This is a genomic window from Streptomyces sp. NPDC004629, assembly GCF_042873595.1.
GTDB lineage: Bacteria > Actinomycetota > Actinomycetes > Streptomycetales > Streptomycetaceae > Streptomyces.
The window spans coordinates 1-50,414 of record NZ_JBIALO010000017.1 but is presented as its reverse complement, the minus strand read 5'-3'; the positions used below and the strand labels follow the sequence as shown (position 1 = coordinate 50,414).

The following is a 50,414-nucleotide window of genomic DNA, read 5'->3' as shown; positions in this document are numbered from 1 at the left end:
CGGCGAGGGCGGTGGCATGGCGTCTGCGGTGCGGGGGCGGGTGGTTCACGTGGCGTACCTACCGGAACGGGCGGACGGACGGATTCCCCTCTCAGTCGCCGCCGCCCGCAAGGGAGTTGCCGCGCCTCCCGGCCAACCGGCCGGCACCGGGAACGCCCGTCGACACGCCCGACGGGGCCGCGCCCGTGCTCACCCCGTCCGTGGCCGGGTGAAGGCGCGGACCGTGAAGCGGGGGTCGGGGCGGGGACGGTCCTGGTCCGGCAGGCGGGCGAGGCCGGCGGCGAATCGTTCGGTGCGCGGGTCGCCGGGCGTGAGCAGGGTGAACCAGCCGCGTCGCAGGTCGGCGATGGTGCCGCGGGGGCTGCGGCCCTGGCCGAGGCCGGGGAAGGCGGCCTGTCCCGCGGGCCGCAGGCCGTGCTCGGCGGCATGTGCGGCCACCGTCTCGGCGGCGTCCCGGGCCGGACGGCGCGGGCGCGCGGCGAGCACGGCGTCGATGTCGCTGCCGACGTCGTGCGCGGCGGCCTTGTCGACGGTGGTGACATAGACCCCGCCGGGCCGCAGCACGCGGGCGCACTCGGCGACGACGCGGCGGGCGTCGGTGGCGTCCGGCATCAGGTGCAGCAGCCAGACGCTGATGACGGCGTCGAAGGTGCCGTCGGGAAACGGCAGCCGGCGCGCGTCGGCCAGCACGATCCGGCCGGGCAGCCGGGCGGCGGCCCTCCGGGCCATGCCGTGGGCCAGGTCGGCGCCGATGACCTGGAGGTCCGGCCGGGCCGCCACGATCCGCCGGGTGACCGTTGCGGTCCCGCAGCCCACGTCGAGCAGTCTTGCCGCGTCGGCCGGCACCATGCCGAGCACCGTGTCGGCCGCCGCCCGCGCTCTCGGCTCGCCGCCGCGCGACGCGTCGTAGCCGGCGGCTTCCTTCTCGTAGTCGAGCACGTGGTTCAGTGTGCCCCGTGAGCCGGGGCGAGTTCCTCCACCCGGCGGGCGAGTGCGAAGTCCTTCGCGGTGACGGCGCCGCCCGCGCTGTGCGTGTGCACGCTCAGGGACACCGAGTGGTAGCCGAGGGTCAGGTCGGAGTGGTGGTCCAGTTCCTCCTGGACCTGGGCGATGTGCACGACCATCGCGGCGGCGGCGACATGCGAGCCGAGCCGGTAGGAGCGGGTGATCCGGTCCCCCTCCAGCGACCAGCCCGGCAGCTCGGCCAGCCGGCCCTCGATCTCCTGCTGCGACAGCGCTTCGACGGCCATGTCCCGACTCCCTTCATGACGGTCCTGCCGTTGCGGTCCCCCCGTTCAGCCTCCCACGCCCCCAGCCCCCACACGAGCGCCACCGGCAACACACCAGCCGCCGGCCCTCGCACCACAAGCCTCCCGGCCACGCGGCCACCCACACACCCACACCCGCCCCCACCGCGCACACACCCCAACCACCATCCCCCACGCCACACCCACCGCATGCATACCGCCGCCCGCGCATGCCATCGGCCGGCACGCACACCCATGTCACCGGCGCACACGCACGCCCGCACGCCGCCGCACACCGCCCCGTCCCGCACGGTGGCACGCCCCGCGCACGCCGGCCGCGGGTCGCCGCACGCCTGCCGCGCGGGCGCCGTACGCTCACGCGGTCCTCTCGGTTACGGTCGTGTTCATGGCCGTCACCGTCTCGGGTACCGCAGCGTCCGTCGTCCCCGTCGACCGGGGAGGCATCGGTCCCCTGTTGCGTGCCTGGCGGGAGCGGCGGCGGCTCAGCCAGCTGGAGCTGGCCCTGCGCGCCGGCTCCTCCGCACGACACCTCAGCTTCATCGAGACGGGCCGGTCCCGGCCGAGCGAGGAGATGGTGCTGCGGCTGGCCGAGCACCTGGACGTACCGGTGCGCGAGCGCAACGCGCTGCTGCTGAGGGCCGGTTACGCGCCGCGCTATCCGGAGACCCCGCTGACCGACCCGGCGCTCGACGCGCTGCGCGAGAGCATGGAGCGGCTGATCGGCGGCTACGAGCCGTACCCCGCACTGGTCGTCGACGCCACCTACACCGTGGTCGCCGCCAACCGGGGCGTCGGAATGCTGCTGGCGGGCGTCCCGGAGTCCCTGCTGGCGCCCGCGCCGAACGCGATGCGGCTGACCCTGCACCCGCAGGGCCTGGCACCCCGGATCCGCAATCTGCGCGAGTGGCGGGGGCATCTGCTGGCGCAGATGGAGCGGCAGATCGCCCTGCACCGCTCGGATGCGCTGCGTGAGCTGTACGAGGAGGTCGCGGCCTACCCGGTGCCGGCGCGGGCCACCGAGGAGGAGGCGGCCGGGCCCGTCGCCTACTTCGCGCTGCCGATGCGGATCGAGCACGAGGGCCGGGTGCTGTCCTTCGTGTCGTCGATCGCCACGTTCAACACGCCGATGGATGTGACCGTCGCCGAACTGGCCGTGGAGACGTTCCTGCCCGCCGATCCGGCGACCGCCAAGTACCTGCTGTCCCAGGCGGGTTGACCGGAATGTGACACTTCCGTCGCGGCGGACCGGTGTGCTCGGCGGCAGCGCGTGGCACACTGCTCGCACAGATCGGCGCACAGGGGAGGACGTGGGGTGAGCGAGCGGCGGCCCGCGCCCACCGTGGGCCAGGTGGTGCTCGGCAAGCGGCTCCAGGAACTGCGGGAGGCGGCCGGCCTTGGCCGGGATCAGGCCGCCCGGGTGCTGCGGGTGGCGCCGGCGACCGTGCGGCGGATGGAGATGGCCGAGGTCGCCCTGAAAATCCCCTATGTGCAGGTGCTCCTCACCACGTACGGCGTGTCCGAGCAGGAGGCCGCCGCGTTCGTCCGGCTGGCCGAGGAGGCCAACCAGCCGGGCTGGTGGCAGCGGTTCCACGATGTGCTGCCGGACTGGTTCAGCATGTACGTCAGCCTGGAGGGCGCCGCCGGCATCATCCGCTCCTACGAGCCCCACTTCGTGCCCGGCCTGCTGCAGACCGAGGGGTACGCGCGCGCCGTGATGGAGGCCGGGACGGTCGGCAGGACCGGGCCGGACACCATCGACCGCCATGTCTCCCTGCGGATGACCCGGCAGCGGCTGCTGGAGCGGGACGATCCGCCCCATCTGTGGGTGATCATGGACGAGACGGCGCTGCTGCGCCCGGTGGGGCCCGCCGAGGTGATGCGCGAGCAACTGGACAAGCTGCTGGAGTACGGCGCCCGGGACCGGGTCACGCTCCAGCTCGCCGAGTTCGCGTCCGGCCCGCACCCGGGGACGTACGCGCCCTTCACCCTGTTCCGGTTCGCCGAGCCCGAGCTGCCCGACATGGTGTTCACCGAGTATCTGACCGGAGCCCTCTACCTGGACTCCCGCAAGGAGGTCTCCCTGCACCTGGAGGTCCTCGACCACATGACGGCGCACGCCGCGACCGCCCAGCGCACCGAGAAGATCCTGCGGGAGTACCGCGAGAACCTCTGAGCCGGTCCGCTGGGCCCGCGCCGCCGGCCGGCCCGCGGGGGCCCGGCCCGCGGGAGGCCCGCCGCGCGGTTCTGGCCCGTACGGGTGCCGTGAACGGGTGCGTTTCCCCGTCCCGCCCTAGGTTCGAAGCCACGGGTGACCGAGGGAGCGCATGTGACCGACACGCGGACACCGCCCGGGGAACCGGGCGCGGCGCTGCTGAGCGCCGGGAGGTTCTTCCGGCGCGGCACCGCCGCCGCCGACCTGCACAGTGTGCGGTTGACCGGCGGCCGGGAGGGCGACGCCTTCTACCGGGACCGCTGGAGCCACGACAAGGTGGTGCACTCCACACACGGCGTGAACTGCACCGGCTCGTGCCGCTGGAAGGTGTACGTCAAGGACGGGATCATCACCTGGGAGACCCAGGAGACGGACTACCCGTCGGTGGGCCCGGACCGCCCCGAGTACGAGCCCCGCGGCTGCCCGCGCGGCGCCGCGTTCTCCTGGTACACCTATTCCCCCGTGGGGCCCGGCATGGGCGGGGAGGGGCCGTTCGGCGGGGACTCCGGGCGCCGGCGGCTGCCGCTGGTGTCGGTGGAGACCTTCCACGCCCTCACCCGGCGGCAGACCACCGACCGCATCGACGACACCAGGGAGGTCTGATGCCCTCGGACGCGGTGCTGTACCAGGCGGCGGCGCTGTGCCTCACGTACCCGGACGACGACCTCGTGGCCCGGCTGCCGCTGGTGCGCGAAGCCGCCCCGCAGCTGCGGGAGTTCACCGACCATGCGACGGCCACCCCGCTGGGCGAACTGGCCGCGCACTATGTGCGGGTCTTCGACTTCAGGAACCGGCACAGCCTCTATCTGAGCTGGTGGCGGGACGGCGACACCCGGCGCCGTGGCATGTCCCTGGTCCGCTTCAAGGAGGTGTACCGGCAACACGGCCTGGAGTTCAGCGACGAGGAGCTGCCGGACTTCCTGCCGGCGGTCCTGGAGTTCACGGCCCGTACCGGCAGCACGGACCTGCTCACCGAGCACAGCGACGTCCTCGCCGGACTCCGCACGAGGCTGACCGACTTCGGCACGCCGTACGCGTCCGTCCTGGACGCGGTCTGCGCCACGCTGCCGCCGGCCCGACCCCGGATGCGCCCATGACCACCCTGCTGTGGGGCGCCCTGCCCTACGTAGCCTTCGCCCTGCTCGTGGCCGGCCTGGTCTGGCGGCATCGCTACGACCGGTTCGGCTGGACCTCGCGTTCGTCCCAGGTGTACGAGTCACGGCTGCTGAACATCGCCTCGCCCGCCTTCCACTACGGCATCCTGTTCGTGCCGGCCGGGCATCTGGTGGGCCTGTTCGTCCCCGCGTCGTGGACCGGGGCGCTCGGGGTCGGCGAGCACGCGTACCATCTCTTCTCGCTGTACGGCGGCACCGCGGCCGGGGCGCTGACGGTCGCCGGGATCCTGCTGCTGATCTACCGCCGGCGCACCCGTTCCCCGGTGCTGCGGGCGACGACGGCCAACGACAAGCTGATGTACGTCGTGCTGCTCGCCGCCCTCGTGCTCGGCATGGTCGCCAAGCTCACCCACGCCTCCGGCGACGGCTACGACTACCGCGCCACGATCGGCCCCTGGGCGCGCAGCCTGTTCACGCTGCGCCCGCGCACCGAGCTGATGACGGGCGTACCGGTGCTGTACCAGGTGCACGCGGTGGTCGGCATGCTGCTGATCGCGTTCGTCCCGTACAGCCGCCTGGTGCACATGTTCAGCGCACCCGTGCAGTACCTGTTCCGGCCGTACGTCGTCTATCGCAGCCGGGACCCCCGGCAGCTGGGCGCGCGGCCGGAGCGCCGGCGCTGGGAACGCCCGGGAAGCTGACGGGCAGGTCAGGCCGCGCCGCCCTTGGCGTCGCGTTCGTCGTCGACGATCTCCGCGTCGACCACGTCCTCCTCGTCCGCCGAGCCGGAGCGCCCCGTGCTCTGCGTGCCCTCCGTGTGGGTCTGCTGCCCGGCCTGCGCGTACATCGCCTGGCCCATCCGCTGGCTGACCGAGGCCAGTTTGTCCACCGCGGCGCGCAGGGCGGCCGTGTCAGCGTCCTGTTCCAGCAGGGTCTTCAGCTCCGCCGTGGCCGTCTCCACCTCGGCCCTGGTGTCGACGGGCACCCGGTCCTCGTTGTCCCGGAGGAACTTCTCCGTCTGGTAGACGAGTTGTTCGGCCTGGTTGCGGGTCTCGGCGGCCTCGCGGCGCCTGCGATCCTCCTCCGCGTACTGCTCGGCCTCCCGCATCATGCGGTCGATGTCGTCCTTGGGGAGGGCGGAGCCGCCGGTCACGGTCATCTTCTGCTCGCGTCCGGTGGCCAGGTCCTTCGCCGACACATGCATGATGCCGTTGGCGTCGATGTCGAAGGCCACCTCGATCTGCGGCACTCCGCGCGGGGCGGGCGGCAGTCCGGTCAGATCGAAGACGCCCAGCTTCTTGTTGTACGCGGCGATCTCCCGCTCGCCCTGGTAAACCTGGATGCCCACCGAGGGCTGGTTGTCGGCGGCCGTGGTGAAGATCTCCGAACGGCGCGTCGGGATGGTCGTGTTGCGTTCGATGAGCTTCGTCATGATGCCGCCCTTGGTCTCGATGCCGAGGGACAGCGGAGTCACATCGAGGAGCAGCACGTCCTTGACGTCGCCGCGGATCACCCCGGCCTGGAGGGCGGCGCCGACCGCCACCACCTCGTCGGGGTTGACACCCTTGTGCGGGTCCTTGCCGGTGAGTTCCCTGACCAGGTCCGTGACGGCGGGCATCCGGGTGGAGCCGCCGACCAGGATGACGTGGTGGATGGCGGAGAGCTTCACCCCGGCGTCCTTGACCGCCTGGTGGAAGGGGGTCTTGCAGCGGTCGAGCAGATCGGCGGTGAGTTCCTGGAACTGGGCGCGGGTCAGCTTCTCCTCCAGGTGCAGCGGGCCCGCGGCGGACGCCGTGATGTACGGCAGATTGATGCCGGTCTCGGAGGAGGACGACAGTTCGATCTTGGCCTTCTCGGCGCCCTCGCGCAGCCGTTGCAGCGCCATCTTGTCGGCCGCGAGGTCGATGCCGTTCTGCGCCTTGAACTTCCTTACCAGGTGCTCGACGATCCGCTGGTCCCAGTCGTCGCCGCCGAGGTGGGTGTCCCCGTTGGTGGCCTTCACCTCGATGACGCCGTCGCCGATCTCCAGGAGGGACACGTCGAAGGTGCCGCCGCCGAGGTCGAACACGAGGACGGTCTGCTCCTCGCCGCGGTCAAGGCCGTAGGCGAGGGCGGCGGCCGTCGGCTCGTTGATGATCCGCAGCACCTTCAGGCCGGCGATCTCCCCGGCCTCCTTGGTCGCCTGCCGCTGCGCGTCGTCGAAGTACGCCGGCACGGTGATCACCGCGTCCGTGACGTCCTCGCCGAGATAGGACTCGGCGTCCCGCTTCAGCTTCTGCAGCACCCGCGCCGACAGCTCCTGGGCCCGGTAGCGGGTGCCGTCGACGGAGCCGCTGTCCGGGAAGCGCCAGCCCGCGTCGCCCATGTGCCGCTTCACGGAGCGCGCGGTGCGCTCCACGTTCGTCACGGCCTGCCGTTTGGCGACCTCACCGACCAGCACCTCGCCGTTCTTGGCGAACGCCACGACCGACGGTGTGGTCCTCGCCCCCTCGGCGTTGGCCACGACAGTGGGCTCACCGCCTTCCAGGACGGCCACCACCGAGTTCGTCGTACCGAGATCGATTCCGACCGCGCGTGCCATCTCCGTCCCCTTCCGCCCTGGGCGTGCCCCGAATCCAGCACAAAACTTGAGTGGGCTGTTGTCAATGCCGGGTACCCCGGAAACGGGCGGTGCCGCGCCCCCGGGTGGGGACGCGGCACCGTGGCACGCCGGGGGTCAGGCGAGCTTCGCCGACAGCGTGATGGTCGTGCCGGTCAGCGCCTGGCTGACGGGGCAGTTCTTCTTGGCGTCCTCGGCGGCGGCGGCGAAGGCGTCGTCGTCGAGACCGGGGACCGTGCCCTCTACGGTCAGATGGATGCCGGTGATGCCCTCACCCGGCTGGAAGGTCACGTCGGCCGAGGTGACGAGCTTGGTGGGCGGGGTGCCGGCGCCGGCCAGGCCGTGCGACAGCGCCATGGAGAAGCAGCTGGAGTGGGCGGCGGCGATCAGCTCCTCCGGGCTGGTCTTGCCGTTCGCCTGCTCGGCGCGCGACGGCCACGACACCGGCTGCTCGCCGATGCCGGAGGAGTCGAAGGTGACGACGCCGTTGCCCTCAAGCAGGTTGCCTTCCCAGACGGTGTGTGCGGTGCGCGTGGTAGCCACGGTTGTTCCTTTCGCGTGTGGTCCTGGTGAGGGGCGCCCCCTTCCCGGCGCGGGCCGGGGGGAGAGTTCCGGCCCCATCCGATCACATTCACGCCCGACACACCCCGAAGACCGTCCCACCCAAGATGAACGCCGAGCGACGCCCCCACGCTCCACGGCCACCGACCGGTTCGGAGGGGGACGGTGCTCGGGCGGGTCGGCTCGCGCCGGGCGTGAACTGCCGCGCCGCCTGGACCGTCACATCACGCGGCTGCCGGACCGCGCGGAGCGTCGCGCCGCGGCAGCCCCCGGCGATCAGGCGGCCTTTCGGTTGGGTTCTGGGGTGGGGAGGGGGACCTGGGGGCCGTTGGACTCGTCCAGCCAGCGGCGCAGCACCTGGTGGAGGCGTTCCGCGCCGACCAGGGGACGGCCGTCGTCGGCCGGCGCGGACAGCACGAGGGGCGACAGCAGGAAGGGCCGGGCCTGGGCGCCGCCGAGCCCGCCGTGCGAGCCGATCTGCTCCTCGAAGGCGAGGACTTCGCCGTCGGCCGGATCGTACGCGGAGTTGACCATGATGTCGGCGGTGTGCGGAAAGCCGTGGGTGCGCCGCACGGCGTCGGCGGCGCCGGGCCCGAACCGGGCGAGCGGGCCGGGCTCCTCGTCGAGCCGGTCGAGCGGGATCTGCGCACCGTACGCGCCGAGGACCACCCCGCCGTGCTCCGCGCTGCGCACCAGCAGGAAGCCGATGCCCGGGTGGTTGGCGAGCGTGCCGAGCAGGGCGGGGTGGCGGGCGTCGATCTCCTCCTTGGTCATGCGGTGCGGCACGTCGGGGAAGGAGACCAGGCCGAGGTTGCCGGAGGCGAGCACGATCGGCTCGGAGCGGCGGCGCGCGGGCCGGTGCCGCTCGCCGCCCTCCTCGACCGGCCGGCGCAGGGCCGCGCGCACGGCCGCACGCGCCTCCGCGCCGCTGTGGGTGCGTTCCGCGCGGCGCGGCACGTGCAGCCCGCACCCGGCCCGGACCAGATCGCCGAGGGTGAGGCCGTAGCGGGCACGGAAGGTCTCACCGGGGCTCTGGCCGTGGTCGGACAAGACGACGATCCGGTAGGGGCGTGGCGCGTGCTCGGCGACCTTCTCGATCAGCGCGAGCGAGCGGTCCAGGCGGTGCAGCACCTTCGCGGCGTCCTGGCTGTGCGGCCCGGAGTGGTGGGCCACCTCGTCGTAGGCGACCAGGTCGGCGTAGACGGCGGTGCGGCCGACGAGCATGTCGCCCACCACCGCGGCGACCACGACGTCCCGCTCGACCACGGTGGCGAAGGCGCGCACGAACGGGTAGAGCCCGCCGCGCCCCACGCGTGGCCGCTGCTTGCGGATCCGGGCCCGGGTGGACTGGCCGATCTCGCGGCCGGCCTCCGCGCAGAAGGACAGCGCGGTGCGCACGGCGTTGGCCGGGTCGGAGAAGTAGGCGAAGTAGCCGGCCCGGGAGCGGTTCTCCCGGCCGCGGCGGCGAGCGGCGATGGACAGCACCAGGGCCTGTTCGTCGGCGCCGCCGCTGAACAGGTTGCCGCGGCTCGCGCCGTCCGCGCCGAGCAGTCCGCGGTCGCCGGTGCGTTCGACGGCGCGGCGCTGGAGTTCGGCGGCGCTGGTCGGCCGGTTGCAGACCACCACCTCGCGGTGGTCCTTCTCGTACCAGCGGAAGGCGGGGACGTCGAAGGTGCTGCCGTGCAGGATGCCGAGCTGGCTGGCGCCGGTCTGGCTGGACCAGTCGGTGTGCCAGAGGGAGAGCCGGTGGGTGGGAGCCTGCCCGTCGCCCGCGCCCAGCCAGCGGCCGACGGTCGGCATCAGCCCGTTGCCCACGGCCTCGGTCAGCACGTCGTGGCCGACGCCGTCGAGCTGCACGAAGACGGTGCCGGGACTCGCCGCGCACGGCGGCCGGGAACGGCGGCGGCGGTCGGCGAGCCGGTAGAGGCGGCGCCGGTAGGCGTCGTCGTCCCGGACGGCCAGCGCGGCTCCGGTGGCGGAGGCGACGGCGGACATCACCGCGGCCACGATGACGGCGGTCTCGGGGGCCACCGCGCCCCGGCCGGTGGGGTTGATGCGCAGCGCGACCAGGAGCAGCGAACCGTTGAGGAAGAAGACCAGCAGCCCGAGCACGAGCGCGGGCACGAGCAGCAGCAGCCGGACGAGGACGGGCCAGACGACCGCGGACAGCACGCCGAAGGCGCCCGCGCCGAGCGCGGCGGTGATGGCGATGCGGGTGGCGCTGTCGCCGTCGGCCGACTGGAGCTGGAAGTCGGGCAGGATCCCGGCGAGCACCAGCATGGTGAGCGTGGAGACCGCCCACACCGTGGCGCTCCGCCCGACCTGACTGGCTATCCGCCGCCACTGCCCGCCACGCACTCCCCGTACCCCTCGCGTCCCGGCCCGTCGCCGGCGCGGGCCTTTCCGCCCCACCTTGTCATACGGCAGGTCCGTGCGGCGTGCGGCCGGGTCCGGCGCGACGCGGCGGCTACCCCCCGTCATACCCGGCGGTGGGCATGGACAGCCGCCGGTGCACCCGGGCCTTCATCTGCGCGTCGTATCGCGGTTCGGCCCGGCCCACGGTCTCGACGCGCACCCCGCGCCGCGCGCACTCCGCGGTGAACTGCTCGACCGAGGACAGGGCGCTCTCCAGCACCCGGCGGCTCGGCGCCACGAACACGTCCACCCCGGGCCGCACCCCGTCCCACAGCACCTCGTGGTCGGGCCTGAGCCCGCGCACCAGCAGTTCCCGGGCGACGACGTACCCGTGCTCGGCGGCCCAGCGCGCGCACATCGCGTGCTGGCCGCGGGAGTCCACGAGGAAGGGATCCTCCTCCAGTTCCTCCAGCGGCGTCAGACTCGCGATCGCCGTGACCCGAACCGGTCCCATGGAGCCCCCCTCACCTCCGGGTTTCCCCGCCGACCCTACTCCTGCCCGTAGGCTTCGGGGAGTCGCACGAAGGAGGCGAAGAAGGTGCCGGTGGAGGTCACCTGGTGGGGTCACGCCACCTGCACGATCGAGGATTCGAACACGCGTGTGCTCACCGATCCTCTGTTCGCGCGACGGCTCGCGCATCTGCGGCGCCGCCGGGGCGCGTTGCCGCCGCCGGGCGCCCACCGCGCGGACGTGGTACTCGTCTCGCATCTGCACGCCGACCATCTGCACCTCGCCTCGCTGGCCCGGCTCGCCCCGGGCACGCTCCTGCTCGTGCCCCGCGGCGCGCCCCGCGCGGTCCCCGGACTGCGCCGGCTCGGCGGGCTGCGGGTGACCGAGGTGGCGCCCGGTGACGAGATCGCGGCCGGCGGCATCGTCGTACGGGCGGTGCCCGCGCGGCACGACGGCCGGCGGCTGCCGGTCGGCCCGCACCGCTCCCCCGCGCTCGGCTACGTCGTCGAGGGCGAGGCCCGCACCTACTTCGCCGGGGACACCGGGCTGTTCGACTCGATGGCCAAGGAGGTCGGTCCTGTGGACATGGCCCTGCTGCCGGTGGGCGGCTGGGGGCCGTACCTCGGCGAGGGGCATCTGGACGCCGGGCGGGCCGCGCGGGCGCTGGCCGGTCTCGCCCCGCGCAGCGCCGTGCCGGTGCACTACGGGACGTACTGGCCGATCGGCATGGACGCGGTGCGCCCCCATGAGTTCCATGCGCCGGGCGACGAGTTCGTGCGCCTCGCGGCCGAGGCCGCGCCCGAGGTGACGGTGCACAAGCTGGGGCACGGGGAGAGCGTACGGCTGGAGGTCGCGAGGTGAGCTGGCTTGCCGCCGCGACGACGAACGCGCCGCCGGAGTCCACCCAGCAGGCGGTCGGCTATCCGACGCTGTTCCTGCTGGTGCTGATCGGTGCCCTGGTGCCGGTGGTGCCGACCGGGGCGCTGGTGAGTTCGGCGGCCGTGGTGGCCTTCCACCAGACGGCGCCGTTCGCGCTGGCGCTGGTGTTCGCGACGGCGTCGCTGGCCGCGTATCTGGGGGACGTGGCGCTGTACTGGCTGGGGCGGCGCGGGATGGGTTCGAAGAACGGTTCGCGCTGGCTGGAGGCGATCCGGGCGCGGGCCCCCGAGGACCGGCTGGCCCAGGCGCAGGAGAAGCTGGCCGACCACGGGGTGACGGTGCTCGTGCTGTCCCGGCTGGTGCCGGCGGGCCGCATACCGGTGATGCTGGCCTGTCTGATGGCGCAGTGGCCGCTGCGCCGCTTCGCCCGCGGCAATGCGCCGGCCTGTCTCGCCTGGGCGGTGACGTACCAGCTGATCGGCATCCTGGGCGGCTCGCTGTTCAGCGAGCCCTGGGAAGGCGTGGTCGCGGCGGTCGCGCTGACCGTGGCGATCAGCGCGGCGCCGGGCGTATGGCGCCGGGTACGCGGAACGCCCCGGCCCGGAGCGGACACCCACGGCTCCGTGTGAGCCGGCCAGATCCCGGACGACGTGCCCCCGCTCACCGTCCCCGCGACACGCGCCGGTCCCAGGTCGCGCGTTCTCGGGGTGTGCGTTCAGGTGAGTACCCGGGAGCCGCCCACCGGCAGGTCCCACAGGTGGTCGCGGTCCAGGCCCGTCTGCTGCCACTTCGCGCGTACCCGGGTGAGCGGTTCTAGGACGGGCTCGGCGGAGAGCACGAACGTGCCCCAGTGCATGGGGGCCATGCGGCGGGCGCCCAGGTCCTGGACCGCGCGCACCGCCTCCTCCGGGTCACAGTGCACGTCGCTGAGCCACCAGCGCGGGTCGTAGGCGCCGATGGGGAGCAGGGCGAGGTCGATGCCCGGGTAGCGGCGGCCGATCCGGGAGAACCAGTGGCCGTAGCCGGTGTCGCCCGCGAAGTAGACCCGCCGCCCGTCGGGGTCGGTGAGCACCCAGCCGCCCCACAGGCTGCGGCAGGTGTCGGTGAGGCGGCGCTTGGACCAGTGGTGGGCGGGCACGAAGTCGAAGCGCACACCGGACAGTTCCGCCGCCTCCCACCAGTCCAGCTCGGTCACGGTGGTGAACCGGCGGCGTCGGAACCAGCGGCCGAGCCCCGCGGGCACGAACACGGGGGTCGCGCGCGGGAGTCGGCGCAGCGTCGGGGCGTCCAGGTGGTCGTAGTGGTTATGGCTGATCACCACGGCGTCGATCCGCGGCAGTGCGTGCCAGTCGACGCCCACCGGGGTGATGCGGGGCGGGGTGCCGAGGATGCGGCGGGACCACACGGGGTCGGTGAGGACGGTCAGGCCGCCGATCCGGACCACCCAACTGGCGTGCCCCGCCCAGCTGACGGCGACCGTACGGGCGTCGACGCGGGGCAGCGGGCCCGGTGCGTAGGGCAGCCGCGGGACGTCCTTCAGGCCGTCGGACGCGGGCCGTACGGAGCCCTCGCGGGCGAAGCGGGCGAGGGCCTTGAGGCCGGGCAGGGGCGCGGTGAGCCGGTCGTGGAAGCTGCGTGGCCAGATCCGGTGTTCGCCCAGCGGGCGGGGTTCGGCGAGTGGCGGGAACGGGGGCGTAAAGGCGGCCGGCGCGATGGCGCCGGCCTTTCTGATCGTCGTGGCCGTGATGGCTGACCCGGACTGCGGCGTCTGCTGCGTCATCGAGGAGGCTCCCATCGCTGAGCGTCGTCGCGGAGATCGTCGAAGACCGACTTCAAGGAGATCAACGCGCGTTGCACGTGTGGCAGTTCCAACGGCGTGGGTGACGTGAGGCATTCCGTGCGTTCCCCGTCCGTGCCGGCCAGCAGCGGTCCGGTGGACAGCCGCACCCGCAGCGCCCCGAGGTCGTCGCCGAACCGGTGGCCGCCGGGCGCGGGCATGCCGAGCCGGGCGGTGAGGAAGTCCTCCAGTTCCTGTGCGTCGCCGACACCGTGCGCGCCCAGCGCGCGGCGCAGCGGATCGAGGTCGACGTACAGGTGGCGTCCGGCTTGCGGAGGGCGGGCCACGGCGCCCGCCGCGACCATGGCGGCGTGCGCGGCGGCGGCCACGCGCGCGTGCAGGCGTACGGCGGCGGCGCGGCGTACGGCGACCGGCTCCGGCTCGTCGAGCGCGTACGCGGCGGCGGCCGCGACCGGGCCGGCGACGGTGGCGCCGAGCGCGGTGAGCACGTCGAGCACGCGCGCGTGCAGTGCCTGCCCCGCCGGTCCGTCCGGGAAGCGGGCGACGGCGGCGGGCCAGCCCGGCGGCAGCAGGGCGCCCGCCAGGTCGGTGACGACGGTGACCCGGTCCGGCAGCATCTCGGCCGGGCTGAGCAGCACGGTCTCGTGCGGGCCGTGCAGCGTGTCGCGCCAGGTCTCGTCGCTGATCAGGTGCAGCCCCTCGCCCTGTGCCGCCTCGACCGCCTCGTGCACCAGTTCGGGCGGGGCGACGGTGGCGGTCGGGTCGTCGGCGACGGAGAGCACGAGCAGCCGGGGGTCGCCGCCCTCCGCACGCACCCGGCGGACCGTCTCCAGCAGGGCGGCCGAGTCCGGGACGCCGCCGCACTCGGCCGGCGTCGCCACATGGAACGCGGGCCGGCCCAGCAGGCGCGCGTAGGGCGCCCACCAGGCGGCGCAGGGCCGCGGCACCAGCACGTCGCCGCCGAGCGCGGCGGTCAGCGCGAGCAGCAGGGACGGCGCCCCGGGGGCGGCGGCGACGCGGTCACGGCCGGCCGGCAGGCCGCGCCGCGCCCAGTAGCCGTCGGCCGCGTCGAGGAGCGCGGGCGCACCGCCGACCGGCTCTCCCCCGGCGTGGTGGGCGTGTGCGGCGAGCACATCGGCGAGCGCGGGCAGGACGGGCAGCCCGTCGCCCGGCAGGGCCGGCCCGTACCGGACGGGGCCGTGGCCCTCGGGGTCCGTCCGCCGCATCTCCGCCTCCCCGCAGTCCGTGGTGCCGTGTGGTGTCCGCAATCGGTCCGGTCCGTGCTCCTCTCCGACGTGCCCCGACGCTCGCCTCCGCCTGCCCCGCCTTCCCCGTCATGTTCGCGTCGAGTCCGCGTTCGCGCAGGGCGTCAGCCCTCCGTGTCGGCTCTGCGGCGCCACAGCCGGTGCACGGCGGCGCCGAACGCGCCCGCGATCAGTACGGCACCGGCGACCAGGGCCGGGACGGAATCGGTGAAGGCACCCCCTTCCCCCGCGTCCACGCCGTACTGGGCGTCGGCCGGTTCACAGGGGGAGCCTCCCCGCGGTTCGGTGCAGGTACGCCCGTCACCGCACGGCTCGGCGGCACCGCACGCGTGCGTGCCGCCGTCGTGGGTGGTGCCGTCGTGGGTGGTGCCGTCGTGCGCGCCGGCGTCGGGAGGGTCGGCGGCGTGCGTGCCACCCCCGTGGGTGTCCGTGCCGAGACCGTCCGTGCCGAGACCGTCCGTGCCGAGACCGTCCGTGCCGGGCGGGTCGGAACGCAGCGGGTCCGTGTGCGGCGCGTCCGTGCCGCGGGCGTCGGGCCGGTCCGTGCCGGGAATCCCAGCGTCGGGGATCCCAGCGTCAGAGAGTCCGGCATCGGGGACCCCAGCGTCAGGGAGTCCGGCATCGGGGACGCCTGCCTCGTCCCTGCCGGTGACACCGCTGCCGGTCCCGTCCGCACCGGTCCCGTCCCTGCCGGTGGCCTCACCGGTCCGCTGAGGGCGGGCCTCGCCCTCCCGGGGCAGGCCGGGCGCCGTACCGGGCGCCCGCTCCCGCGTGCCGCTCCCGTCCGGACAGTCCGCGCCGGGCGCACCCGGCTCGTCCGGGCCGGTCACGGCGCGCATCCCCGTCGTGATGGGCGCGCCGTCGCGGGTGCCGGGCGTGTCGAGGATGTCCGGGGCGGCCCCTCCGGTGGACACGGGGCACGGCACCGACACGGTGACCGTGCCGCCGGGCCGGACGGGCACCGGAGCGGCCACGGCGGCGGAAGCCGCGGACACGGCCGCGGGGGTGCCCCCGACGAAGCCGGTCAGGGCGGCCACGGCGAGGGCGCGGGCGGTGCGGCGCATGAGCGGGCTCCTTGGAAGCGACGGCTGCGGGAGCACGGCGGCCGGCTCCCGGCGGGCGGAGCACGGCGGTCGTGCCCCACAGCCATCACAGCCCGCCGGGCGGCGGCCCGCGCGCGGCCGGACCCCATTAGCGGGATGCGAACCGCCGGGCGGGTGACCCCGCCGATCGGCGCCGGTTCGCCCCCGAAACCGTGTGTCGGCCGTCCGTCCCCCGGGTACGCGGTGCGCACCCCTTGAAAGATCTGGAGGGAGACATGCAGCGAGGCAGTGACCGTCTCAACGTCCACCGGGACGACGAGATGAAGCACGAGCTGAAGGGCCTGCTCAGGTCCGGGCATCCCACCCGCAGCGAGGAGTGGTACGACCCGGAGCCCACCGCCGAGGACGACCCGCAGATCTGGCGTGGCCCCGTGGTGCCGGGAAGCGGCCGCGGGACGTCGCTGGAGTCGGTGCGGCTGGAACTGGCCCGGCTCCTCGGGCGCGGCCTGTTCCCGGCCGGCCCGCGCGAGCTGTCGAACGCCCTGCGCCACGGGCGTGCGCCCGACGACCTGATCGAGGCGGTACGGCGGCTGCCGCGATCGGCACGTTACGCCAACGTCCAGGAGCTGGCCGAGGCACTGACCGGCGAACGGCGCTGACGCGTCGTCACCCGCCGCGAGCGGTGCGCGCCGGTTGCGCCGCGCCGCTCAGGTGGCGGGGGTGCCGGGGGTCACCGTGCCCCCGCAGCCCCGCTCGCGCGCGCCCTCACGGGTGCGGCCCGCGGCGATGAGCCGGCGCGGGTTGCGGCGCAGATACTCGCCCTCAAGTTGCGCCATGCGCTCGTTGTGGGCGCGCAACGCGTCGTTCGATCCGTACAGCAGTGTGTCGTGGCGCGTGCGGTGGATCGTCTCCAGCTCCTTCATGAGCTGCTGGTCGTCCAGACGGTCCGCGTCGACTCCGGTCATGGTGTGCCCCGCTCGTCGTGTCTCACGTTCCTGAATCCACTGTACGAACATCCGGCGGGGCCGCTAGGGCAGACCGACCGAGGCCCACGGCGACCGGGCAGCGTCCCCGAAGGGGGCGCGGGGAGCTGCGCGACCAGCCACGGTGGCGCGGCAGGCAGAAGACGGCAGAGGACGAACGGCGCCCCACGGCCCATCCGGCGGAGCCTCAGCGCGCCCGCTGCACCCGCCGCTCGTCCCAGACCGGCTCCGGGGTCTCGCGTACCCGGCCGTCGCTGCCGAAGACCAGGTAGCGGTCGAAGGAGCGGGCGAACCAGCGGTCGTGGGTGACCGCCAGGACGGTGCCCTCGAAGGCCTCCAGGCCCTCCTGAAGCGCCTCGGCCGACTCCAGGTCGAGGTTGTCGGTGGGCTCGTCCAGCAGCAGCGCGGTGGCACCGGCCAGTTCCAGCAGCAGGATCTGGAACCGGGCCTGCTGACCGCCGGAGAGCCGGTCGAAGGACTGCTCGGCCTGGTGTGTCAGCTCGTAGCGGCGCAGCCGGGACATGGCGGCGCCCCGGTCCTGGGAGTGTTCCTTCCACAGGATGTCCAGCAGGGTGCGGCCGGTCAGCTCGGGGTGTGCGTGGGTCTGGGCGAAGTGTCCGGGCACCACCCGTGCGCCCAGCTTCCACTCCCCGGTGTGCGCCACCTCGTCGCCGGCGAGCAGGCGCAGGAAGTGCGACTTGCCGGAACCGTTGGAGCCGAGCACGGCGACCCGTTCGCCGTAGAAGACCTCCAGGTCGAAGGGGTGCATCAGGCCGGTCAGCTCAAGCCCCGCGCAGGTCACGGCCCGCACGCCGGTACGGCCGCCCTTCAGCCGCATCCGGATGTCCTGCTCGCGCGGCGGCTCGGGCGGCGGCCCGGCCTCCTCGAACTTGCGCAGCCGGGTCTGGGCGGCCTGGTAGCGGGAGGCCAGCTCGTGGCTGATGCTGGCCGCCTGACGCAGGTTCAGCACGAGTTTCTTCAGCTGTGCGTGTTTCTCGTCCCAGCGCCTGCGCAACTCCTCGAAGCGGGCGAAGCGTTCGCGCCGGGCTTCGTGGTAGGTGGCGAAGCCGCCGCCGTGCACCCAGGCGTCGGCGCCCGCGGGGCCGGGTTCGACGGAGACGATCTTCTCGGCGGCGCGGGCGAGGAGTTCGCGGTCGTGGGAGACGAACAGGACCGTCTTGCGGGTCTCCCGCAGCCTCTCCTCCAGCCAGCGTTTGCCGGGCACGTCGAGGTAGTTGTCGGGCTCGTCGAGCAGCAGCACCTCATCGGTGCCGCGCAGCAGCGCCTCCAGCACGAGCCGTTTCTGCTCGCCTCCGGACAGGGTGCGCACCTGCCGCCACTGGGCGCGTTCGTAGGGCACGCCGAGGGCGGCCGTGGTGCACATGTCCCACAGCGTCTCGGCCTCGTAGCCACGTGCCTCGGCCCAGTCGGCGAGTGCCTGCGCGTACTGGAGCTGGGCGGCCTCGTCGTCGACGGTCATGAGCGCGTGCTCGGCCTCGTCGACGGCCCGCGCCGCCTCGCGGATGCGCGGCGGGGCGACGGACACCAGCAGGTCGCGTACGGTCGTCTCGTCCCGTACGGACCCCACGAACTGGCGCATCACGCCGAGGCCGCCGGTCACCGTGACGGTGCCCGCGTGCGGTTTCAGCTCGCCGGAGATCAGCCGGAGCAGGGTGGTCTTGCCCGCGCCGTTGGGGCCGACCAGGGCGACGGCGGCGCCCTCGCCGACCCGGAAGGACACGTCGCCGAGCAGCGCCCTCCCGTCGGGGAGGTGGTATTCGAGGTGCGCGGCTTCCAGGTGTCCCATGGGGAGGAATTCTGCGGGGCGCCCCGGACCTGCGGCAAACCGTTATCGGGCGGCGTCCCTGTCGGCCGGGCGGGCCGGCTCGGCGGTCCGGGGCGGCACCGGCCGGCCGGTCGGCCCGCTCGCCCCGGCGGGCAGCACCAGCGCGCCCTCCCAGGACAGCGCCTTCCAGCCGTCGGCCGGGGAGCCCTCAAGGACCACCACACCGGTGTTCTCCAGCGGGTGGGCGGCGACGAAGGGCACGTCCACGTTGTGCGCGCGGGCCGCGGTCCACATGCGGATCGCGGCGCCGTGACTGACCATGGCGACCGTCGCGGCGCCGTCGGCGGTGGCCTCCGCGACCACCGCGTCGAACCGGGCCAGCGCCTCGGCGCCGGTCTCCGCGCCGGGCATGCGCAGCTCGGTGTCGCCGCCGGCCCAGGCGAACACCGTGGTCATGTACACGAGACCCGGGTCGCTGTCGCCGGGGAGCATCTCCAGGTCACCGGCGGACAGCTCGCGGATGCCGTCCCGGACCCGGACGTCGAGGCCGCGGGCGGCGGCCAGCGGGGCGGCCGTCAGCTGGGTGCGGACAAGGGTGGAGGCGTAGACGGCCTCGATGTCCTCGTCGCCGAGCGCCTCGGGCAGGGCGGCGGCCTGTCGCTGCCCGAGGGGGGTGAGCCCCGGACCCGGCACGGCGGTGTCGAGCAGTCCCCCGACGTTGGAGGGGGTCTGGCCGTGACGGACCAGGAGCAGACGCATGCGGTGTTCCTCTCGGTTTCTCCCGCCCGACCGCCCGATCCCCCGATCGCCCCGCTGACGGGCGGAAAACGACCGCTTCAGGGTACCCGCACCCACATGAGCCCAGATGTCGACCTCACCGTTGCGAGGCCGGGCAGGACCGCCCTGCGGGCGCGGTTGCTCGACCTCGACCGCCGGCTGTTCGAGTCCGCCGCCGAGCTGCACTGGCCGGCCGCCCAGCGGATACTGCCGCGGCTGAGCCGGAGCGCGAACCACGGGGTGCTGTGGTGCGCGACGGCGGCGGCCGTGGCGGCGAGCCGCACCCCGCGCGCCCGGCGGGCCGCCGTCCGTGGCATCGCCTCGCTGGGGCTGGCCTCGCTGGCCATCAACACGATCGGCAAGCGCTCGGTGCGCCGCCCCCGTCCGCTCCTTGACCCGGTTCCACTGGTGCGGCGGCTGAACCGGCAGCCGATCACCACGTCGTTCCCGTCCGGCCACGCGGCGTCGGCCGCCGCCTTCGCGGCCGGCGTCGCCCTGGAGTCTCCGGCCTGGGGCGCCGCCGTCGCCCCGCTGGCGTTCTCGGTCGCCGTGTCCCGGGTCTACACCGGCGTCCACTTCCCGAGCGATGTCCTCGCGGGTGCCGCGCTCGGTGCCGGGGCCGCGTTCGCCGTACGGGGCCTGGTGCCGACCCGGGCCCAGCTCACCCCGCCCGCCCGGCCGCGTGCCGAGGTCCCGGCGCTGCCCGAGGGGGGCGGCCTGGTGCTGGTCGCCAACGCCGGGGCGGGCACCGCGGACCGGGTGCGCGCGCTACGCGACGCGCTGCCGCAGGCGGACCTCGTGCTGTGCGAACCGGCGGACGTCGAGGAGGAGTTGGCGAAGGCGGCGGCGCGGGCGCGGGTGCTCGGGGTGTGCGGCGGTGACGGCACCGTGAACGCGGCAGCCACCGCGGCCCTGCGGCACGGTCTGCCGCTTGCGGTGCTGCCGGGCGGGCGGCTCAACCACTTCGCCTACGACCTGGGCGTGGAGGACGTGCGGGACCTCGCCGGGGCGGTCCGGCGGGGCGAGGCGGTGCGGGTGGACGTGGGCCGCTTCACCGCGGGCGAGCGGGCCGGCATCTTCCTCAACACGCTGAGCCTCGGTGTCTATCCGGAGCTGGTGCGGGAGCGGGACCGCTGGTCGCACCGGATCGGCGGCTGGCCGGCCGGGCTGCTCGCCGCCGTGCGGGTGCTGCGCGCGGACCGGCATCCGGTGACGGCCGAGGTCGGCGGGCGCAAGCGCCCGTTGTGGCTGCTGTTCGCGGGGAACTGCCTGTACCACCGCAGAGGCCTGGCGTCCGGCCGCCGGCTGGACCTGGCGGACGGGCTGCTCGACGTCCGGGTGGTGCCGGGCGGCCGGCTGCCCGCCCTGCGGCTGCTCACCGCCGCCCTCGCCGGTCCACTGACCCGTTCCTCGGCCCATGCGGCGGTGAAGGTGCACCGGCTGCGGGTGGGCGGGGTCATGCCGGGCACGCTGCTCGCCTACGACGGTGAGGTGACCGAGGCGGGGGGCGGACTGACGGTGGAGAAGCTGCCGCGGGCGCTGGCCGTCTACCGCCCGGCGCGCCGGCGCCGCTCGTCCCGCCCACCCACGTCGTCCGTATGGTGATACGCGGGTCTCATCATTCGGTTGGCGCGCGTACGGTGACGCGTACCGCGGACCGGGCTCCGGTGCGCCGGTACGGAGCGACGACGCGAAGGGGTAGAACCATGCCGAAACCGCAGGAGACCGCCGTCTACACCCATGGGCACCATGAGTCGGTGCTGCGTTCGCACACCTGGCGGACCGCGGCCAACTCCGCGGCCTATCTGCTCGGTTCGATCAAGCCCCATATGAAGATCCTGGACATCGGCTGCGGCCCGGGGACGATCACCGCCGACCTGGCGGCGCTGGTCCCCGACGGGCATGTCACCGGCGTCGACCGGGCGCCGGAGGTGCTGGACCTGGCCCGGGCCACGGCCGCCGAACGCGGCCTGACCAACATCGACTTCGCGGTGGCCGACGTCCATGCGCTGGACTACCCGGACGACACGTTCTGCGTGGTCCACGCCCACCAGGTGCTGCAGCACGTCGGCGACCCGGTGCGGGCGCTGCGCGAGATGCACCGGGTCACCGCGCCCGGCGGGTTCATCGCCGTCCGCGACTCGGACTTCGCGGCGATGACCTGGTATCCCGCGCTGCCGGGGCTGGACGACTGGCTGGACCTGTACCGCCGGGTGGCCCGCGCCAACGGCGGCGAGCCGGACGCCGGGCGGCGCCTGAAGTCCTGGGCGCTGGCCGCGGGGCTGCGGGACATCACGGCCACCTCCGCCACCTGGACGTTCAGCACGCCGCAGGAGCGGGCGTGGTGGAGCGGGCTGTGGGCGGAGCGGACCGTCGCCTCGGCGTACGCCGAGCTGGCCGTCCGGGGCGGTCACGGGACCGAGGCCCAACTGCGCGCCGTGGCCGAGGCGTGGCGGGAGTGGGGAGAGCGCGAGGACGGCTGGTTCACGGCGCTGCACGCGGAAATCCTCTGCCGCAAGGAAGCCTGATCGGCGGATTTCGGGAAACCCGAAATGCAGGAGGTTCGAATTATGGTTCCCATCCTGCTCGTACTGCTTCTGGCGCTGATCCTGTTCGGCGCCGGATTCGCGGTGAAACTGCTCTGGTGGATCGCCCTGGCGGTGCTGGTCGTCTGGTTGCTGGGGTTCCTGGTCCGCGGCACGACCACCGCGGGCGGCCGCGGCCGCTGGTATCGATGGTGAATTCCCGCGGTGACGGATCACTGAAGTCACCGCCGTATCAACGACATCACTGCCGGAATTCACACAGGCCGCCGAGCTGAATTCAGAATTCAACGGGTACGGCGCTGCCGAGCCGGGGGCCGGGGCCGACGCCCCGGCCCCCGGCTCGTGCTCTCGTGCTCGTGCCGCCGGTCCGCTGCGCCTGCCCGGTGGCCGTCACCTCGTGGCCGTCTCCCGTGCGAGCCGCCGGCCCGCCGCCGCGATCGCCTGGGCGTCGATGCCCGCGGCGTGCAACTGCTCGTCGGGCGCGGCCGATCCCGGCATCGTCCGCACCGCCAGCCGCACCAGCCGGGGCACCGGCCTGCCGTCGACGAACGCGTCGAGCACGGCGTCGCCGATGCCGCCCTCCTCGTGGTGGTCCTCCACGGTGAGCAGACAGCCGGTCTCCTCGGCGGCCCGGCGCAGGGTGTGCCGGTCGACGGGCTTGACCGAGTACAGATCGAGGACCCGGACCGAAATGCCCTCGCCCGCCAGCAGATCGGCGGCGGCCAGGGCCTCGGGCACGGTGACCCCGGCGGCCACCACGGTCAGCCGGTCCTCGGCGGAGGAGCGCAGCACCCTGCTGCCGCCGATCGGGAACTCCTCGTCCGGGCCGTAGAGGACCGGGCCGCCGCCGCGCGAGGTGCGCAGGTAGCGGACGCCGTCCAGGCCGGCCATGGCGGCGACGAGCTTCGCGGTCTGGTTGGCGTCGCACGGGTACAGCACCGTCGAGCCGTACACGCCGCGGAACATCGCCAGGTCCTCCAAACCCATCTGGGAGGGCCCGTCCTGGCCGATCGCGACGCCCGCGTGCGAGCCGACCAGGTTGATGCCGGAGCCGCTGATCGACGCCATGCGCACGAAATCGAACGCGCGTGTGAAGAAGGCGGCGAACGTCGAGGCGTACGGCACCCAGCCGCGCGCCGCCATGCCCACCGCCGCGGCGACCAGTTGCTGTTCGGCGATGTAGCACTCGAAGAACCGGTCGGGGTGCTCCTTGGCGAAGAACTCGGTACGGGTGGAGTCGCCGACCTCTCCGTCCAGGGCGACGACGTCCCCGCGGGCGGTGCCGAGCGCGGCGAGCGCCTTGCCGAACGCGTCCCTGGTGGCCACCTTCTCCCCCAGCTCGTAGCGGGGCAGGTCCAGGGGCTCCGTCGGGGCCGAGCGCAGGGTCCGGGCGGCGTGCGGCTCCCGCACCCGTACCCGCAGGTCGCGTTTGCCGCCCAGCTCGGCGATGGCCTCCTCCGCGTCGGGCAGCGGCTTGCCGTGCAGGCCCTCGCGGTCCTGGACGGCGGCGACGCCCTTGCCCTTGAGGGTGCGGGCGAGGATCACGGTGGGCTGCCCGCTGGTGGACTCGGCCTCGGCGTAGGCGCGGTCGACGGCGTCGACGTCATGGCCGTCGATCTCCACCGTGTGCCAGCCGAAGGCGTGGAACCGGCGGGCGTACGCGTCGAGGTCATGGCCGTGCCGGGTCGGGCCGCGCTGGCCGAGCCGGTTGACGTCCACGATCGCCGTGAGGTTGTCGAGGTGCTCGTACGCCGCGTGTTCGGCGGCCTCCCAGACGGATCCCTCGGCCAGTTCGCTGTCCCCGCACAGCACCCAGACCCGGTAGCCGGTGCGGTCAAGCCGCTTGCCGGCCAGCGCGATGCCGACCCCGACCGGCAGCCCCTGGCCGAGCGAGCCGGTGGCCGTCTCCACCCAGGGCAGCCGCCGCGGGGTCGGATGGCCCTCCAGCCTGCTGCCGAGCGCGCGGAAGGTCAGCAGTTCGGCGTCGTCGACGGCGCCCGCCGCCTTGTAGGCGGCGTACAGCAGGGGCGAGGCGTGGCCCTTGGAGAGGACGAAGCGGTCGTTGGCCGGATGGGCGGGACGCTCGAAGTCGTAGTGCAGATGGCGGTCGAGCAGCACCGCCATCAGCTCCGCTGCCGACATCGAGGAGGTGGGGTGCCCGGACTCGGCCGCCGCGGAGGCGCGCACGCTGTCCACGCGCAACTGCTGGGCGAGCTGGTTGAGTTCGGCGGTTTTCATGAGTCTCCTTCGGCGGGGGTGTCGGTGCGCCGGACCGGGCCGGGCGCCGGGTGGCTCCCGGTGTGCGCTCCGGGTCCGCCCGGCACGCGGGCCAGTTCCGGTGAGGCGGTGTCCAGCGGCACCGACCAGGAGCGCACCAGCCCCAACTGGACGGCCGGGGGCGGCAGTACGGTGTCCAGCAGCCAGTCGGCGGCGACCCTGACCCGGTTGCCGGGCATCGCCGCCAGGTGGTAGCCGCGGGTGACCGCCCCGGCCAGCAGGCCGGAGAGCGGTATGCCGAGCGGGTCGGCGGCGGCCCGGGCGCCGCCGAGATCGACGACGAAGCCCAGGTCGCGATGGCGGTAGGGGCGGCGCTGTCCGGCGCCGAGCGAGGCGGCCACGTTGTCCGCCGCGACCGCGCCCTGCCGCCAGGCGTGCTGGGCCGTCATCGGCGTGAGTTTGCCGGGGTGCTCAAGGTCCGGCACCGCCGCCGCGTCCCCGCACGCGAAGACCTCGGGATGGCCGGGGACCTGGAGATAGGGGTCGACGATCAGCCGGCCGCGCTCCAGCGGCCGGCCGACGTCCTCGACGAGCGGATCGGGCCGGACGCCGACGCACCACACCAGCGTGCGGGTCGCGATGAACTCACCGTCGGTGAGCCGTACCCCGTCGTGGGTGGCCTCCTGCACCGAGGTGCCCATGCGGACCTCGACGCCCCGCTGCCGCAGGACGCGGTCGGCGGTGCGCGAGAGGCGTTCGTCCAGCTCGGGCAGGACGCGTGGGGCGATGTCCAGCAGCAGCCAGCGGGGCCGCACCCCGTCCGGCAGCGCCCTGCTGCGCGCCTGGTCCGCGGTGGACCGCTGCATGTGCGCGGCCACCTCGGTGCCGGTGTAACCGGCGCCGACCACGACGAAGGTGCAGCGCGCCGCGGCGGCGCGCGGATCGTCGGCGACGGCCAGTTCCAGCTGCCGGGTCACGTGATCGCGCAGGTAGAGGGCCTCGGGCAGGCCGCGGAAGCCGTGCGCGTACTCGGCCACGCCGGGCACCGGCAGCAGCTTGTTGACGCTGCCGACGGCGAGCACGAGCCGGTCGTAGTCGAGGGTGCCCGTGCGGCCCTCCGGGTCGGTGAAGTGCACGGCCCGCCCGTCGAGGTCGACGCGGTCCGCGACACCGAGCACCAGGCGCACGTCGCGCAGGGTGCCGGGCAGCGAGACGGCGACGCGGCGCGGCTCCAGGATGCCCGCGGAGACCTGGGGCAGCAGCGGCAGGTACAGGAAATAGTCGGTCGCGTTCAGCAGGGTGACGTCGGCACGCTGCCGGGCGCGCCGGGACAGGGCACGGGCCGCCCGGTACCCGGCGAAGCCGGCTCCGACGATCACGATGCGGGGTCGCCTCACGGTGGGCCTCCGGCGGTACGACTGCTCCGAGCCCTCCGCGTCCCCCTGCGCGCCGCACTCAAACCCGCGAGTCCGCGACCGGCGCACGGTGACCAGGTGGGCGGGCCGGGGCGAAGGCCGGGGTGCGCTGTCCGCCGGGCGCCCGTGCGCAGGGTGTGGCCGGGTACGGTGAGTGATCGCGGGAAGCGAGCGTCTCGGCCGTGCGGCCCAACTAGGCTCGTGGGTATGGAGATTCTGGGCGCCTCGCTGCGCATCTGCGTCGACGACCTCGATACCGCGGTCCCCTTCTACGAACGTCTGACGGGCGGCCGTGCGGTGCGCTCCGAACGCGGCGGCGTACGGGTCGCCGCCGTCGGCTCCTTCCTGCTGATGAGCGGCCCGGAGGCCGAGCTTGAGCTGCTGCGCAAGGTGGCCGCGACGGTCGCGGTCAAGGACGTGGACGAGGCCCACCGGCTGCTGACGGACCTCGGCGCGCAGGTCCTGGCGGGTCCGGTGGCCACCCCCGTGGGCCGCAATCTGCTCGCGATGCACCCGGACGGCTCCCTGTTCGAGTACGTGGACCACCGGGCCTGACCGAACACGGCCTGACGGCGGCACCCGACGGCAGGGGCACGCCTCCGGTCGCGTACGGCGGGCCGCCGTCAGGGCGTGGTCGGGCGCATGCGGAAGTCGTAGCGGGCGGGCAGTGGCTCGTCGGTGAGGCGGGACCACAGCCGCCCGATGGTCTCCGCGCCCTCCCTCAGGTCGGCCGCCTCGAAGCCCTCGTCGAAGACGGCGCGGGCCTGCGCGGGCCGCCCCTCGGCGAGCAGCAACTCGGCCTCCAGGAGCCGGAACCGGCCGCGCCGCCGGACCGCCGGAGGCAGCCGCTCCCACACCGCCCGCGCCTGGCCGGCGCGGCGCGCCGCCAGCAGCGCCTCCAGGGCCTCGCGGCCGAGCGCGGCGGTGGCGGCGGTCCACGAGGGACCGTCGTCGCGCGGTTCACGGCACAGGCCGTCGAAGGCCTCCGCGTACCGGTCGGCGGCCCGCTCGTGGTGGCCGGACTCCTGGTCGGCGACGGCGAGACAGCGCAGCAGCGGCCACCCGGAGGGTGCCTGCGGCAGGGCCCGCTCCCAGCTGCGCACCGCCTGCGCCCGGTCGCCGGCGTGCCACTGGGCGACGCCCAGGTGGTACTCGGTGTGCGGGGCTGCGGGCACGTTCTCCAGCATGTCCCGCCAGTGCGCGGCCACCAGGGTCTCGTGCGGCGGCCCCACCCGGCGCGGCTCGGGCAGGGAGCCGGTGCGCAGCAGCTCCAGCCAGGGTGCCTGGGCCTCGCCGAGGGTGGACTCGGCGAAGGGCGTGCCGGGCAGCTTCCACCCGCCGCGCAGCGCTTCGAGCGCGCCCCAGCCGGAGCCGGTGGCCAGCGTCTCGCCGGGTTCGGTGTCGGCGTACGGCCTCCAGGCGGCGTACGCGGCGTCGACGTCCGCCCGCGGCAGCGCCGCCTCCAGTCGTCGCGCTGCGCCGTCCGTCACGGCGGCCCACTCGCCGTGCGGCGCCGCGTCGAGCGGTCCGTACGCCTCAAGCCAGGACACCTCGCCGGCCGCCTCCAGCCGGACGTGCTCCAGCTGGGTGCGGGCGAGCCCGGCCTGGATCTCGCAGTAGCCACCGGTGCCGGGCTCGGTCAGCCACTCCTGCCAGCGGCGCCCGCCCGGCCCGCTGCCCCACACAAACAGCTTGCGTCCGCGCAGTACGTCGGTCGAGGTCTGCACCAGCCCGTGCCCGTCGGCGTCGAGCGCGGCGATCCAGCGGCGGCGGCCGTCCGGGACCTCGTAGAAGTAGTCGGCGGCGTGCGGGCCGGCCAGCGGGTACGTCCGGTCGATCCCCGCGTACGACGGGACGGGCACCCGGCTCAGTCGGCGCTCGTAGCCGAAGTACCAGGCCTCATCGGCGGGGGCGAGGACCCGGCACTCCTCGGGCACGGCGATGTTGGACCACCAGTAGACGGGTACGGGCCGCTCGTGCGGGTTGCGGACGCGCACGCCGACGTACAGGAAGTCGGAGCCGTCCGGCAGCCACAGGTCGACCTGGAAGGGCAGGTCGCGCAGCCGCTCCCACTCCCACAGCCGCAGCATCTGCCCGCCGTCGGGGGCGGCGACCCGGGCGGCGTGCAAGGGCGCGCAGGACAGGGCCGTGTGGCCGGTCGCGCCGATGTTCCACTCGATGCCGCCGGAGTACCAGGCGTCGTTCAGGGCGAAGTTGGCGGGCTGGAACACCGGGTTGCGGTACAGGAGTTCACGGCCGGTGGGCAGCTGGACCAGGGAGGCGACGCGGCCGCCGAGTCCGGGCAGGACGGTGGCGCGCAGCCGGTCGTTCTCGATCACGAGGGCGTCGAGGGCGCGCAGGGCGCGCGCCCGGTCGTAGCCGTCCCGCACACGGACCGGCAGCAGGCTGCGCAGCGGCTCGTAGCCGATCTGCCGGGCCATGTCGCGGGGCATCTCGTCGCGGTCCCGGTCCTCGATGCGGTGCATCTCGTCGAGCAGGCGCAGCGGGGGCAGCGGGTTGTCCTGGCCCAGTTCGGCGGCGGGCAGCGTCAGTACCTCACGTCGGATCGTCGTCACGATCACCATGGAACCCGGCGCAGAGCGAGCCGACCAGAGGCACCACCGGTCAGGATTACGCAAAGCCGACGACCACAGCACAGCCCGCGCCGTCCGAGCCCAGGTCGGGGGCGTAGATGGTGACGTTGAGGCCGACGCACCGCGGGGAGGCGAGCCACGGGCCGGGCAGCGCGACGAGTTCGTCGGGCAGCAGCCCGCCGGGGTCGGGGCCGTCGACGGCGGGCAGCACCGAGGGATTGAGGACGTCGGCGCCCAAGTGCACCCAGAAACCGTCCGCTTGGGGCGTCTCGGCCGCGCCGACCCGGTCGGAGCTGCCGGGGTGCCGGAAGTCCGGGGAGGGCTCGCTGGATGGCATGAGGGTCAACCGGTAGCTCGCAGCTCGGTGGTGATCGCCCAGCGTTCGTGGTCCCGCCAGGCCCCGTCGATGAAGATCATGTCCGGTGAGAAGCCCTCCAGGCGGAACCCGGCGCCACGGGCGAGGGCTATGGAGGGGGCGTTGCCCGGCTGGACGTTGATCTCAAGCCGGTGCAGCCGCAGCGGCCCGAACGCGTACCCGATCACCAGGTCGAGCCCTTCGCGCATCAGCCCGCGCCGGGCCGCGTGCGCGAAGGCGCCGTAGCCGAGGGCGCCGCACTGGAAGCCGCCCCCGACGATGTTGTTGATGTTGATGAACCCGGCGATGGCCCCGCCGTCCTTCTCGCAGACCAGGAAGCCGGCCTTCGTCGGGTCCTCGATCAGCCGGCCCGCGTACCCGGCGTACGCGGCGTCGGTGAGCGGCGGGAACAGCCACGGGTGGTGCAGGTCCTTGCTCTGCCGGGCGCGGGCGGTGAACTCCGGGCCGTCCCCGTAGGTGAAGTGCCGTATGCCCACCCGGGGGCCCTCGGCGAGATAGCGCGACTGGCTGTGCGGCATTCCGCCACCCTACGCCCCTGCGGTGGCCCGGCCGCCGCGGTCAGCGCAGGGCCGGCTCGTCGAGGGTCAGGGTGCCCGCGGTCGCGTCCAACTCGGCCGTCACACCGAACGGGACCGTCAGCGCCGCGTCGCAGTGGCCGAACCCGATCTCTTCGAGGACGGGTACGCCGAGTCCGCCGAGTCGGTCGGCGAAGACCGCCCGCAGCTCCTCGTACGGGCCGCAGTCGGCCCACGACCCGAGGCCGATCCCGGCCACGCCGTCCAGCCGTCCGGAGCGCACCAGCTGGGTCAGCAGCCGGTCGACGCGGTACGGCGCCTCGCCGACGTCCTCCAGGAGCAGCAGGCCGCCCCGGGCGATGGGTGGGGCCGACGGCGTGCCGACGTCGGCGGCGAGCAGGCTCAGGCATCCGCCGAGGGTGACCCCACGGGCCCGGCCCGGCACCAGCGCGGGCCTGCCCGAGGCGATCGTGCGGACGGTCTCGGGGGCGAACAGGGTGGCCCGCAGATGCTGCTGCGTCCGCGGGTTCTTGACGAAGTCGACACCCGCCGCCGCGGGCCCGTACAGCGTGACCAGGCCGAGCCGGGCGGCGAAGGCCCGGTGCAGCGCGGTGACGTCGCTGAAGCCGACGAGCACCTTGGGGCCGGCCGCCCGCAGCGCCTCCCAGTCCAGCAGGTCGACCATGCGCTGTGCGCCGTAGCCGCCGCGGGCGCACAGCACCGCGGCCACGTCCGGATCGCACCAGGCCCGCTGGAGGTCGGCGGCCCGGTCGGCGTCCGTGCCCGCCAGATAGCCCAGTCGGCCGTGCCGGTCCAGCACATGGGGCTGCACGACCGGGTCGAGGTCCCAGCCGCGCAGGATGTCGAGGCCCGCCGCCAGGCGTTCCTCGGCCACCGGGCCGCTCGGCGCGACCACCGCGACCCGCGCCCCGGGGACGAGCCGCGGCGGCCGTACGAGTGCGCTCACGTCACCAGCTCCAGCTTCTGGATCCCGGCCACGTCCAGCCCGAACACCTGGGCGTACAGGGAGAGTTCGGCCTCCAGGGCGCGCACCAGCGTCTCGGCCTTCCGGAAGCCGTGCCCCTCCCCCTCGAAGGCGATGTAGGCGTGCGGCACCCCGCGTCCGGCGATCCGGGCGAGGAGGCGTTCGCACTGCACGGGCGGGCAGATCACGTCGTCCAGGCCCTGCAGCAGCAGGAACGGCGCGGAGATCCGGTCGGCGTGCTCGGCAGGCGATCGCTCCGCGTACCGCTCGGGGACCTCGGCGAGCGGCCCGACCAGGCCCTCCAGGTACCGCGACTCGAAGTCGTGGGTCTCTCCCGTGCCCCAGCCGGTGAGGTCGAGGATCGGGTAGACGATGGTGCCGCAGGCGTAGATGTCCGTGTTCGTCAGGGAGGCCGCGCTGGTCCAGCCGCCCGCGCTGCCGCCGCGGATCGCGAGCCGGCCCCGGTCGGCGGTGCCCTCGTCGGCGAGGGCGAGGGCGACGGCGGCACAGTCCTCGACGTCGACGACGCCCCACTGCTCGCGCAGCCGGTCCCGGTACTCGCGGCCGTACCCGGTCGAGCCGCCGTAGTTGACCTCGGCGACCCCGATGCCCCGCGAGGTGAAGTAGGCGATCTCCAGGTCCAGCACCAGCGGGGCGCGGCCGGTGGGCCCGCCGTGTGCCCGGACCACGTAGGGCGCAAGCTCGCCGTCCGGTGCCCTCACGTCAGGGTGGTGGGGCGGGTAGACGTGGGCGTGCACCTCGCGTCCGCCGGGGCCGGTGAAGGTGCGCACCCGCGGCTCGGGGTACAGGGCCGCCTCGACCGGGTCGGTGTGCCGGGCGCCGATCACCCGGGCCCGGCCGGTGCCGGTGTCCAGTTCGACGACCTCGTACCCGCTGTGCGGGCCGGCGGCGACGGTGACGACCTGGTCGCCGTGCGCCGCGAGCGTCGGCTCGAACTCGGACCAGGGTCCGGCCGCGTCGGCCAGTTCGCCGGTCTCCGGGTCGAGGGTGCCGAGGGCCTTCGCGCCGCGGCCGTGCACGACCGCGATCAGTCCGCTGTCCAGCGGCGCGAACCAGCGGTGCCCGAGCTTCCACAGCGGCCCGCCGAACTCCTCCTCGCGCGGGCACAGCGGGGTGCCGTCGCGGTACAGGTTCCACCAGCCGCTGCGGTCGCTCGCGTACAGCAGGCTTCCGTCGGCCGCCCAGTCGGCCTGGGCGACGGACTCCGCCGGTCCCCCGGCGACCGTCCGCGCCCCGCGCAGGGTGCCGTCGGCCGTGACGTCGGCGACGATCAGCTCCGTCCCGTCCCAGGGCATGCGCGGATGGTCCCAGGCGAGCCAGGCGGCGCGCCGGCCGTCCGGCGAGAGCCGCGGGCCGGTGACGAACCGGTGCCGTTCGGCGGTGAGTTCGCGCACGGCGCCGCGGTCCTCGGCGGCGGAGCCGTCCAGCGGCACGGCCGCCGCGACGCGCCGCAGGTCGCCGGGCCCTTCGCCGGTGAACTCCTCCAGCACGCACCACACTTCGCCGCGTTCCAGGTCGAGCCGTGGCTCGGCCCAGCGCAGTCCGCCGCCGACCGGCGAGACGGGTGTGAGCGGGCGAGGTTCGCCGCCCGGCTCGTACCGGTACAGCCTCTGGTCGGCGAAGTGCACGAACACGACGAGCGGCCGGCCGTCGCGCACCGCACCGGCCCAGGGGTGACCGCCGTACTCGATGACGCGGCTGCGCACGTTCCACGGCGCGGGCAGCAGCGACTCCTGCCCGCCGTCGGCGCGGCGCCGGACGAGGGTCCTGCGTCCGCCCTCTTCCGGCCGCGGTTCGGTCCACCAGATCTCGTCGCCGACGAGGCCCAGCCATTCGGGGTGGCCGTCGTGCGCTGCGGCCAGGGCCGCGTCGATGGGCGAGGGCCAGGAGCCGTACGCCATGGTCCGCATGCGATCCCCCATCGTCTAGGCCGTCCGCAGGAAGCGGTCGAGGACGCGGACGCCGAAGTGCAGCGCCTCGACCGGCACCCGCTCGTCGACCCCGTGGAACATGGCCTGGTAGTCGTAGCCCTCGGGGAGCCTGAGCGGTGTGAAGCCGTAGCCGGTGATGCCGAGCCGGGAGAACTGCTTGGCGTCCGTGCCGCCCGACATGCAGAACGGCACGACGTGCCCCTCGGGTGCGAACTCCTCGACGACGGCCCGCATCAGGGCGAACGTCGGCGAGTCCACCGGCGCCTGGAGGGCGGCCTCCCGGTGGTGGAACTCCCAGTCGACGCCCGGTCCGGTCAGCCGGTCGAGGGTGGCGCGGAACTCGTCCTCGCCGTCCGGCAGATACCGCCCGTCGACGAAGGCGACGGCCTCGCCCGGGATCACGTTGACCTTGTAACCCGCCTCCAGCATCGTCGGATTGGCGCTGTTGCGGACCGTCGCCTCCACCAGCTTGGCGGCCGGGCCCAGCTTCCGCAGCAGCCCGTCCACATCGTCCAGGTCCGCCTCGACGCCGTACACGGCGGCCAGTTCGGTCAGGGCGGCGCGCACGGTCGGGGTGAGCCGCAGCGGCCACTCGTGCCCGCCGATCCTGGTGACGGCGGCGGCCAGGCGGGTCACCGCGTTCTCCCGGTTGACCTTGGAGCCGTGCCCCGCCCGGCCGCGCGCGGTCAGCCGCAGCCAGCCCGTGCCGCGCTCACCGGCGGCGATCGGATAGATCTGGCGTCCCGCGCCGTCGTGGAAGGTGTACGCGCCCGACTCGCTGACGCCCTCGGTGCACCCCTCGAACAGGTGGGCGTGCCGGTCGGCGAGGAACCCGGAGCCGTCCTCGGCGCTGTCCTCCTCGTCGGCGGTGAAGGCGACGACGACATCGCGCCGGGGGCGCACGCCCTCGCGCGCCCAGGCCCGCACCACGGCGAGGATCATCGCGTCCATGTTCTTCATGTCGACAGCGCCCCGGCCCCAGACGACCCCGTCGCGGATCTCGCCGGAGAAGGGGTGCACGCTCCACTCGTCGGCCTGCGCCGGGACGACGTCCAGATGGCCGTGGAGCAGCAGGGCCGGCGCCGACGGGTCGGTGCCCTCGACGCGGGCGACGACGTTCGTGCGGCCCGGGGTGCGTTCGAGCAGGGTGGGTTCGAGTCCCGCGCCCGCCAGTCGTTCGGCCGCGTACTCGGCGGCGGGCCGCTCCCGGCAGTCGCCGCCGCCGCGGTTGGTGGTGTCGATCCGGATCAGTTCGGAGGTGAACCGGACGACCTCGTCCAGCGCGCGCTCGTCAGCCATACTGCTCCTCCACCGCGGCCGAGGCGATGGTGGTGACCGCCTTGAAGCTGCGGATCCCCTCGTACATGGTGCCGCTGGTGTACGCCACCTTGCGCTCGCCGGTGCGCTCAACGCCCGGCACGACGGTGGCGGCCTGCGCCAGGTGCTCGGCGTCGAACTCCAGGGCGATGGTGAACGGGCCCGCGTGGACCGGTTCGTGGCGCACCGCCAGCGTGGCGGCCTCCTTGGCGGCGGTGTGGATGTCGGCGGCGGTCCTGGCCGGCGTGCGGCACACGGCCGCGTAGCGGGACACATGGTCCTTCACCGCGACCTTGAGCGCCTGCGGCGCGTAGCCGAGCGCGTCCTCGCAGGCCACGTCGTCCCCGGTGACGAGGACGACGGGCACCCCGTACTCGGCGACGACATGGGCGTTGAGGAGGCCTTCGCTGGCCCGTACGCCGTTCAGCCACACCCCGGTGATGGAGTTGGCGAGATAGGTGTGTGCGAGGACCCCCTCCATGCCGGCGCCCGCGTGGTAGCCGACGAAGGCGATGCCGTCCACGTCCCCGTGCTGCACGCCCTCCACCATGGACAGGGACTTGTGCCGCCCGGTGAGCATCTGCGCCCGCTCGTCGAGCCGTTCCAGGAGCAGGTTGCGCATGGTCCAGTGGGCCTCGTTGACGAGGACCTCGTCGGCTCCGCCGTCCAGGAAGCCGCGGACCGCGGCGTCGACGTCGGAGGTGAACATCGACCGGCACCGCTCCCACTGCGGCGTCCCCGGCAGCACGTCGGCCGGCCAGGTGACGCCGGTCGCGCCCTCCATGTCCGCACTGATGAGGATCTTCATGCCGCGCCACGTTACGCGCTGCCGAGCCGACCGGCCACGAGCGAGCCGCGGAAAGCTCCGCGCTCGGGAACATTCCGGCCCCCGCCGGCGCTCTGGTCCATACCCCGTCGGGTACCGGCGGGGCCCTCGAAGAACGAGGAAGGGCCGGGAAGGGCGTGGGAGTGATGACAGGTCAGGAGCGGCCGGACACGGCCGAAGGCACGTCCTTCGTGACGTCCTGCGGCCGGCGGATCGCGGTGAAGTGCCTGCGGCTGGCCTCACCTGAGAAGCCGATCAGCCGGGTCACGCTGGACGTGGGGCAGGACCGGGACGGCGAGCCGGGCACCTGGGCGGCGCTGACCGCGGACGAGGCCCGCGACCTGGCCCGCCATCTGCTCGCCCAGGCATCCCTCGCGGAGCGCCCCGGCCGCTGAGGCACCCCGGCGGCCCGTCGCGCCGCCCGCGTCAACGGGCGCGCAGCGCCGCACGTGCCGTGTCGAGGTCGGCCGCGCGGGGCCGGTTGTGCGGCAGCCGGCCGAGCACGGCCGCCATCCCGCATGTGTCGGTGACGGCGGAGAAGACCAGGCCGCCCGCGACGCCGGCGGACAGGATCAGGAACGCGGGATGCACAAGCAGGCCGAGGGCCAGGCCGAGCAGGACGAGGGCGCCCGCGGTGAGCCGGACCTGCCGCTCCATGCTCCAGGCGGCCCGGGTCGCGCAGGCCGCGGGCCGCTCCAGTGCGTGGCCCGCGGCGGCCCAGCCGCCGGTGCCGCCCACCAGGGTGGCGGCCGGCACACCGTGTTCCGCGAGCAGCCGGCAGGCGTTGGCGGAGCGGTTCCCGGACGCGCACACCATCAGCAGCGTGCCGCGCTCGGCGGCGTGCCGTATCTCCGGCAGGGCGCGCCGCACCTGGTCGAGGGGAATGTTGAGGGCCCCGGGCAGATGACCGGAGGCGTACTCGCCGGGGGTACGGACATCGACAACGGTCAGTTCGGGCAGCCGGGCACGGGTCTGCTCGACATCGAGCGTGACGATCGCGGGGGACGCGGGGGAACCGGTCATGACAAGTAATCCTTTGCTGTGGTGACGACAGGGCCAGAATACCCCCGGGGGTACCTAAGAAGGAGCGGCTGTTCCCGCCCCCGAAGGGCCGCGAGGAACCGCGCAACCAACCACAACACCCCCGCCCGCAAACAACACCGCACCACATCACCCCACCAAACCCGCGGAGCGCACCGCACCGAGCACCATCACCCCCGCCACCCCCACCAACACCACCCCGAAGACCCGCTGAAGCGTGCGCCCCGGCACCCGCGCGGCCAGCCGCCGGCCGTCCCACGCGCCGAGGACCGCGGCCCCCGCGAACGGCCCGATCACCGTCCAGTCGAGACCGTCGACCGTGCCCGCCCGCAGCGCGAGGGCGGCGAGCGAGTTGACGGTGATGACCAGCAGGCTGGTGCCGACCGCGGGACGCATCCGCAGGCCGAGCACGCCCACCAGCGCCGGTACGGCGAGGAAGCCGCCGCCCACGCCGAGGACGCCGGTGACCGCACCGAGCCCGGCGCCCGCCGCGACGGCGCGCCCGGTCCGGACCGGCCGGGCGGCGTCCGCGGTGGCGGGGCGCGGGCGCAGCATATGGGCGCCGGCCACCGTGGCGACCAGGGCGAACGCCATGGTGAGCACGGCGGCCGGCAGCCGGGCCGCCAGCAGCCCGCCGAGCATCGCGGGACCGATGCCCGCCGCCGCGAACAGCAGCCCGGTACGCCAGCGGACGTGGCCGTTCCGAGCGTGCGCGGGTACCGCGGCGGCGGTGGTGAGCGACACGATGACGAGGCTCGCGGTGGTGGCCGCGACCGGGGTGAAGCCGAGCAGGTAGATCAGCGCGGGTACGGCGAGCACGCTGCCGCCGCCTCCGAGCGAGCCGAGTGCCAGACCGATGGCGCCACCGGCCACCACGGCGAGGACGAGCGCGCTCACCCGGCCCGACCGCCTTCACCCACGCCGCCGGCGACCGCGGGTTCCCGGCCGCGCCGCGGGTGTGCGAGCCCGGATGCGTGCGGGCCGGCCGCCGCTCTTCGCCGCATCACGCGGTCCGGACGGGCAGGCCCGCCGGTGCGGCGTGGGCGAAGGCGTCGTCGATCGCGACGACGTCCCGGCCCGCCGCGTCCAGCAGGGAGGCGGCGATGGCGGCGCGCATCCCGCCGGCGCAGTGCACCCACACCTGTCCGTCCGGCACCTCATCGAGCCTCCGGTGCAGGGTGTGCACGGGGATGTGCACCGAGCCGTCGACAAAGCCGTCCGCGCGCTCCGTGACCCGCCGTACGTCGAGGACCACGACGTCCCCGTCCGCCCGGCGCGCGGCGAGGTCCGTGAAGGCGGCCCGCGGGAAGGAAGCCGGCGCCTGCCCGGCCCGCACCCAGGCCGAGGGGTCGCCGGTGGCCGCGGCGGCCGGGCGGTCGATGCCCACCCGGACCAGTTCGCGCTGGGCGGCGGCGAGCTGTTCCGGGTCTTCGGCGAGCAGCGTCACCGGTTTGCCCCACGGGATCAGCCAGGCCAGATAGGTGGCGAGTTGCCCTTCGGCCTCGAAGTTGAACGAGCCCGCGACATGCCCGGCCGCGAACGCGACCCGGTTGCGCAGGTCCACGACCCACTCACCGGCCGCGAGCCGGGCGGCTATCTCGTCGGCGTCGGCCGGCGCGGGCGGGGTGAGGTCGACGGGTGCGGGTCCGGCGGTGTTCGCCGGCCCCATGTGCGCGTAGTACGCGGGGATGTCGTCCAGTCCGGCCAGCAGATCGGCGACGAACGCGTCGACGTCCCGGGTGAGCGCCTTGTTGCCGGCCTTCTCCTCGCCGATGGTGGTGGCGCCGCCCGTCGCCGCGGACGAGGCGCAGAAGCTACCGAAGCCGTGCGTGGGCAGCACGGCCGTGTGGTCGGGCAGTTCGGCCGCGAGCCGGTGGGCGGAGGCGTGCTGGGCGCGGGCCAGCCGCTCGGTCAGCCGCGGTTCGACCAGGTCGGGCCGGCCGACCGTGCCGACGAGCAGCGAGCCGCCGGTGAACACCGCGACGGCGGCTCCGGCGTCCTCCAGGACGTACGCGGTGTGGTGCGGGGTGTGGCCGGGGGTGGCGAGCGCCCGCAGGGTCAGGCCGGCGTCGGCGTCGACGACGGTGCGCTCCCCGTCGTGCACGGGTATGTGGCGGACGGCGACGCGGGCCGCGGCCGGGACCAGATAGGCGGCGCCGGTGACGCGGGCCAGTTCCGGTCCGCCGGTGACGTAGTCGTTGTGCACATGTGTCTCGACCACATGTGAGATCCGCACACCGCGCCCGGCGGCCACCGCGATCACCCGGTCGATGTCCCGGGGCGGGTCGACCGCCACCGCCGTCCGCCCGCCGCCGGCCAGATAGCCGCGGTTGCCCAGTCCCGTCAGTTCGATGGTGTCCACGAAGTACACGCCCGTCCGCTCCTCTCCTCGTCGACGTACCCCCGGGGGTATATTTCGAGGCTAGCACAGGTACCCCGGGGGGTATTATTGGCGGCCTGGGATCCCAGTCGCAGACGGCCGCGGGCCCCCCCCCCCCCCCCCGGGGGGGCGGGGGGGGGGCCCGCGGCCGTGGACGATGCGGAGCGGGCCGGCGGTCAGCCGGGGGGCGTCATACGGGAGCGCCGGCCACCAGCCACTGGGACGGCAACTCGATGCGGGTGCCGTCCGAAGCGGACTCGGTCGTGACGAGCGGCAGTTCGCCGCTCGCCAGGACGGTGAGCCCGGCCGTGCGCAGATACTCGGACACCGCGTCGTCGGCCACCGCGCCGGGCGCTATGCCGTGACGGAAGACCGGGGCGAGCTTCGGGGGCGGGCCCGCCGGAGCCTGCGCCAGGCCTTGGAGGACCGGGCGGGCGGCCTCGGACGGCTCGACCAGGAACACCCGGCCGCGCTCCCCCACGAGGGTCGCGAGTCCGTCGGCCAGCGGCCGGCGGTCGTCCGGTTCTGCCTGGTGCAGCACGCCCCGCATATAGACGTTCGCGTCGCCGAGTTCCGCGTGCAGCGCCTCGGCGTCGCTCGTGTCGACGGCGTCCAGCAGCCGGTATTCCGCCCGGCCCGTGGGGTCGGCGTGCCGGGCGTGCTCCAGGGCCGCCTCGGCGACGTCCACGCCCAGCACGCGCGGGAAGCGGTCGGCGAGGAACCGGGACTGGGTGCCGTTGCCGCAGCCCAGGTCTATCAGCGGCAGGGCGGGGTCCGTCAGATGCGGTTCCCACAGGGCCAGGTGGACCTTCGCCGTCAGCTCGGGGTCGGCGTCCCAGAACACCGCCCCCGGCTCGTCGGGCGCCTCGCGCCAGAAACCCTCCCAGGCCGCCCGGTACCGACTCGTCACGCTCATGCCCAACTCCCCAGGGTGCGACGCTCGTCCGCCATGTGTGACGGGCCCGTACGGTCTATCGCGTGCGGGTCGCGGCGACAAGCGCGCCGCGTGCGCCTTCACCACGCCCAACCGTTCCCGTACGCCGTCGCGCGCCCCCCAAAAAGCGGGCGGTCAGCCGCGCCGTGAGGTCAGTTCGAACCAGACCGTCTTCCCGGCGGTCGTACGGCTCGTGCCCCACTCCCGGGCCAGCGTGCTCACCACGCGCAGCCCGCGCCCCGCCTCGTCGTCGGGTCCGGCGCTCAGCAGCGTCGGCAGGGTGTGATCGTCGTCGTCCACCTCGCACAGCAGTGTGGCGCCGCGCACCAGTCGCAGCTGGACCGGGCGGCCGTGCGAGTGCCGTAGGGCGTTGGTGACCAGTTCGCTGACCATCAGCTCCGCGCTGTCGGCGAGCCGGGCGAGGCCCCATGCGTGCAGTTGCTCGCGGACCGCGGCGCGGGCCCGGCCGACCTCGGCGGGAGCCAGGCCGAGCCGCCACTCGGCGACGTCCTCGGGCGCGATGCCGTTGAGCCGCGCCATCAGCAGGGCCACGTCGTCCTTGCGTCCGCCGCGCGTGTTGAGGGCGCGGATGATCGTGTCGCAGGCGTCGTCCATGGACGCCGCCGGATGGGCCGCGGACTCGCAGAGCGTCGCGAGGCCCACGCCTATGTCCTCGCCGCGCACCTCCACGAGGCCGTCGGTGCACATCACCAGCCGGTCCCCGGACTCCACCCGCACCCGCACCGCCTCGAAGGGCACACCGCCGACGCCTATGGGGGCGCCGGTCGGCAGGTCGAGCAGTTCGCTGCGGCCGTCCGCGTGCACCAGGACCGGCGGGATATGGCCCGCGTTGGCGATCAGCAGCTCGCTCTCGATCGGGTCGTAGACGGCGTACAGACAGGTGGCGAGGTAGCCGTCACCGAGCCGTTGGGCGAGGTCGTCGAGGTTGCGCAGCAGCTGGGCGGGCGGCAGGTCGAGGGCGGCCATGGTCTGCACGGCGGTGCGCAACTGCCCCATCATCGCTGCCGAGTTGAGGCCGTGCCCCATGACGTCGCCGACGACGAGCGCGGTGCGGGCGCCGGGCAGCTTGACGCAGTCGAACCAGTCGCCGCCGACCCGGCCCAGCATGGTGCCGGGCAGATACCGGGTGGCGATGTCGCAGCCCGCCATGTGCGGCGGGATGTGCGGCAGCATGCTGTCCTGGAGTGTCTCGGCGACGCTCTCCTGGTAGGTGTACATGCGCGCGTTGTCCAGCACGAGGCCCGCGCGGGCGGCGAGTTCGGCTCCGGTGACCCGGTCCATGTCGTTGAACTCGGTGCGCTCGGGGTGGCGCAGCAGGATCATGAAGCCGAGGACGACGTTGCGTGCCTTCAGCGGCACCACCAGCATGGAGCGGTTGTTGATGAGGGGCCGGATGTCGCGCTTCTCGAACTGCGAGGCGATGGCGTGCCCCATCTCCTCGCTGATGCGCGGCACGAGGACGGGTTCGCCGGTGGTCATGCACTGGAAGAACGGGGTGTGCGCCGGAAACGGCATGGCCTCGCCGACCGGTACGACATCGTCCCAGCGGCCGGGTTCGTCGGTGTGCTCGACGGCCACCCGGTGCCACATGGTGGTGGTGTCGGGCACCCCCTCGGGGAAGCCCTCACCGGCGACGACCTGTTCGCGCAGATAGGTGCCGGCGATGTCGGTGAAGCGGGGCACGACGGCCCGGCTGACCTCCATGATGGTCCGGGACAGGTCGAGGGAGGTGCCGATGCGCCCGCTGACCTCGTTGAGGAATTCGAGGCGTTCGCGGACCGCGGCGTACTCCAGGTCCTCGCCGTCCTCGCCGTCCTCGCCGTCCTCGCCGTCCTCGTCGGCGAGTTCCGCCGGTACGGGCAGGCCCTGCGCGGCGACCCGGTCAGCCCGGGCCCGCCGCGCCAGGCGCTCGGTGCGCCGGGCCACGCCCCAGTCGGGGGTCACCGGCACCCGGTTGTTCTGGCTGAACTCCAGGATGGGGTAGCCCAGTTCGAGGACCTGCGCGACGATGCGGGCGCTCTCCCCGACGCTCATGCTGGGCAGGATCTCGGGCAGCCGGCGGGCCAGTTCGTCGGCGCCGGGGAAGTCGGTGTGCAGGGCGAAGCCGGGGGCTATCCGCTCGAACGCCGCGGCTCCGGGCCCGCCGTCCGGACCCAGCCGGTCCGCGTCGGCGGCGAGCACCAGCAGCCGCTCGCTGCCCGGCCCGACCAGCGGGTACGCCCACCACAGCACGTCGACGCGGTCGCGGTCGCGGTCGTGCTCCGGCGCACTGAGGCGGGCGCGGCCCGCTGCGGCGTAGTTCAGCCGCCCGTCGAGCGAGGACTCAAGGCCGGGGCCGATGTCGTCGTAGCCGGCGTACGCCCCGTACGGGGTGATCTCGTCGTCGGGGAGCGCTCCCGTGACGGGCAGCAGGTCGAGCACGGAGCGGCCGATGGCCTCCTCCTTGGCGGCGCCGAACAGCCGCCGTGCGCCCGTGCTCCAGTGGGACACGAGGCCGTCGAGGTCGACGACGACCACGGCCAGCGGGATACGGCCCACCGCGCCGTCACCAGCCCCGCGGCTGGGAGGTAAGTCCCGCTCGGTGCCACCGTCCATGGCCCAGGCCCCCTCTCCCCACGGCTCCGCAAAGATCTGTGCCGCCCGTCCCCACCGTACGGCGCCGCCCCGGCGCGATGTGTGCCAACGCCGTAATTGGCGCCGGTTGATCGCTCCGGCGCACGGGACGCGCGCCCCGGGGGCGCACGAGTGGGTTCGCGCCCCCCGGGCGCCCGGGTCAGTCCTCGTGGCCGAGTTGGAGGTCACGCTCGGTGCGTCCGCCGCCGGCGACCTGAAGGACGGTGGCCACCGGCGGATAGCCGGCCGCGATGACGGTGTACTCGCCGGAGGAGAGGTCGACGAACCGGAACGTTCCGTCGGGGCCTGTGGTGAGCGTGTCCACGACGTTGCCGGCCGCGTCGAGGAGGGTCACGCGGGCATCCTCGACGGGCCGTCCGCCGCCGGCCCGCACGGTGCCGCGCAGCACGGCGCCGCCCGCCAGTTCGACGTCCTGCCGGGTCTCCCGGGCCGCCTGCACGCTCACCGGGAGCGCGGCGGGCCGGAAGGCGGGCGCGCTGGCGGCGAGGGTGTACTCGCCGGCGACCAGTTCGGTGATGACGTAGCCGCCCTCGCGCCCGCTGCGGGTGGTGGCGACGACCTCGCCGTGCGCGTTGGTCAGCGTGACGGTGGCGTCCCGCACCGGGGCGCCGTCCGCGGTGAGCACGGAGCCGGCCAGGCGGCCCGCGCCGCCGAGGACGACGTCCAGTTCGACCGGCCGCTCGCCGACGCTCACGGAGACGGCCTGCGGCTGGTGGCCGCCCGCTGCGGCGATCAGGACGTACGCGCCGGCGCCCGGCGTGGACAGCGCGTACCGCCCGTCGTTGCCGCTCGCGCCCCGCCCGATCTGCTGTCCGGCCACGTCGATGAGGGTGAGGGCCGCGCGCGGCACCACGGTGCCGTCGGGGTGCTGCACCGTGCCGCAGACGGGGATGCCCGCGGCGTGGGACGAACGGGCCTGCGGGATGGCGGCGTGCACCTGTGCGGTCTCCTGGTCGGTGGCGGGGGCGTTGTGGGACACCAGCGGTTTCTCCTTGAGGAAGAAGGCGATGAGCAGGCCGAGCACGAGCACCGGGACGAGATAGAGGAAGATCCGGGGCATCGCGTCGGCATAGGCGCGGATGTAGGCGTCGCGCAGCGCCGGGGGCAGGGCGTGGACCACCTGCGGGGTGATCGACTCGGCGTCCGGCAGCCGGGCGCCGGCCTGCGCGGGAAGGCGTTCGCTGAGGGCGTCGGTGAGCCGGCCGGCGAAGAGGGTGCCGAAGACGGCGGCGCCGACGCTGCCGCCGATCTGCCGGAAGTAGTTGTTGGCGCTGGTCGCGGTGCCGAGGTCGGCGGGGCGCACGGAGTTCTGCACGGCCAGGATGAGGACGGGCATCACCATGCCGATGCCGGCGCCGAGGACGGCCATCCAGATGCTGTAGTGCAGCCGGGGCGTGTCGATCTCCAGCCGGGACAGCAGCCACATCCCGGCCGCCGAGAGGACGCCGCCGAGGACGGGGTAGACCCTGTAGCGGCCGGTGCGGCTGATGAGCTGTCCTGAGACGATGGAGGCGACGACGATGCCGCCCATCATGGGCAGCATCAACAGGCCCGATTCGGTCGCCGTGGCCCCGTCGACCATCTGCAGGAAGGTCGGCAGATAGCTGGCGGCGCCGAACAGGGCGATGCCGATGACGAGGCCGACGAGCCCGGTGATGTTGAACACCGAGTCCCGGAACAGCCTGAGCGGGATGAGGGGTTCGGCGGCGTAGTGCTCGGCGACCAGGAACAGGACGGTGGCCACCGCGGCGCCCGCGCCGAGGCCGAGGATCTGGCGCGAGCCCCAGTCGTACTCGGTGCCGCCCCAACTGGTCAGCAGCACCAGGCAGGTGGAGGCGGCGGCCAGCAGCAGCGCGCCGAGCACGTCGAGCCGGGCGCGCACGCGCTGCTTGGGGAGTTTCAGCACGACGCTGATGACGGCCAGGGTGACCAGGCCGAAGGGCACGTTGATGTAGAAGCACCAGCGCCAGGACAGGTGGTCGGTGAAGTAGCCGCCGAGCAGCGGTCCGGCGACGGAGGCGAGGCCGAAGGCGGCGCCGATCAGGCCCATGAACCGGCCGCGCTCCCGGGGCGGCACGATGTCCGCGATGATCGCCTGCACGCCGATCATCAGCCCGCCGGCGCCGATGCCCTGGACGGCCCGGTAGGCGATCAGCTGGTCCATGCTCTGCGCCCGTCCGGCCAGCGCGGAGCCGATGACGAAGACGAGGATGGCGAACTGGAAGACGGCCTTGCGGCCGAAGAGGTCGCCGAGCTTGCCGTAGATCGGCAGTCCCACGGTGGACGTGAGCAGATACGCGGTGATCGCCCAGGACATCTTGTCCAGGCCGTGCAGCTCGCCGACGATCTTGGGCAGCGCGGTGGCGACGATCATCTGCTCCAGCGCGGCGAGGAGCAGGGCGAGCATCAGCCCCAAGAAGACCAGCCGGACGCCGCTCCGGCTCAGTTCGGGGGCGGGGGCGGGCGGCGGTGGCGGCACCTCGGAAGGTGCCACCACCGGCTCGTGCTCCACCAGAGTCGTCCCGCCCACGTATCGCTCCCCTCGTCGCGCTGCCGCACATTTCCCGCGCAAGGGCGACAACTACGAGCAAGCGCGACGAGTTACGGATTCATGCCGGGCGACCCGGAGATCCACTCGAACCGGTGAGGGGGCCAACGTCCCTTAGCCACCGGTGTCTTGGGCTACTTCTCGACTTCGGCGGCGAACTTGGCGAGCAGCGCGTCGTAGATCCGGCCGAGCCCCTTGGGCGCGAAGGTCCGCTCGAAGAAGCCGCCGATGCCGCCGGCCCCGGTCCAGGTGCTGGTGACGACGACACGGGACCTGCCCTCGCCCGCCGGGGTGACCCGCCAGACGGTGACCATGGAGGAGTTGCGGTCCTTCTCGACCAGTTCGCCGTCGGTGGGTTCGGTGACCTCCAGGAGGCAGTCGCGGACGCGCTTGCTGGTGGCCTGGAGCTTCCAGTGGACGACGGTGCCCTGTCCGTCGCCGCCCTCGCGCACCTCGTACTCGCTGAACTGCTCGGGCAGCACCCTCGCGCGCGTGCCGCTGTAGTCGGCGAGGGCGTCGAACACCTTCTCCGCGTCCGCCGCGACGACCCGCTCCGTAGTGGCCTCGACCTGCGCCATTGACTTCCTCCAGGACCTCGGTTCTCGGGGTTGGGGCAAGCCAACCACCCCCGTTCCCGGCCGCCAAATCGGGATGCCGGAAGCGGTCGGAAACCGCCCTTGCACGATCATGCGAACGGGTGTTCTATTCTGTGGACAGCGCTACCGAGGAGGCGTCATGCGCTGGGAGAACCTCACAGTGGAGCCGGGCCCACCGACGCACGGCCGGGCCGACGCGGCCCTGTTCGGCGCGGACGCGGTGACCACCCGTACCTTCGACACGCCCGAGTTCCGCGGGATCACCTTCCACGAGATCCGGGCCCGCTCGATCATCAACCGGGTGCCCGGCGCCTCGCGCATGCCCTTCGAATGGACCGTGAACCCCTACCGCGGCTGCTCGCACGCGTGCGTGTACTGCTTCGCCCGCAAGACCCACAGCTATCTGGACCTCGACACGGGGATCGGCTTCGACACCCAGATCGTGGTCAAGGTGAACGCGCCCGACCTGCTGCGCCGCCAGCTCGGCTCCGCGCGCTGGCGGGGCGAGCACATCGCGATGGGCACGAACGTCGACTGCTACCAGCGCGCCGAGGGCCGCTACCGCCTGATGCCGGGCGTCATCGCCGCGCTGCGCGACCATGCGAACCCCTTCTCGATCCTCACCAAGGGCACGCTGATCCTGCGCGACCTGGATCTGCTCAAGCAGGCGTCGGAGGTGACGGACGTCGGCATCTCCGTCTCCGTCGGCTTCACCGACCCCGGCCTGTGGCGCACCGTGGAGCCGGGCACGCCTGCGCCCGAACGCCGTCTGGACGTGGTGCGGACCCTCGGCGAGCACGGCATCGGCTGCGGTGTGCTGATGGCGCCGGTGATCCCGTTCCTGAGCGACCACCCGGCCCAGCTGAGGGACACCGTGCGGGCGATCGCGGCCGCCGGTGCGACCTCCGTCACCCCGCTGGTGCTGCACCTGCGGCCCGGGGCCCGCGAGTGGTTCATGGCCTGGCTCGGCCGGCACCACCCGCACCTGGTGCGCCGCTACGAGCGGCTGTACGCGGAGGGCGCCTACGCGCCGAAGTGGTACCAGCGCCGGATCACCCGTCAGGTGCACGAGCTGGCCCGGGAGTACGGCATCGGCCCCACGCGCGCGGGGATGCCGCGCCGCATCCGGCTGCCGGAGCCGGAGCTGCCGCCGGCCCACGGCGCGGAGCCGGCCGAGCCGGTGCAACTCACGCTGATCTGAGAGCGTTCGAGCGCATCCAGCGGCCCAATCGGGTCAAGTATCACCAGAACGGGTTCTTCCGGGCGCCCCTTCCGGGACGATGCGGCGAGGACCGCGACCCTCGCGGCTCCGACCTCTCCGTCCCGGGAGGACGCAATGAGAACACGCGCTGCCGTGCTGTGCGCTGCCGCCGCCGTCGTGGCCGGATCGCTCACGGCCGTCCCCGCCGGCGCGAGCCCGCGGCACACCGTCACGGGCGCCCAGGCCGCCCCCGCCGGCGCTGCCGCTGCCGCTGCCGCTGCCGCTGCCACCGCATCTGCCGCTTCGGTCGGGAAGCTCACCTGGAAGAAGTGCGGCACCACCGACTACCCGGCGCTCCAGTGCGCGTCCCTCAAGGTGCCGCTCGACCACGCGCACCCACACGGGAAGCAGATCACGCTCGCGCTCTCCCGGATCCCGCACACCGCACAGACCTCCCAGGGCCCGCTGCTGGTCAACCCGGGCGGCCCCGGCGGCAGCGGTCTGACGCTCGCCGGTTTCGTCGCGTCCGCGCTGCCCAAGAAGGTGGCGGCCCAGTACGACGTCATCGGGTTCGACCCGCGCGGCGTCGGCAGGAGCAGCCCCGCCCTCAACTGCCGGCCGGGCCACTTCGACGCGGTGCGGCCCGACTCGGTGCCGAGCACGTCCGCGATCGAGCAGGCCAACCTGGCTCGCGCGCGGGCCTTCGCCGCGGACTGCGGCAAGAAGTACGCGGACGTGCTGCCGCACATCGACACCGTGAGCGCCGCGCGGGACCTGGACGTGATCCGGCAGGCCCTCGGCGCGCAGCGCGTCAACTACCTCGGCTACTCGTACGGCACCTACCTGGGCGCGGTCTACGCGAAGCTGTATCCGCAGCGGGTGCGCCGTCTGGTGCTGGACTCGATCGTCGACCCGACCGGCGTCTGGTACGAGAACAACCTCAACCAGGACCACGCCTTCGACGACCGCCACCGCGCCCTGATGGCCTGGATCGCCCGGCACGACTCCGCGTACCGGCTCGGCACGGACCCGGAGGCGGTCGAGGCCAAGTGGTACGCGATGCGGGCGGCGCTGGCCGCGCGGCCGGCGGGCGGCAGGGTCGGCGCCGCCGAGCTGGAGGACACCTTTATGCCGGGCGGCTACTTCGACGGCTACTGGCCCCATCTCGCCGAGGCGTTCGCGGCGTACGTGAACGACAAGAAGACCGGCCCGCTGGTCGAGGCGTACGACGACTTCGGTGCCGTCGACGGGTCCGGCGACAACGGCTTCAGCGTCTACTCGGCGGTGCAGTGCCGTGACGCCTCCTGGCCGCGCGACTGGAACCGCTGGCACCGGGACACCTGGGCGGTCTACGAGAAGTCGCCGTTCATGGCCTGGAACAACGCCTGGTACAACGCGTCGTGCGCCTTCTGGCCCACCGGCACCCTGCGGCCGGTGAACATCGCCAACGGCGAGCTGCCGTCGGCCCTGCTGTTCCAGGCGACCGACGACGCGGCCACCCCCTACGCGGGCGGTGTCACCGTCCACCGTCTGCTGGCCGGCTCCAGCCTGGTGGTCGAGCAGGGCGGCGGAAACCACGGCATCACGCTGAGCGGGAACGCCTGCCTCGACGAGCACCTGGCCCGCTATCTGACCGACGGCACGGTCCCGCGCGGCGACGGCGCCGCCGACGCGGTGTGCGAGCGGACGCCCGACCCCAAGCCGCTGCGCACCAAGGAGGCGTCCGCCGCGTCCCGCGGCTCGACCCTGCACGGTCTGCTCGGCTTCCGCGGCTGAGCACCGCGCGATCCCCGCGGCCCGCGGGGCGTTGTCACACCCGTGGTCCACCATGGACGCATGAGTGAGCCGATCAGGATTCCCGCCCCCGACGGGGTCGCGCCCGCCGCCCAGTACACCCATGTCGTGGCCGCCACCGGCCGTTTCGTCGCCGTCTCCGGCCAGCTCCCGCTGGACGGGGACGGCGAACTCGTCGGCGCGGGCGACCCGGTGGCCCAGGCCCGCCAGGTCTTCGAGAACCTGCGGCGCTGCCTGGCCGCCGCCGGGGCGGACTTCGGGGACGTCGTCAAACTCACCTACTTCGTCACGGACATGGCCCACATGCCCGCGATCCGCACGGCCCGCGCGGCCCACATACCCGACGACCGCCTCCCGGCCGCCTCCGCCGTCCAGGTGTCCGCGCTGGTGCGCCCGGAGTTCCTGATGGAGATAGAGGCGTTCGCGGTGGTGACCGAGTGACCGCACCACTGCTGCGGCCCATGACGCCGGCCGACTGCGACCGCGTCTCAGAGATCCGCGTCCACGGCTGGCAGAACGCCTATCGCGGCCTCCTGCCCCAGGCACACCTCGACGCGCTCAGCGTGCCGGCGGACGCCGAGCGGCGGCGCGCGCTTTGGTGACAGGACGGGCCCGGTGGTCAACCTGGTCGCCGAGCTGGACGGCGAGATCGTCGGCTGGGCGGCGCACGGGCCCTACCGGGACGGCGACGCGCGCACCGCCGACGCCGAGTTGTACGCGCTGTACGTCGATCCCGGGCGTCTGGGGGTCGGCGTCGGGTGGGCGCTGCTCGCGGAGTCGGTACGGCAGCGCGCGGTCGCCGGCCACCCGCGGATGGCGCTGTGGGTGCTGAAGGAGAACGTGCGCGCCCGGCGCTTCTACGAGCGGGCGGGGTTCCGGGCCGATGGCGCCGAGGAACCCTTCGACGTGGACGGCGTGCCGGTGCCCGAGGTGCGGTACACGCGGGCACTGGCGGGCTGACCCGGTGTCATCTCCGCAGGGGGATCCGGGCCAGGGCGTGTGCCGCGGGCTCGGCGAGCGCCGGGTGGGCCAGGGCCTCGTTGAGGACGGTCCTGGCCCGGGGGTCGCCCAGCTCGCCCAGGCCCTCCACACAGGCGAGGGCCACCCGGCGGTAGGGGTCGTGCGGGCGCAGCCGCCGCTCCAGGGTGGTGATCAGCGCGGGCACGGACTCGGGGGCGCGCAGCTCCACCAGGAGCCGGACCGGGTGCAGGGCGTAGGCGACGCGCAGTTCGTTGGTGGCGAGGGCGGCGGCGGCGCGGGCCGTGCGCGGGTCGCCGAGCCGGGCGAGGGCGTGGGCGGCGGAGGCACAGCGCGGCGGGTCGCGGTGGTTGAGCAGCAGCACGAGGGCTTCGAATGCCCGCCGGTCGCCCGCCACGCCCAGCCGGAACGCGGCCAGTTCCCTGGCCCACAGCGGCTGTCCGGCCGCGACCAGCACCTCCGCCAGTTCGTCGGGGTCGTCCGTCGCGACCAGCCGCTGGTACCCGGCCGCTCCGCGTGACTCCTGCCGTAAGCGTTCCGTGAGTGATCGCAACTCTTCGTCCACGCGCCCCAGACTAGGGGCGCCGCACGGCGCCGGAAGCCCACATGGCGAACCAGGCGTTCCGCTGTGAGCGGGCATGACGTCTCCTCGTCCGGCTGCGGCAGCGTCGTGATGGGACGCAGTTCCCCGCGCCCCTTGCGGTGCAGGTGACGTTGGCGCCCTGCTCGCGCAGGTGGGCGGTCAGCACATGGACGTACGTCGTCTTGCCAGTGGCCTGGGTGCCTTCGACGGCGATAACGCGGCAGTCGCAGATGGACAAGGTTCCTCCAGGAGGGCGGTGAAGGTGGGTGTTTCGAGCCAGTCCCACGCGCCCTTGGCGCCCTCGGCGATGGCTCGGTTGACGTTCAGGCCGGTGTCCGGCCGCTGGGCTAGGCCAGCGGTCAGCGCGGCAACGTAGGCCGTGGAGACGGAGTGCCGCAGGTTCAGGACGCTGACGCGCTCCCGGCCCTCAGCGTCGCCGTCCTCGACCCACAGACGGTGCCAGGCCGGCATGGACTTGTTGAGCAATTCGGGCTGGGTGACGTCGAGCCCGAGTTCGGTGCACACGTCGACCAGGCGGCGGGACACGCCGGCGAGTAGGTGCCCGGCGTCGTACCGGGTGTCCACGTAGTGGCTGGTGTCCGGGTCGGCGTCTCGACGCTGCCGCCACTGCTCCCGGGCAGCTTCCAGGGCCGGAACCGCGTCCGCGGGGGCATTGGCCTGCAGGAGGGACAGGTCGGCGCAGAACTGGTGACCGGTGATGATGGTGGCCGTCTCAGCGGCCGAGGTGACGCATACCGCGGCGTGCCGGATCAGGGTGTCCATCTCGCCTGGCTCGTCCACGTACACGCTGGACCACTCGAAGGGCGCTCCGTCCAGGTCCGGAGTCCGGCCGACGGGCAGGTCGAGCCATGCCACGCTGTAGCAGAAGGGCCGTTGCCCGTTCTTGATGCGGTAGTTCTTCGTCCACTCCACATCGATGGAGGCGATGCGGACGGTCCCGGAGCGCAGCGGCGGGGGCGCCAGCGCTCGGGCGGTGGGCATGCTGCTCTTGATGATCATGCGGTGTCTTCCTGGTGTCCGGTCGGGCCCCACCGACGGGGTCCGACCGGACCGTGCTGGGCGGCTGCCGTTCCCCGAGGCCGCGTTCGGTCAGGCCACTGGTGCGAGGACCGCCTGGACCCGCGGGAGCGGTTCGTGCTCGCGGCGCAGCGCCGCGCCGAGGCCACGGCGGGAGTACACGACCTCTACGCCCCAGTGGTCGCTCGTCCCCTCCATCGTCAGGACGTTGACGGCCAGCACCGCCCGCGTGATCCGCCCGTCCGAGTAGACGCGATCGATGCGCCGGGGGCCGCCCTGGTCGGGCCGGGCATGCCCCGCCGTCGCCGCCAGAGCGCTGGTCTGCCCGCGTTCGTAGGCGGCGTAGCGGGCTGCGTCGTGCAGCCCGCGGGTCAGCAGGGCCCGGTCGAGATACGTGCAGCCGATCCGGGATCCGTCCGGGGCCAGGGTGGTGCGGTGGTGCGTGTGCGCGTGGTCGGTGACCGTCGACCAGTCGATGGGCGGAATGGTCTCACCGTGCGGGATCGGGTACTCGTTGCAGTCGCCGCCGCCGATGAAACCGCCGCGCTGCTTCATCCGGTCGACGAACGCCGTGATCTCGTCGGCCTCCCGTCCCCGGCCCTTGGGGCTGTTGAACGCTGCGTGCCACGACATGAGCAGCAGTTCAGCATCGGGGGCGTCGGCGAAGCGTGCGGATACGATGGTCGGCGGGATTCGCCAGAACATCGGGTCGTAGTGCACGCGCTCGCTGAAGGGGAAAGTCTCCTGCCGGACGAACAGAGCGGTCGGGTT

Annotated in this window: 45 protein-coding genes and 3 pseudogenes; 17 read left to right on the top strand and 31 right to left on the bottom strand. The window is 73.8% G+C overall.

Annotation, left to right across the window (positions count from 1 at the left end):
• Positions 1-189: 189 nt before the first annotated feature.
• Positions 190-939, bottom strand: a complete 750-nt coding sequence (locus ACFYTE_RS25300; protein WP_388714578.1) for a class I SAM-dependent methyltransferase — start codon at positions 937-939, stop codon at positions 190-192.
• Between the two features lie 5 nt (positions 940-944).
• Positions 945-1,250, bottom strand: coding sequence for a 4a-hydroxytetrahydrobiopterin dehydratase (locus ACFYTE_RS25295; protein WP_388714576.1), 306 nt, complete (start codon positions 1,248-1,250; stop codon positions 945-947).
• Positions 1,251-1,653: 403 nt separating this feature from the next.
• Here ACFYTE_RS25295 and ACFYTE_RS25290 point away from each other — a divergent pair, with 403 nt between their 5' ends.
• The 5 genes and pseudogenes from ACFYTE_RS25290 (at position 1,654) to narI (ending at position 5,296) form a co-directional block, all read left to right on the top strand.
• Positions 1,654-2,484: a helix-turn-helix domain-containing protein gene (locus ACFYTE_RS25290; RefSeq protein WP_388714574.1), complete on the top strand. Its 831-nt coding sequence runs from the start codon at positions 1,654-1,656 to the stop codon at positions 2,482-2,484.
• A gap of 96 nt (positions 2,485-2,580) precedes the next feature.
• Positions 2,581-3,441, top strand: a complete 861-nt coding sequence (locus tag ACFYTE_RS25285) for a helix-turn-helix domain-containing protein (protein WP_388714571.1) — start codon at positions 2,581-2,583, stop codon at positions 3,439-3,441.
• Between the two features lie 153 nt (positions 3,442-3,594).
• Positions 3,595-3,942, top strand: a pseudogene (locus ACFYTE_RS25280) (hypothetical protein); the annotation flags it as partial.
• 140 nt (positions 3,943-4,082) lie between these two features.
• Positions 4,083-4,577, top strand: a complete 495-nt coding sequence (narJ, locus tag ACFYTE_RS25275; protein ID WP_388714568.1) for a nitrate reductase molybdenum cofactor assembly chaperone — start codon at positions 4,083-4,085, stop codon at positions 4,575-4,577.
• The gene (narI, locus tag ACFYTE_RS25270; protein ID WP_388714565.1) at positions 4,574-5,296 is read left to right on the top strand and encodes a respiratory nitrate reductase subunit gamma; all 723 of its coding nucleotides are present in this window, start codon (positions 4,574-4,576) and stop codon (positions 5,294-5,296) included. The genes narJ and narI overlap by 4 nt, the downstream gene beginning before the upstream one ends.
• Positions 5,297-5,304: 8 nt before the next feature.
• Here narI and dnaK read toward each other — a convergent pair whose 3' ends face one another.
• The 4 genes from dnaK to ACFYTE_RS25250 form a co-directional block, all read right to left on the bottom strand.
• Positions 5,305-7,176: a molecular chaperone DnaK gene (gene dnaK, locus ACFYTE_RS25265; RefSeq protein WP_388714562.1), complete on the bottom strand. Its 1,872-nt coding sequence runs from the start codon at positions 7,174-7,176 to the stop codon at positions 5,305-5,307.
• 135 nt (positions 7,177-7,311) lie between these two features.
• A complete protein-coding gene (locus ACFYTE_RS25260; protein ID WP_388714559.1) occupies positions 7,312-7,737 on the bottom strand; it encodes an OsmC family peroxiredoxin in 426 nt (141 codons plus the stop codon).
• A gap of 294 nt (positions 7,738-8,031) precedes the next feature.
• The gene (locus tag ACFYTE_RS25255; protein WP_388714556.1) at positions 8,032-10,113 is read right to left on the bottom strand and encodes a phage holin family protein; all 2,082 of its coding nucleotides are present in this window, start codon (positions 10,111-10,113) and stop codon (positions 8,032-8,034) included.
• 109 nt (positions 10,114-10,222) lie between these two features.
• Positions 10,223-10,624, bottom strand: a complete 402-nt coding sequence (locus ACFYTE_RS25250) for a hypothetical protein (RefSeq protein WP_388714554.1) — start codon at positions 10,622-10,624, stop codon at positions 10,223-10,225.
• A gap of 84 nt (positions 10,625-10,708) precedes the next feature.
• On the opposite strand from ACFYTE_RS25250, the gene ACFYTE_RS25245 reads away from it, so the two are divergent.
• Together ACFYTE_RS25245 and ACFYTE_RS25240 are read left to right on the top strand one after the other, a co-directional pair.
• A complete protein-coding gene (locus ACFYTE_RS25245; RefSeq protein WP_388714551.1) occupies positions 10,709-11,482 on the top strand; it encodes an MBL fold metallo-hydrolase in 774 nt (257 codons plus the stop codon).
• On the top strand, positions 11,479-12,129 hold the full coding sequence (locus ACFYTE_RS25240; protein ID WP_388714548.1) for a DedA family protein: 651 nt from the start codon (positions 11,479-11,481) through the stop codon (positions 12,127-12,129). Before ACFYTE_RS25245 ends, ACFYTE_RS25240 begins: the two co-directional genes overlap by 4 nt.
• A gap of 86 nt (positions 12,130-12,215) precedes the next feature.
• Here ACFYTE_RS25240 and ACFYTE_RS25235 read toward each other — a convergent pair whose 3' ends face one another.
• From ACFYTE_RS25235 to ACFYTE_RS25225, 3 genes are all read right to left on the bottom strand, one after another.
• Positions 12,216-13,280: an MBL fold metallo-hydrolase gene (locus ACFYTE_RS25235; RefSeq protein ID WP_388714545.1), complete on the bottom strand. Its 1,065-nt coding sequence runs from the start codon at positions 13,278-13,280 to the stop codon at positions 12,216-12,218.
• Positions 13,277-14,524 (bottom strand): aminotransferase class I/II-fold pyridoxal phosphate-dependent enzyme, encoded by a 1,248-nt coding sequence (locus ACFYTE_RS25230; protein WP_388714542.1) that lies wholly within the window; start codon positions 14,522-14,524, stop codon positions 13,277-13,279. The genes ACFYTE_RS25235 and ACFYTE_RS25230 overlap by 4 nt, the downstream gene beginning before the upstream one ends.
• Positions 14,525-14,667: 143 nt before the next feature.
• On the bottom strand, positions 14,668-15,627 hold the full coding sequence (locus ACFYTE_RS25225) for a hypothetical protein (protein ID WP_388714540.1): 960 nt from the start codon (positions 15,625-15,627) through the stop codon (positions 14,668-14,670).
• Between the two features lie 254 nt (positions 15,628-15,881).
• Between ACFYTE_RS25225 and ACFYTE_RS25220 the strand changes: the two genes are divergently transcribed.
• Complete coding sequence (locus ACFYTE_RS25220) at positions 15,882-16,265, top strand: DUF2795 domain-containing protein (RefSeq protein WP_388714537.1); 384 nt, start codon at positions 15,882-15,884, stop codon at positions 16,263-16,265.
• 48 nt (positions 16,266-16,313) lie between these two features.
• Here ACFYTE_RS25220 and ACFYTE_RS25215 read toward each other — a convergent pair whose 3' ends face one another.
• The 3 genes from ACFYTE_RS25215 to ACFYTE_RS25205 form a co-directional block, all read right to left on the bottom strand.
• Positions 16,314-16,571, bottom strand: coding sequence for a DUF6158 family protein (locus ACFYTE_RS25215; protein ID WP_388714534.1), 258 nt, complete (start codon positions 16,569-16,571; stop codon positions 16,314-16,316).
• 205 nt (positions 16,572-16,776) lie between these two features.
• Complete coding sequence (locus tag ACFYTE_RS25210) at positions 16,777-18,396, bottom strand: ABC-F family ATP-binding cassette domain-containing protein (RefSeq protein ID WP_388714531.1); 1,620 nt, start codon at positions 18,394-18,396, stop codon at positions 16,777-16,779.
• Positions 18,397-18,438: 42 nt separating this feature from the next.
• Positions 18,439-19,134: a histidine phosphatase family protein gene (locus ACFYTE_RS25205; RefSeq protein WP_388714528.1), complete on the bottom strand. Its 696-nt coding sequence runs from the start codon at positions 19,132-19,134 to the stop codon at positions 18,439-18,441.
• Between the two features lie 96 nt (positions 19,135-19,230).
• Here ACFYTE_RS25205 and ACFYTE_RS25200 point away from each other — a divergent pair, with 96 nt between their 5' ends.
• From ACFYTE_RS25200 to ACFYTE_RS25190, 3 genes are all read left to right on the top strand, one after another.
• Positions 19,231-20,757: a bifunctional phosphatase PAP2/diacylglycerol kinase family protein gene (locus tag ACFYTE_RS25200; RefSeq protein WP_388714525.1), complete on the top strand. Its 1,527-nt coding sequence runs from the start codon at positions 19,231-19,233 to the stop codon at positions 20,755-20,757.
• A 101-nt stretch (positions 20,758-20,858) separates the two neighbouring features.
• Entirely contained in the window at positions 20,859-21,680 is an 822-nt protein-coding gene (locus ACFYTE_RS25195; protein WP_388714522.1) for a class I SAM-dependent methyltransferase, read from the top strand.
• A gap of 42 nt (positions 21,681-21,722) precedes the next feature.
• The gene (locus tag ACFYTE_RS25190) at positions 21,723-21,893 is read left to right on the top strand and encodes a hydrophobic protein (protein WP_388714519.1); all 171 of its coding nucleotides are present in this window, start codon (positions 21,723-21,725) and stop codon (positions 21,891-21,893) included.
• 195 nt (positions 21,894-22,088) lie between these two features.
• Here ACFYTE_RS25190 and ACFYTE_RS25185 read toward each other — a convergent pair whose 3' ends face one another.
• On the bottom strand, positions 22,089-23,936 hold the full coding sequence (locus tag ACFYTE_RS25185; protein WP_388714517.1) for a transketolase: 1,848 nt from the start codon (positions 23,934-23,936) through the stop codon (positions 22,089-22,091).
• A complete protein-coding gene (locus tag ACFYTE_RS25180; protein WP_388714515.1) occupies positions 23,933-25,312 on the bottom strand; it encodes an NAD(P)/FAD-dependent oxidoreductase in 1,380 nt (459 codons plus the stop codon). Before ACFYTE_RS25180 ends, ACFYTE_RS25185 begins: the two co-directional genes overlap by 4 nt.
• Before the next feature lie 225 nt (positions 25,313-25,537).
• On the opposite strand from ACFYTE_RS25180, the gene ACFYTE_RS25175 reads away from it, so the two are divergent.
• Positions 25,538-25,885: a VOC family protein gene (locus ACFYTE_RS25175; RefSeq protein ID WP_388714513.1), complete on the top strand. Its 348-nt coding sequence runs from the start codon at positions 25,538-25,540 to the stop codon at positions 25,883-25,885.
• Positions 25,886-25,953: 68 nt separating this feature from the next.
• On the opposite strand, the gene ACFYTE_RS25170 is transcribed toward ACFYTE_RS25175, so the two are convergent.
• The 7 genes and pseudogenes from ACFYTE_RS25170 to ACFYTE_RS25140 form a co-directional block, all read right to left on the bottom strand.
• Positions 25,954-27,915, bottom strand: a complete 1,962-nt coding sequence (locus tag ACFYTE_RS25170; protein ID WP_388714510.1) for a DUF5107 domain-containing protein — start codon at positions 27,913-27,915, stop codon at positions 25,954-25,956.
• Between the two features lie 46 nt (positions 27,916-27,961).
• Positions 27,962-28,207, bottom strand: a pseudogene (locus tag ACFYTE_RS25165) (arginase family protein); the annotation flags it as partial.
• Positions 28,208-28,266: 59 nt separating this feature from the next.
• Complete coding sequence (locus ACFYTE_RS25160) at positions 28,267-28,818, bottom strand: GNAT family N-acetyltransferase (protein WP_388714507.1); 552 nt, start codon at positions 28,816-28,818, stop codon at positions 28,267-28,269.
• 40 nt (positions 28,819-28,858) lie between these two features.
• The gene (locus ACFYTE_RS25155) at positions 28,859-29,782 is read right to left on the bottom strand and encodes an LD-carboxypeptidase (RefSeq protein WP_388714504.1); all 924 of its coding nucleotides are present in this window, start codon (positions 29,780-29,782) and stop codon (positions 28,859-28,861) included.
• A complete protein-coding gene (locus tag ACFYTE_RS25150) occupies positions 29,779-31,731 on the bottom strand; it encodes a prolyl oligopeptidase family serine peptidase (RefSeq protein WP_388714501.1) in 1,953 nt (650 codons plus the stop codon). The genes ACFYTE_RS25155 and ACFYTE_RS25150 overlap by 4 nt, the downstream gene beginning before the upstream one ends.
• A 15-nt stretch (positions 31,732-31,746) precedes the next feature.
• Positions 31,747-33,051, bottom strand: coding sequence for a M20/M25/M40 family metallo-hydrolase (locus ACFYTE_RS25145; RefSeq protein ID WP_388714498.1), 1,305 nt, complete (start codon positions 33,049-33,051; stop codon positions 31,747-31,749).
• The gene (locus ACFYTE_RS25140; protein ID WP_351740145.1) at positions 33,044-33,877 is read right to left on the bottom strand and encodes a M55 family metallopeptidase; all 834 of its coding nucleotides are present in this window, start codon (positions 33,875-33,877) and stop codon (positions 33,044-33,046) included. Before ACFYTE_RS25140 ends, ACFYTE_RS25145 begins: the two co-directional genes overlap by 8 nt.
• 164 nt (positions 33,878-34,041) lie before the next feature.
• Between ACFYTE_RS25140 and ACFYTE_RS25135 the strand changes: the two genes are divergently transcribed.
• Positions 34,042-34,290 (top strand): hypothetical protein, encoded by a 249-nt coding sequence (locus ACFYTE_RS25135; RefSeq protein WP_388714495.1) that lies wholly within the window; start codon positions 34,042-34,044, stop codon positions 34,288-34,290.
• A gap of 31 nt (positions 34,291-34,321) precedes the next feature.
• On the opposite strand, the gene ACFYTE_RS25130 is transcribed toward ACFYTE_RS25135, so the two are convergent.
• The 7 genes from ACFYTE_RS25130 to ACFYTE_RS25100 all read right to left on the bottom strand — a co-directional run bounded on the left by ACFYTE_RS25130 (position 34,322) and on the right by ACFYTE_RS25100 (position 44,031).
• On the bottom strand, positions 34,322-34,918 hold the full coding sequence (locus ACFYTE_RS25130; RefSeq protein WP_388714492.1) for a rhodanese-like domain-containing protein: 597 nt from the start codon (positions 34,916-34,918) through the stop codon (positions 34,322-34,324).
• A gap of 147 nt (positions 34,919-35,065) precedes the next feature.
• Positions 35,066-35,833: a sulfite exporter TauE/SafE family protein gene (locus ACFYTE_RS25125; RefSeq protein WP_388714490.1), complete on the bottom strand. Its 768-nt coding sequence runs from the start codon at positions 35,831-35,833 to the stop codon at positions 35,066-35,068.
• A gap of 106 nt (positions 35,834-35,939) precedes the next feature.
• Positions 35,940-37,307 (bottom strand): rhodanese-like domain-containing protein, encoded by a 1,368-nt coding sequence (locus ACFYTE_RS25120; protein WP_388714487.1) that lies wholly within the window; start codon positions 37,305-37,307, stop codon positions 35,940-35,942.
• 199 nt (positions 37,308-37,506) lie between these two features.
• Entirely contained in the window at positions 37,507-38,232 is a 726-nt protein-coding gene (locus tag ACFYTE_RS25115; RefSeq protein WP_388714484.1) for a class I SAM-dependent methyltransferase, read from the bottom strand.
• 153 nt (positions 38,233-38,385) lie between these two features.
• On the bottom strand, positions 38,386-40,866 hold the full coding sequence (locus tag ACFYTE_RS25110; RefSeq protein WP_388714481.1) for a SpoIIE family protein phosphatase: 2,481 nt from the start codon (positions 40,864-40,866) through the stop codon (positions 38,386-38,388).
• Between the two features lie 178 nt (positions 40,867-41,044).
• Complete coding sequence (locus ACFYTE_RS25105; protein WP_388714478.1) at positions 41,045-43,435, bottom strand: MFS transporter; 2,391 nt, start codon at positions 43,433-43,435, stop codon at positions 41,045-41,047.
• 152 nt (positions 43,436-43,587) lie between these two features.
• Positions 43,588-44,031, bottom strand: a complete 444-nt coding sequence (locus ACFYTE_RS25100; protein ID WP_388714475.1) for an SRPBCC family protein — start codon at positions 44,029-44,031, stop codon at positions 43,588-43,590.
• A 157-nt stretch (positions 44,032-44,188) separates the two neighbouring features.
• On the opposite strand from ACFYTE_RS25100, the gene ACFYTE_RS25095 reads away from it, so the two are divergent.
• The 4 genes and pseudogenes from ACFYTE_RS25095 (at position 44,189) to ACFYTE_RS25080 (ending at position 48,004) form a co-directional block, all read left to right on the top strand.
• Positions 44,189-45,250: an Rv2578c family radical SAM protein gene (locus ACFYTE_RS25095; protein WP_388714472.1), complete on the top strand. Its 1,062-nt coding sequence runs from the start codon at positions 44,189-44,191 to the stop codon at positions 45,248-45,250.
• Between the two features lie 135 nt (positions 45,251-45,385).
• Positions 45,386-47,026 (top strand): alpha/beta hydrolase, encoded by a 1,641-nt coding sequence (locus ACFYTE_RS25090; RefSeq protein ID WP_388714469.1) that lies wholly within the window; start codon positions 45,386-45,388, stop codon positions 47,024-47,026.
• 60 nt (positions 47,027-47,086) lie between these two features.
• Entirely contained in the window at positions 47,087-47,485 is a 399-nt protein-coding gene (locus ACFYTE_RS25085) for a RidA family protein (RefSeq protein WP_388714466.1), read from the top strand.
• A gap of 20 nt (positions 47,486-47,505) precedes the next feature.
• A pseudogene (locus ACFYTE_RS25080) lies at positions 47,506-48,004 on the top strand (GNAT family N-acetyltransferase).
• Between the two features lie 7 nt (positions 48,005-48,011).
• Here the strand turns inward: ACFYTE_RS25080 and ACFYTE_RS25075 are convergent.
• The 3 genes from ACFYTE_RS25075 to ACFYTE_RS25065 all read right to left on the bottom strand — a co-directional run.
• Positions 48,012-48,587, bottom strand: a complete 576-nt coding sequence (locus ACFYTE_RS25075; RefSeq protein ID WP_388714463.1) for an adenylosuccinate lyase — start codon at positions 48,585-48,587, stop codon at positions 48,012-48,014.
• Between the two features lie 177 nt (positions 48,588-48,764).
• On the bottom strand, positions 48,765-49,625 hold the full coding sequence (locus tag ACFYTE_RS25070) for a hypothetical protein (RefSeq protein ID WP_388714460.1): 861 nt from the start codon (positions 49,623-49,625) through the stop codon (positions 48,765-48,767).
• Between the two features lie 90 nt (positions 49,626-49,715).
• On the bottom strand, positions 49,716-50,414 hold a 699-nt coding region (locus tag ACFYTE_RS25065; protein WP_388714457.1), incomplete at its 5' end, for an endonuclease/exonuclease/phosphatase family protein.

Bases quoted from the DNA above. Each gene is read 5' to 3' on its own strand.
- ACFYTE_RS25095 (WP_388714472.1), top strand. From the start codon at position 44,189: ATGCGCTGGGAGAACCTCACAGTGGAGCCGGGCCCACCGACGCACGGC.
- ACFYTE_RS25215 (WP_388714534.1), bottom strand. From the start codon at position 16,571: ATGACCGGAGTCGACGCGGACCGTCTGGACGACCAGCAGCTCATGAAG.
- ACFYTE_RS25135 (WP_388714495.1), top strand. From the start codon at position 34,042: ATGACAGGTCAGGAGCGGCCGGACACGGCCGAAGGCACGTCCTTCGTG.
- ACFYTE_RS25160 (WP_388714507.1), bottom strand. From the start codon at position 28,818: ATGCCGCACAGCCAGTCGCGCTATCTCGCCGAGGGCCCCCGGGTGGGC.
- ACFYTE_RS25110 (WP_388714481.1), bottom strand. From the start codon at position 40,866: ATGGACGGTGGCACCGAGCGGGACTTACCTCCCAGCCGCGGGGCTGGT.
- ACFYTE_RS25115 (WP_388714484.1), bottom strand. From the start codon at position 38,232: ATGAGCGTGACGAGTCGGTACCGGGCGGCCTGGGAGGGTTTCTGGCGC.
- ACFYTE_RS25290 (WP_388714574.1), top strand. From the start codon at position 1,654: ATGGCCGTCACCGTCTCGGGTACCGCAGCGTCCGTCGTCCCCGTCGAC.
- ACFYTE_RS25175 (WP_388714513.1), top strand. From the start codon at position 25,538: ATGGAGATTCTGGGCGCCTCGCTGCGCATCTGCGTCGACGACCTCGAT.
- dnaK (WP_388714562.1), bottom strand. From the start codon at position 7,176: ATGGCACGCGCGGTCGGAATCGATCTCGGTACGACGAACTCGGTGGTG.
- ACFYTE_RS25090 (WP_388714469.1), top strand. From the start codon at position 45,386: ATGAGAACACGCGCTGCCGTGCTGTGCGCTGCCGCCGCCGTCGTGGCC.
- ACFYTE_RS25100 (WP_388714475.1), bottom strand. From the start codon at position 44,031: ATGGCGCAGGTCGAGGCCACTACGGAGCGGGTCGTCGCGGCGGACGCG.
- ACFYTE_RS25200 (WP_388714525.1), top strand. From the start codon at position 19,231: ATGAGCCCAGATGTCGACCTCACCGTTGCGAGGCCGGGCAGGACCGCC.
- ACFYTE_RS25170 (WP_388714510.1), bottom strand. From the start codon at position 27,915: ATGGTGATCGTGACGACGATCCGACGTGAGGTACTGACGCTGCCCGCC.
- ACFYTE_RS25085 (WP_388714466.1), top strand. From the start codon at position 47,087: ATGAGTGAGCCGATCAGGATTCCCGCCCCCGACGGGGTCGCGCCCGCC.
- ACFYTE_RS25190 (WP_388714519.1), top strand. From the start codon at position 21,723: ATGGTTCCCATCCTGCTCGTACTGCTTCTGGCGCTGATCCTGTTCGGC.
- narI (WP_388714565.1), top strand. From the start codon at position 4,574: ATGACCACCCTGCTGTGGGGCGCCCTGCCCTACGTAGCCTTCGCCCTG.
- ACFYTE_RS25195 (WP_388714522.1), top strand. From the start codon at position 20,859: ATGCCGAAACCGCAGGAGACCGCCGTCTACACCCATGGGCACCATGAG.
- ACFYTE_RS25295 (WP_388714576.1), bottom strand. From the start codon at position 1,250: ATGGCCGTCGAAGCGCTGTCGCAGCAGGAGATCGAGGGCCGGCTGGCC.
- ACFYTE_RS25070 (WP_388714460.1), bottom strand. From the start codon at position 49,625: ATGATCATCAAGAGCAGCATGCCCACCGCCCGAGCGCTGGCGCCCCCG.
- ACFYTE_RS25210 (WP_388714531.1), bottom strand. From the start codon at position 18,396: ATGGGACACCTGGAAGCCGCGCACCTCGAATACCACCTCCCCGACGGG.
- ACFYTE_RS25230 (WP_388714542.1), bottom strand. From the start codon at position 14,524: ATGCGGCGGACGGACCCCGAGGGCCACGGCCCCGTCCGGTACGGGCCG.
- ACFYTE_RS25145 (WP_388714498.1), bottom strand. From the start codon at position 33,051: ATGGCTGACGAGCGCGCGCTGGACGAGGTCGTCCGGTTCACCTCCGAA.
- narJ (WP_388714568.1), top strand. From the start codon at position 4,083: ATGCCCTCGGACGCGGTGCTGTACCAGGCGGCGGCGCTGTGCCTCACG.
- ACFYTE_RS25150 (WP_388714501.1), bottom strand. From the start codon at position 31,731: ATGCGGACCATGGCGTACGGCTCCTGGCCCTCGCCCATCGACGCGGCC.
- ACFYTE_RS25185 (WP_388714517.1), bottom strand. From the start codon at position 23,936: ATGAAAACCGCCGAACTCAACCAGCTCGCCCAGCAGTTGCGCGTGGAC.
- ACFYTE_RS25220 (WP_388714537.1), top strand. From the start codon at position 15,882: ATGCAGCGAGGCAGTGACCGTCTCAACGTCCACCGGGACGACGAGATG.
- ACFYTE_RS25250 (WP_388714554.1), bottom strand. From the start codon at position 10,624: ATGGGACCGGTTCGGGTCACGGCGATCGCGAGTCTGACGCCGCTGGAG.
- ACFYTE_RS25225 (WP_388714540.1), bottom strand. From the start codon at position 15,627: ATGCGCCGCACCGCCCGCGCCCTCGCCGTGGCCGCCCTGACCGGCTTC.
- ACFYTE_RS25140 (WP_351740145.1), bottom strand. From the start codon at position 33,877: ATGAAGATCCTCATCAGTGCGGACATGGAGGGCGCGACCGGCGTCACC.
- ACFYTE_RS25130 (WP_388714492.1), bottom strand. From the start codon at position 34,918: ATGACCGGTTCCCCCGCGTCCCCCGCGATCGTCACGCTCGATGTCGAG.
- ACFYTE_RS25205 (WP_388714528.1), bottom strand. From the start codon at position 19,134: ATGCGTCTGCTCCTGGTCCGTCACGGCCAGACCCCCTCCAACGTCGGG.
- ACFYTE_RS25235 (WP_388714545.1), bottom strand. From the start codon at position 13,280: ATGACGCAGCAGACGCCGCAGTCCGGGTCAGCCATCACGGCCACGACG.